Origin of the sequence: Sphingopyxis sp., from assembly GCF_965279755.1 — a bacterium.
GTDB lineage: Bacteria > Pseudomonadota > Alphaproteobacteria > Sphingomonadales > Sphingomonadaceae > Sphingopyxis.
On the sequence record NZ_OZ257261.1, the window covers coordinates 3,511,980 to 3,569,098 of the forward strand.

Consider the following 57,119-nt stretch of genomic DNA (forward strand, 5'->3'; position numbering starts at 1 on the left):
TTTGAAACGGGCCGCATCATGCCCCAGAAATGCGGGCCGCCGCCGGGCACATTCCATTCGACCTCCGTAGCGAAACCCAGCCGTTCGTAGAGCGGCACATTCTCCGGCGTCGCAGTCTCCAGCCAGCATGGCAACCCCTCGGCGTCGGCCACCGCCGTCTGCGCGCGGATGATCCGTCCGCCATGCCCCTTGCCCTGATGCGCGGTCCGGACGCCGACATAATGGAGATACCAGAAACGTCCCCTGGGCCGGTGCGCGTCGATGCCGCCCTGCACCTTCAGCCCGCGCGGCAAGGCGTTGCCGAAGGTCGCGATCAGCGGCAGAACGGTCCGCAGAAATTCGAGCGTACCGCTGCCGGCCTGCCCCGGCGCGCGCCATAGCGACGCCGCCACATCGGCATCCGACCGCAGGACCACGCCGGCGCGGGCGTCGGCGGGCACCAGCACGCGAAACAGGCTGCGCAGCGCGCGGGCACGACGATCGGGATCGGGCAATATCCACGACAGCGCCGGATCGGTCTGAAACGCCTGCGCCAAGGTTTCCATCACCGCGGGCAGCTCGCCCGGTTCCGCCTTCGTGATCGCCTCGCCCATTCGTCCCTCGCTTTCGAGCGGACGATAGCAGCAAATCAGCGCCGCGCGAGGCCGCCGCGGATCGCATAACCACGATAGAGGCTGCGGCAATGCCCCGCGCTGCCGGTTTCGGCCGCCAGCCCGGCGATCATCCGCCCCAGCTCGGCACGCGGTGCGACGTGAAATTGCGCGAGCCAGCCGAAGAGCGCGCGGCGCCACAAGGCCGGCAAGCGGTCCTGCTGCCCGAAATCGACGACCTCGAGCCGCCCCCCCGGCGCGACGCAGCTTGCCGCCTGCACCAGCGCCGCCTTCCAGTCGGGGATCATCGACAGCGCATAGCTGATAAACACCCGGTCGAAGGCCCGACGCCCGAACAGCGCCGCCGCGTCGAAATCGCACGCATCGCCCTGCACCAACGTTGCGCCGACGCCCGCCTTCGCCAGCGACCCGCGCGCGGTTTCCAGCATCGCTTCGGAGATATCGATTCCGAACAATTGCGCCTGCGGCCAGGCTGAACCCACGGCGACCAGATTGCGTCCGGTCCCGCAGCCGATTTCGAGCACGCTGCCCCCGGGCGGCGGCGCCAGATCGGCGATCAATCCATCGCGGCCGAGCAGATAATATTTGCGCGTGGCGTCATAGAAATGCCGCTGCGTGCGATAGACGCCGTCCATCAGCTCGCCATGGCCGGTCATCATCAGGCGTCCTTCAGGACATAAAGGTGAACCCCGCCATAGATCGCCGAACGGTCGCGGCGGGTGTAGCCTTGTGACTCCGCTTCGCGATACTCCCAGCGGCCGAGCAGATCGTCCGGCAGGCGCCCCGGCAGCAAAGTCGGCTCGGCGGCGGTGCGGAAGAGCACGCGCGCACCGGGCCGTGCGGTGCGCGTGACCTGCGTCCACAGCTCGGCAAGCTGCAGGTCGCTCATCCAGTCCTGCGCATCGAGGAAGATGTAGCGATCGAAGCTCGCGGCGTCGGCGACGGCGAGCATGTCGGTCATGTTCGCATGCAGCATCGTCACCCGCTCGGCCCGCGTCTTGACCGCAGCATAATTGCGCGCCTGAAGATAGGGCGGCAGCGGCGCCGCAGCGCCTTTGCCATAACCGCGTCCGAAAGCCTGCCAGGCGAAATAATTCTCTTCGAGCGGGAAGTCGCAGGCGAGCTTTTCCAGCCGCCCGCGCAGCACGTCGGCCATCGGTTTGCCGCCCGACAGCGCGTCATATTGCGCGGGCGGAATGCCGAGGCCGAACAGCGACGAACGCTGGTCAGTGATCCATCGAATGAGCTTGCGATCGAAGAAGGGCGCGAACTTGGTATCGAAGATCGCGCGTTGCTCCTCGACCGTCTTCGCGGACAGAAATTCGCCAAGATCGATCCGGTGCATCCGCGCGACCAGATGCGCGAGGCCGATGAAATTGCCGAGCAGTCCCCGCTTGTAGAGTCCGCGCGCGAAACCGTTAATCCGGCGGCGCCCGACCAGATCGCGGCCTTCCCAATAACGTCGGCTGGTGTCGTCGAGATGCGGACGCACATAGGCGCGATAGTTTGCGATATTCGCGCCGCTGTTCGCGTCGGCAAAGAAGCGGTGAAAGCTCTCTTGATCGGGCAGTCGCTGCGCTGCGACGCGCTTCAGGCGGTTGAGCGCGACATGCGCGGTGTTGAGGTCGACCGCGACGATCTCGGCCGGGTCGGCGGTCAGATAGGAGAAGACATTGCAGCCCCCGCTCGCGATCGTCGCGATACGGTTGCCCGGCTCGATCGCCAGAGCCTCCATATCGATGACCGGGTCTTCCCATATCTGCGCATAGACCAGCCCCTTGAACGCGAGTGCGAAGGCGCGATCGAGCAGGCGCTGTTTCTGCTCGGCATCCTCACGGACGACGGCGGCGGCGATCTTGCGATTGGGCTGGCTGGCCATGAAATACGGTCTCCCGGGACAAGGTGGATCCGGGGCCGCGCATGGCAGCGTTTGTTGCGATTCCCGCGTCGTATCGATGACAAATCGGCGACAGCGTCAAAAAAGCGCCGTCGCCGCTTCATCGATCAGATCAATCGCGGCAATAGCCCTCGCCGTCCTTGACGATCAGACATTCCTTCTTGCCGGCGAGATATTTGAGGCCGGTCTCGTCGCCATTTCCGCGGTGCAGGCTCAATTCCTCGGTGCCGCGCTTGAACTTGATGCCATGCTCGCTGTCATTGCCATCATAAGTTCCCTTGGTGTCGAGATCCGACTGCATCTCCAGCTTGTACTTTCCGGGCTCGCCCGGGGTGATCGTGACATACATGCCCTCGACGCCGGTCCACTTGCCGGCCCAGTCCGCAAAGCGATGCGGTGCGGTCGCGGGGTCGGTCGCCTCGGTGCCTTCGGCGGGAACGGTTTCGACCGGCACCTCCTCGGTCGTCGATTTGGTATCAGCGGGTGCCGGCGCTTCGGCCTTTTCACAGCCTGCCAGCAATATCATTGCAATGGCGCTCGCCAGAATCGTGCTCTTCTGCATCATGCGTCTCCTTCCCCGCCCAAACGCTTGGGCCTCGATAAGTTTCCTATTCGGTGATGATCTCCGCAAACTTCAGCGGATCGACATTGCCGCCCGACAGCGTGACGAGCGTCGCGTCGGTCACCGAGACCTTGCCAGCAAGCACCGCCGCAAGTGCCGCGGCGCCGCCGGGTTCGACGACCAGATGCAGCCTTTCGAACACCAGCCGCATCGCGTCGCGCACCTCGCTGCGCGTGACCGCCACCCCCTTCACCCCGCGCGCCTGCAACACCGCGAAGTTGATCGGCCAAGTCTCGGGCGTCTGGAGCGCGTCGCATTCGGTCGGGCAAGTCATATCCTCGACCGACAGGATTTTCCCCGCAGCAAGGCTGCGCGTCACATCGTCCCAGCCCTCGGGCTCGACTGCGATGATCTCCGCATCGGGCAGCGCGAGCGCGAGGCCCGCCGACAGCCCGCCGCCGCCGCAGCAGGCAATTACCTTGTCGGGCGCCGCGACCCCGCGCGCCAGCATCTGCGCTTTCGCCTCGATCCCGGCGCTGCCCTGCCCTTCGATGATCCACGGATCACCATAGGCGTGGACCAGCGTCCCGCCGCGCTCGGCAAGCAGTTTCGCCGCGACCGCATCGCGCGATTCGGTTACGCGATCGTACAGCACGACCTCGGCCCCCAGCTTCCTCGTCGCGACAAGCTTCATCGCCGGCGCGTTGCTTGGCATCACGATCGTCGCCTTGATCCCCAGCCGCTTCGCCGCCCACGCGACACCCTGCGCATGGTTGCCGCTCGACACGCCGACGACACCCTCGTTCGCCTGCTCAGGAGTCAGGTCGGTCAGCCGGTGCCAGGCGCCGCGGATCTTGAACGCCCCGACGGGTTGCAGGCATTCGGCCTTGCACCAGATGGTTTTGCCGGCGACCTCGAGCGGCAGCAGCGGGGTTTGCGGAAGCAATGCAGCGACTTTCGCCGCGGCGCGTTCGACCCCTGCAAGCGTGGGCGCGCGATCCGGATCGATCAGGGTCTGGGGGCTTTGCTGTGTCATCGCTTCGTCCTATAGGCCGCGGCATACAACACAAGCCGCAGACACGCGGACAGGAGATTTTTGATGAGCAAGGTTCTGGTGATCGGCGCAGGCGGCGTCGGTTCGGTCGCGGTGCACAAGATGGCGATGAATGCCGACATCTTTCCCGACATCACCCTCGCGAGCCGCCGCAAGTTCAAGTGCGACGCGATCGCCGAGTCCGTGCTCGAACGCACCGGTGTCACGATCAAGACCGCCGAAGTCGACGCCGATCATATCGATGCGACCGCCGCCCTGATCCGTTCGATCGGCGCGACGCATGTCGTGAACCTCGCGCTTCCGTATCAGGATCTCACGATCATGGAGGCGTGCCTGTCGACCGGCGCGCACTATCTCGACACCGCAAACTACGAACCGCGCGACGAGGCGAAGTTCGAATATCACTGGCAGTGGGCCTATCACGACCGCTTCAAGGACGCCGGGCTGATGGCGCTGCTCGGGTCGGGCTTCGATCCGGGCGTCACCAGCGTCTTCACGACGTGGCTCCGCAAACATCATTTCGACCGCATCGACACGCTCGACATTCTCGACTGCAACGGCGGCGATCACGGTCAGCATTTCGCGACCAACTTCAATCCCGAAATCAACATCCGCGAAGTGACTGCGGTCGCGCGGCACTGGGAAAATGGCGACTGGGTCGAAACCCCGCCGATGGCGGTAAAGCAGTCGTTCGACTTCGAGGCTGTCGGCCCGAAGAACATGTACCTCATGTACCATGAGGAAATCGAAAGCCTGAAGACCCACCTGCCCGAGATCAAGCGCATCCGTTTCTGGATGACGTTCGGCGACGCTTATATCCAGCACCTGACCGTGCTCCAGAATGTCGGCATGACGCGGATCGACCCGGTGATCTACGAAGGCAAGGAAATCATTCCGCTGCAGTTCCTGAAGGCCGTGCTCCCCGAACCGTCGAGCCTTGGCGAGACGACCAAGGGCAAGACCAACATCGGCGTCATCGCGACCGGCCTCGGCAAGGACGGCAAGGAAAAGACGCTCTACCTCTACAATATCTGCGACCATGAAGACGCCTATGCCGAAACCGGCAATCAGGCGGTGAGCTACACCACCGGCGTCCCGGCGATGATCGGTGCCGCGATGATGGTCACCGGCACGTGGGCGGGCGATGGCGTCTTCAACGTCGAGCAGATGGATCCCGATCCCTTCATGGACATGCTGAACAAGCACGGCCTGCCCTGGCAGGTAAAGGAACTGGACGCCCCGCTCGATTTCTGATTGCTGCGACGGGCGCCGGTTCGCGCCGGCGCCCGTTCCAGCAAGGAAATCGCATGACCGCCTATCTCGTGCCCATCGGGCTGCTGTTCATTTCGAACATCTTCATGACCTTTGCCTGGTACGGCCATCTCGGCGATGTCTCACGGCCGATATGGCTGGCGGTCCTGATCGCGTGGGGTATCGCCTTCTTCGAATATTGCCTTGCCGTGCCCGCCAACCGCATCGGCCATGCGGTCTATTCGACCGCCGAACTCAAGACGATGCAGGAAGTCATCACATTGCTCGTCTTCGCCGGCTTCGCGGTCTTCTGGCTCGGCGAGAAGCTGACGGTGAACCATCTGGCGGGCTTCCTGCTGATCGCTGCGGGCGCTTTCTTCATCTTCAAGGGGCCGATTGCCGCCTGACCTTCCAGCCGCTAGCCTCCGCCTCCGGGAGGAGAGCGACGATGGCGGACAATGGGGACATTTCACGGCGCACTTTCGGCGCAGGCGCTGCGGGTCTGGCGGCGCTCGGCACCACGCAGGCCTCGGCAAAACCTGCAAGGCCGGGTGCCATTCCGGTCGGCAAACCCTTCGTGATGACGACATGGGAGTTCGGCCCCGGCGCCAATGCCGTCGGCTGGCCCATGCTCGCCGCCGGAGCCTCGGCGCTCGACGTGGTCGAAAAGACGATCAACCATGTCGAACTGCTCGGCGACTATTGGGTCGGCGCGGGCGGGGTGCCCAACGAGGTCGGCGAGACCACGCTCGATGCGATGATCATGTGGGGCCCGACGCACGACGCCGGCGCGGTCGGCTGCCTCAAGCGCGTGAAGAAAGCGATCTCGGTCGCGCGCAAGGTGATGGAGGAAACGCAGCACAGCCTGATCGTCGGCGACGATGCGACGCGCTTTGCCGCGCGCATGGGCTTCACCGAAACCTCGCTGACCAGCGTCGTGTCGCAACAGGCGTGGGACAAATGGGCCGCCAAGGGCGAAAAGACCAACGCCTTCGCCCCCGAACCGATCGGCAAGGCCGACAAGCTCGCGGGCCACGACACCGTGGGCTGCATCGCGCTCGATGCGGCGGGCAATCTGTGCGTCGGCTGCTCGACCAACGGGCGCGAGTTCAAGATCCCCGGACGCGTCGGCGATTCGCCGATCATCGGCGCCGGCGCCTATTGCGACCAAGCGGTCGGCGCTGCGGTCGCGACGGGCAACGGCGACGTGATGATGCGCTTCCTCCCGACCTATCACGCCGTCGAACTGATGCGCGGCGGGATGGAACCGCAAGCGGCCGCACAGGCCGCGATCAAGCGGATTGAGGATGCGGGATACCGGATCGACGGCGGCGTTGTGGCGGTGCGCCGCGACGGCGCGCACGGCGGGGCCAAGACCGGATGGAAGGAAGCGCCCTTCAGCTATTCGGTGCAGACGGTCGCCGGAAATGTGAAAGTTCCCGTTAAATAGGCGGGAGGATCGGCGCCCCCTTCCTTCTCCTTTCCAAAGCCCCTAAATGGCGCCTCATGGAAACCAGAGCCGGCGACCCCGGGGCCTTTGCCCATTTCGACCTGACCCGCGTCCCCTCGCCCGCATTCGTGGTCGATGCCGCGAAGATTCGTGCAAACCTGTCGGTGCTGCGCCATATCGGCGATGCGTCGGGCGCCCGTGTGCTCGCGGCGCTCAAGGCCTTTTCGATGTGGTCGCTGGGGCCGGTGGTCGCCGAATATCTCGACGGCGTCTGCGCGTCGGGGCTTTACGAAGCGAAGCTCGGCCGCGGCGAATATGGCGGCCCGAACGGCGACAAGGAAGTCGCGACCTATTGCGCCGGCTACAAGGAAGCCGACCTCCCCGAAATCGCCGCGCTGTCCGATCACCTCATCTTCAACTCGCCGGGGCAGATCGCCCGTTTTCGTCCGCTGCTCGACGAACTGCGCGCGAACGGCGAGAGTTTCGACGTCGGCCTGCGTATCAATCCGATGCACAGCGAGGGCGAGGTCGCCAAATACGACCCCGCCGCGCCGTGCAGCCGCCTCGGCTTCCCGGTCACCCAATTGCTCCCCGAGCATATGGAAGGCGTCGACGGCATCCATATGCACAGCCTGTGCGAACAGGACTTCCCGCCGCTGCAGCGAACGTGGGACGCGGTGCAGCCGATGCTGCGTCCCTTCTTCAGCCAGCTCAAATGGATCAACTTCGGTGGCGGCCATCATGTGACGCGCGCCGATTATCAGACCGACGACCTGATCGCCTTCCTGAAACAGGTCCGCGCGGCGACCGACTGCGACGTGATGATCGAGCCCGGCGAAGCGATCGCGCTCGACGCGGGCATTCTCGTCGGCGAGGTGCTCGACCTGTTCGACAATGGCATGCCGATCGGCATCACCGACATTTCGGCAACCTGTCACATGCCCGACGTGATCGAGGCGCCTTACAGGCCCGCGATGCTCGATGAAGGCAGCGAAGGCATGCCGACCCGCCTCGGCGGCCCCTCGTGCCTCGCGGGCGACGTGATCGGCGACTATCGCCTGCCCGGCGGCGCCCGCATCGGCCAGCGCTTCGCCTTCCTCGACCAGGGGCATTATTCGATGGTGAAGACCAACAGCTTCAACGGCGTGCCGCTGCCGTCGATCTGGCTGTGGGACAGCGAGACCGACGCACTGAAGCTGATCCGCGAATTCGGTTACGAGGATTTCAGGACGCGTCTGAGCTGACGCCGGGTCAGAAATGCGATCCGTTGAAGATCAGCGCGACCGGACGGCCGCGCGGGTCGGTCGCGGCCAGCGCGTTCCACACATCCTCGCACTCGAACCCGCACGATATGGTGCGCTCCTCGTGCCGTGCGGTGATCTTGTAGCGCCCTGCCGCCGCCTGCCGGCAATTGTTCGCCGTTCGCGCCTTGGCGAAGGCTGCGTTGCGGACCGTATCATTGCCCTTGACCGGAATCGCTTTCACTGCGGCGCGCGCGCCGTCGATGCTGGCGCATAGGTAGACCGTGCCCATTTCGGTCGGATCATAGTTCAGCACGCCGCCCGGGATGAACTCCGACAACCAGCGTTCGTAGTCGTTTCGCGGATGCTTGTCGTTGCCGGTCTCGTCGACGATTCCGATCACCCGGGCGCCGCTGGCATTGACGCCGCGATAGACGAGATGCGTCTCGCCGCCGCCGGCGATCGGCAGGGTCCGCCGCGCAATCACCTGCTGGATCGTGATCGTCGACTTGGCATCGGGATTGTTCTGTGAACAGCCGGTCGCGGACAGCCCCTTGAAGAACAGGGTCGTGTCGATCGTGTGATTCCGCGGTGCGGGCTGCACGCCATAATAGCTGCCCAGCATCTCGCGCGCCGCTGCCTCGCTCGGGCAGATGACGGTCGAGAAATCACTCTGGATGTCGGTTTTCGCGGGCAGCGGCTCGCTCCCGCTCTGCGCCGCTACCATCATCACAAAAGCTGCCAGGCTCATTTCGGCTCCCTTTTTTGTTTCAATGACAGGAGCTTATCGTCCGGACGAAGCGAAGGTCAACCGGCGGGCGGCACAATTTCCGCCAGCGCCTGATGAATGTCGCTGACAACCACCGATCCTTCGCCGACCGACGAGGCGACGCGCTTCACCGACCCTTTGCGGACGTCGCCGATCGCATAGATGCGCGGCCAGCTCGTCTCGTACCGGCTCGGCATCCGGTCGAGCGACCAGCCCGCGCGCACGAGTTCCAACGGGGCGATGTCGGCGCCGGTCTTCACGAATCCCTTGTCGTCGCACACCATTTCCTTGGGCAGCCAGGTCGTGTTGGGGCTGGCGCCGAGGAAGAGGAACAGGAACTTGCAGTCGCAGAGATCCTCTGCGCCGGTGTCGCGGCAGCGATAGGTCAGACCGTCAAGCTGCCCTTCGCCGCGCAGCGCGACGACATCGGTCGAACCGATGATCTCGATATTCGGATGCTCCTCGAGCCGCTTGACCAGATATTCCGACATCGTCTCGCGCAGGCTCTTGCGGCGGAAAATGACATAAACCTTCTTCGCCACGCTCGCGAGATAGATCGCGCCCTGGCCTGCCGAATTGCCCGATCCGACGACGGTTACCTCCGCATTGCCGCACAGCTGCGCTTCCATCGGCGTCGCGCCATAATAGATGCCGCGGCCCTCGTAGTTCTCGATCCCCTCGATCGGCAGACGCTGATATTGCGCGCCGCTCGCGACCACCACCGCGCGGCTGCGAAGCTTGCGGCCGTCGACAAGATGGAGGCAATAAGCGTCACCGTCGCGGCCGATCGACGCCGCGCGCACCGGCGAAACCAGCCGCGCACCGAATTTTTGCGCCTGCACCGTCGCCCGGCGCGCCAGCTCGTTGCCCGAAATGCCGGTCGGAAAGCCCAGATAATTCTCGATCTTCGACGAGGTGCCCGCCTGCCCGCCGGGCGCGAGCGAGTCGAGGGCGATGACCGTCAGCCCTTCCGATGCCGCATAGACCGCTGCCGCGAGGCCTCCGGGGCCGCTGCCGACGACGAGGACATCGGCGGTCGCGCCATCGGGAAGCAGGTCAAGGCCGAGCCCCTGCGCCAGTTGCTCGGGCGTCGGCTGGATCAAAATGTCGGCCGCCCCCAGAATGACTGCGGGCAACTGGTCTTCGGTCAGGCCTCGTTCGGCCATCAGATGTGCCGCGACTGGCCCGTCGGCCGGATCAAACCAGCGATGCGCAACGCCATGCTTCATCAACAGGTCGCGCAATGCATAGACGCTGCGGTCCATCGCCGCGCCGAGCACGATGATCGCGGCGAAGCCCCGACTGTTGCCGAACTCGCGCCGCGCCGCGAACACGCGCACGAACACGTCGGAGAAGTGACTGTTGCCGGAGATCAGCCGCTGGAAGCTGTCATAAGGGATCCGCAGGATATCCCCGTCGGCGCCCATCTCGATCCGCGACAGATGCCGTTGGCCGGTCAGGACCGACAGATCGCCCGCGAACTGCCCGCGCTCCATCCACCCGACGCGCCGCAGTCCCTCGTCGGTCGTCGCAAAAATATCGGTGTGCCCCGACAGCGTGACGATGCAATCGGGCGCCATTGTCCCCTCGGCCAGAATCAGATCGCCCGCCTTGTGCGATTCGACCGTTCCGAAGGGAATCAGCTCCTCGAGTTCGGCGTCGGAGAAGGTATGATTGACGTCGGCGGGAGGGTTCATGGCGCGCGGATCCTTTCGGCGGGAAGAGCGGACCGTCGATAGCGTGAGTCGCGCTTTTTGTCTCGCCTGTCCCCGGTTACCGCGCGTCAGGCCCGTTTCGGCGCGACTGTTACCGGGGCGTTACAAAATTGCGCGATAGGGTCTTTACAGGGGGCCCCCCCCTGCATATATCGCCCTCCGCTGCCCCAGGGGGACTTCCAATAACCGCAAGGCAGCCTTGGATGTTTAACGTTATTTTTGGGGGTCCCTTGAGTTGCACCAGCATCATAGCGCCCACGGGCTGATTCAGGCACTTTCGCCGGTCGAACCTGTTACGCTTGTCCGTCCGCACGCGGCGGCGCGCGCAGCGCGTTTCTTCATCGACCGTTTTCCCGGCACGACCATGTATGCGGTCAAGGCGAATCCGTCGCCCGACCTGCTGCATATCCTGTGGGATTCGGGCGTCACCCATTATGACGTCGCCTCGATCGCCGAGGTACGCCTTGTCGCGCGCACCCTGCCGCGCGCCACGCTCTGCTTCATGCATCCGGTAAAGGCCGAGGAAGCGATTTCCGAAGCCTATTGGAAGCATGGCGTCCGCACCTTCTCGCTCGATACGATGGACGAGCTTGAAAAGATCGTCCGCGCCACCGAAGGCGCGCAGGATCTGAACCTGCTCGTTCGCCTGCGCGTCTCGTCGGACCATTCGAAGCTCAGCCTTGCCGCCAAGTTTGGCGCCGAGCCGGAGGAAGTCGCCGAGCTGCTGATGGCGACCCGTCAGGCCGCCGACGCGCTCGGCATCTGCTTCCATGTCGGCAGCCAGGCCATGTCGGCGCACGCCTATGCGCAGGCAATGGAGCGCGTCCGCGCCGCGATCGTCGCAGCGGCCGTCACGGTCGACATCATTGATGTCGGCGGCGGCTTCCCCTCGACCTATCCGGGCATGGAGCCCCCGCCGCTCGGCGCCTATTTCGAGACGATCCACCGCAGCTTCGAGAGCCTGCCAATCAGCTATTCGGCCGAGCTCTGGTGCGAACCGGGCCGGGCGCTGTCGGCCGAGTATAGCTCGCTGATCGTGCGTGTCGAAAAGCGCCGCGGCGACGAGCTGTACATCAACGATGGCGCCTATGGCGCGCTGTTCGATGCCGCGCATGTCGGCTGGCGCTTTCCGGTGACGCTGCTTCGCGAAACCGAAAGCGAGGCCGAGATGACCGCGTTCAGCTTCTACGGGCCGACGTGCGACGACCTCGACCATATGGCGGGGCCCTTCTTCCTGCCGGCGGACGTCAAGGCCGGCGATTTCATCGAAATCGGCATGCTCGGCGCCTATGGCTGTGCGATGCGGACGAAGTTCAACGGCTTCGGCGCAGAGGAAACGCACGTCGTCAGCGACGAGCCGATGGCGAGCCTCTACACCGGCGAGATCGAGCAGGAACGCCGCAGCGCGACGGTGACCAAGCTCTTCTGACTGACGACAGGCTATCGAAACAGGGGCCGGCGCCGCGATGGGCCGGCCCCTTTTCTATGGGCTGGCGCCGTCGGGCCGAAACGCTAGATTGCGCGGCCCATGCAGCCCTTCCATCATCTCCTTGCCAATAATCTGGTCGCGAACGTCACCAATTTTACGGTATGGTTCGCGCTGACCTTCTGGACCTTCCTCGAAACACAATCGGTGTTCGCGACGGGAATGATCGCGGGCATCTATCTGGTGCTCACCGCGATGCTCGGCATCTGGTTCGGCAGCCTCGTCGATCATCATGGCAAGCGCGTCATGATGATCGTATCGAGCCTCGCTTCGTGCACCTTCTATGCGCTGGCGCTGGGCGGCTACGCGCTCGACCCTTCCATTCGTGCCGCCGAGGTTTCGAGCCCGACCTTCTGGCTCTTCATCCTCGTCAGCATGTTCGGGATGATCGTCGGCAATATCCGCATGATCGCCCTGCCGACGCTGGTCACCCTGCTGGTGCCCGAAGACCGCCGCGACAAGGCGAACGGACTGGTCGGGGTTGTCAGCGGCATCGGCTTTCTGACCACCTCCGCGATCAGTGGCTTCCTCGTCGCCTGGGGCGGGATGGTCGCCACGCTCACCATCGCCATCGCGCTGTCGATCCTCGTCGCGCTTCACCTGTCATTCGTCCGCATCGACGAGGCGCGCGAGACAAGGGACGACGCCGAGCCCAATCGCATCGACCTCGCGGGCACCTTCCGGGTCGTCCTCGCTATCCCCGGCCTGTTCGCGCTGATCCTCTTTTCCTGTTTCAACAACCTGCTCGGCGGCGTGTTCATGGCGCTTATGGACGCCTATGGCCTGTCGCTGATGAAGGTCGAGGAATGGGGCATGCTATGGGCCGTCACCTCCTCGGCCTTCATCCTCAGCGGCGCGTTGATTGCGCGTACCGGGCTGGGCGCGAACCCGATCCGTACCTTGCTCTTCGTCTGCCTTGCCGAATGGATCGTCGCAGCGATCTTCACGATCCAGTCGTCGATCCCCCTGCTGGCGATTGGCTGCTTCCTGTGGCTGTTCCTCGGCCCCTATGCCGAAGCCGCCGAGCAGACCGCGATGCAAAAGGTCGTCCCCTATGAAAGGCAGGGCCGCGTCTTCGGCTTCGCGCAATCGGTCGAGTTGGCCGCCTCGCCGCTCACAGCCTTTCTGATCGCACCGCTGACCCAGTTTGTCTTCGTGCCCTTCATGACCGATGGCGCAGGCGCCGACGCGATCGGCGACTGGTTCGGCCGCGGGCCCGAGCGCGGGATTGCGCTGGTCTTCACGATTACCGGGCTGCTCGGCGTGATCCTGACGATCATCGCCTTCCGCTCGCGCTCGTACCGGCTGATCTCGACCGCCTATGCAAAAGGACCGGATTCGGCCCCGGCGGCATAACGCCTCTTCCGTTTCACTTCGAAATCATTCTATCCTCCCCTAAACGATAAGTGGGAGATAAGCAGCCTTGCTGTCCGGTATTCGCATCATCGACCTGACGACGGTCATCTTCGGCCCCTATGCAACGCAGATGCTCGCCGATCTCGGCGCCGAGGTCATCAAGGTCGAAACGCCGGGGCTCGGCGACGTCTCGCGCTATCTGGGCAGCGGGGTTCCCGATCCGACGATGGGATCGATCCACCTGACCGTGAACCGAGGCAAGCGGTCGATCGCGCTCGACCTCAAGAGGCCCGACGATGCCGCCGTCCTTCGCGATCTGGTGGCGAGCGCCGACGTCTTCTTCCACAATGTCCGCGGCAAGGCGATCGAACGGCTCGGCTTTGACTATGCAAGCTGCAAGGCGCTGAAGGCGGACATCATCTATGTTCATGGCACCGGCTTCGGACAGGATGGCCCCTATGCCGATCTGCAGGCCTATGACGACGTCATTCAGGCCGCGACCGGAACGACCAGCCTGCTGCCACGCGTCGACGGCAACCCCGCGCCACGCTATTTCCCGTCGCTGATCGCCGACAAGATCGCGGGGCAGTTCGGAGCTCAGGCGATCCTCGCCGCGCTCGTCCACAAATTCCGGACCGGCGAGGGACAGGCGGTCGAGGTTCCGATGTTCGAATGCTTCGCCTCTTTCATGCTCACCGAGCATCTGCGCGACGACACGCTCGATCCGCCGATCGGCCCGGCGGGCTATCCGCGCCAGCTCGACCCGACCCGCCAGCCCTTCCCGACGGCCGACGGCTATATGGCGATCGTGCCCTATACTCCGGACTCCACCGCGCGTCTGATGGGCCTGCTCGGGAGCGAAACCCTGCTTACCTCGCCCGAGTTCGAGGCCGCAAAGGCCAAGGGGCAGCACATGCCGCTCGTCTACAGCGAGATTGCGCGCAAGACACCCGCCCGGACCACCGCCGAATGGCTTGAACTCTTCGCGGCGAACGACATTCCGGCGATGGCCGCACGCGACCTGCAGGATATTCGCGCAGACCCGCACTTTGCCTCGACCGGCTTTTTCCGGCGGCGCGAGCATCCTGATGTCGGCGGCTTCTATGAAATGCAGCCGCCGGTCAAATTTGGCGCGGCCCCTGCGCGCGACATCGGTTTTGCGCCAAGGATCGATGGCGACGGCACCGCCATCCGCGCCGAACTGGCTGCGAGCCGGGATCGCACGTCACCCGTTGCATAATGGCCCGCGCCGCCTAGCATCGCGCGCGACACGAAAGAGGGGAAAATATATGTCGCAAAGCCTGCTCGCACCCGGCGCGGTTCTGGCACTCTGGACGCTGATGATGTTCGGCTGGGTTGCCGCCACGCGCTTCCCGGCGCTCAAGAAAACCGGGATCGACCTGTCGAAGGCGCCGCCGGGTGGCCGCGGCGCCGACCTTGAGGGTATTTTGCCGCCTGAGGTCAACTGGAAGTCGCACAATTATACGCATCTGCTCGAACAGCCGACCATCTTCTATGCGGTGATCGTCTTTCTGCAGATCGACGGCGGCAACACCGGCCTGACACGCGGCCTTGCCTGGACTTATGTCGGCCTGCGCATCGTTCACAGCATCTGGCAGGCAACCGTGAACCGCATTCCCGTGCGCTTTCTGCTGTTCCTGCTGTCGACGCTTTGCTTGCTCGCACTGTCGGTGCTGGCGGTGATCGCTACTTTGGGTTGAGGGGGAGAAGATAATGGAAACGAATGCCATATTGGGACCGGTGGCGACGCTTGCGCTCTGGTCGATGATCATGTGGGTATGGATGTACGCGACGCGCATCCCGGCGATGAGCCGCGCAAAGATCGACGCCAAAAATCTCGTTGGCACGACGGGTCGCGGGCTTGACGACGTTCTGCCTGCCGAAGTGCAGTGGAAGGCGCATAACTACAATCATCTGATGGAGCAGCCGACGGTCTTCTACGCGGTTGCGCTGGCGCTCGCGGTCGGCGGCCTCGGCGGCGGGCTTAACACGCAGATCGCCTGGGCCTATGTCGGCCTGCGCATCCTTCACAGCATCGTCCAGTCGACCGTAAACCGCGTGATGTGGCGCTTCGCGATCTTCGCGCTGGCAAGCCTCGCGCTGATCGCGCTCTGCCTGCACGCCTTCATCGGCTTCGTACTACACTGACGATGATCGGCTGAACCGCGCGGCCAGTTCCACATGGGTCGACCATCGGAACTGGCCGACGGGCTGCACCCAATCGATGCGATAGCCGCCCTCCAGCAGAATCTTCGCATCGCGCGCGAAGCTGGCGGGGTTGCAGCTGATATAGGCAATCGCCGGCACGGTCGATTCCGCGATCTGCTTAACCTGCTCCTCGGCGCCTGCACGCGGCGGATCGAGGATCACCGCGCCGAACCGATTGAGCTCGGCGGGGATCAGCGGCCGGCGGAACAGGTCGCGATGCTCGGTCGCGACCAAGGCTCGCGCACGGTTTGCGGCTCCCGTCAGCGCCGCGATCGCGTCGCGCGCACCTTCGGCGGCATAGACTTTGCGCCCCGACTGCACCGACAGCGCAAAGGTGCCGACGCCCGCGAACAGGTCGGCAACCGCCGGGGCATCGCCGATCGCGCGCTGAACCGCATCGATCAAAGCCGCCTGCCCCGTCGCGGTCGCCTGCAGAAAGGCAAAGGGCGGCACTTCGACCAATATGTCGCCGAAGCGCATCGTCGGCGGCTCGGGCTGCCATAGTGTTTCCAGCCCATCGCCCTGATCGATTTCAAGGCGGGCCAGCCGGTGCGCGCCGGCAAAATCCTGCAGCGCCATGGCGGCGTCGAGGCCTTCGGCCTTCACGCCCTCCAGAATCACTTCGGGACCCTGATCGAGCATCTGCAACTTGACCTTCACGGGACGGCGCTGCGGCGCCATCGTCTCAAGCAAGGTGCGGATCGGCGCGACGAGCGCGAACAGCTCGGGCAACAGTAGCGGACACATCCGCATGTCGACGACTTGGTTGCTCTGCGCCGCGTTGAAACCGAGCGCGACCTGCTTGCCAGTCCGGAGTGCGGTCAAAGTGGCGCGGCGGCGACTTTCGGGCGGCGACAACAGCGCCGGAAGCACTTCGTTTGCCGCAATCTGCTGGCCCTCAAGCCCGCCAACGACACGGTCGCGGACGAAATCGGCCAGCGCGGGTTCGGCGACATGCTGAAGCTGGCAACCACCACATTTGCCGAAATGACGGCAAACGGGTTCGGTCCGGTTGGGCCCGGGAATCAGGATGCCGTCGGGGCGCACGCGGTCGCCCGGAACGGCGCCCGCCACATGCCGGCCATCGGCCGTCACGCCATCACCGCGTGCGGCGATGCGCTCGATCAGCGCAGTCTCACTCATCTCAGTCCCTAATCAGATCGTCGGCCACCAGGCCGGGGCCTATACGGCGGGCTTGCGCGATATGCCAGCCCACCGCCGCCACCGCCGCATCGAATGGATCGCCGCCGCGCGCCAGCATCGCGCCGCACGCCCCCGCCAGCACATCGCCCGTCCCAGCCGTCGCCAGCCACGAGCTTCCCGGCCAGGCCGCCACGACCCGCCCATCGGGTGCCGCGATCACCGTGTCGGCGCCCTTGTAGATCACCACCGAACCACTATCGCCCGCAGCGGCTTTCGCGCGGTCGATCTTGCTCCCGGAAAAATCCGGAAAGGCGCGCACAAACTCGCCCTCATGCGGCGTCAGGATCGCTGCCCCGCCCTGCCTGGCGCGCAAGCGCGGCAACGCGACATCGATCGCCGCTGCGTCAAGCACCAGTGCCTTGCCCGCGTCGATCGCCGCCCCAACGTCGCGAGCCAGCGCCTCGCTCGCCGGATAACCCGAACCGATGACGATCGCGCCCAGCCGCTTGTCCAAAAGTCGCGTGGCATAGCTCGCCCTATCCTCGGCGATGATCGCCGAGAAAGGCGCTTCCTGCGCACCGCTCAGCACGACATAGCCCGCGCCCGCCCGCAATGCTGCAGCGGCCGTCAGCCCCGCCGCACCCGCCATCGGCCCTGCCCTGACCAGAACCATTCCGCGATTGAACTTGTGCGAGTTCGCGTCGGGATCGGGGACAGATTGCCTCGGCAGGGTCCGCATCATCGGGGTCGCGTCGATCCCGATGGGCGCGAGCATGATCGTCCCGCAATTCCGCGCCGCCGGCAGCAAAACATGCCCGGGCTTGAGCGCGCCAAGCGCTATCGTCGCATTTGCAGGCAGCGGCGGCTCCCAATCGTTGCCGCCGTCGGCATCCACGCCGCTCGGTACGTCGACCGCAAGGATGCGCTTGTCCGAAAACCCCGCCAAAATCCGCCCCAGATCGTCGGCCAGTGGCCGTTTCAAACCGACGCCGAACAGCGCATCGACAATCAGCGATGCCGGAGCCAGATCGTCGTCGATCGCTTCGACGGGGCCATCCCATTCTGCCCGGGCCGCGATGGCGAGATCGGTCTTCGGCGGCGCCAGCGCCGCCACCCGAACCGATGCACCACGCTCGTGAAGCATTCGTGCCGCGACATACCCGTCGCCACCATTATTGCCGGGTCCGCACAGGATCAGGATCGGCGCGCCCGCCGCCATCCGCCACGCGGTGTCGGCTACCGCAGCTCCGGCACGCTCCATCAGCTCGGCGAGCGACGTTCCCGCGGCGGCGCAAGCATCCTCGGCAGCGCGCATGGCGTCGTTGGTCAGGATCGGAGCATCAGGTGGAAGGACCATGTGCCGAACCTAGCACGGCGCGGGCGAAAGTCGCTACTTCGCGCCGCCGGTATTGGCCGGCAGGCGATAACGGTCGGCGCCGATCGCGACCTCAATCATCCCGTCGTCAACGATCGTTACCTTCGCGGGCTCCGACCCGTCGGCCGAAACCACGCCGCGCCCGTCGGTGGTGATCTGCAGGCGCCGGAATCCGACATTCTGCTTGCCGACGACCAGCACTGCGCCGTCGGGGCCGCTCATCTCGGTCACCGTGCAGTCGCGGTCGAACGCCTTCGCTCCTTCGAGCGCGCAATCGATGCGGCCATTGTCCGCTGCGTCCTTCGATCCGCGGGCCTCGGCTTCGGCGAGGGCGCCATTATCGGGACGGCCGTCGCATCCTGCAACGACCAGCAACGCCAGAACCGCCCCCCAACGATATGTCATCGCTTGCCCTTCAACTGCGACAGGTCGCGCACCGCGCCCCGCGCCGCGCTCGTCGTCATCGCTGCATAGGCCTGAAGTGCTACCGAAACCTTGCGCGGGCGCGCTTTCGCCGGCTGCCAAGCATCCTCACCCTTCGCCTCCATGGCTGCGCGGCGCGCGGCAAGCTCGCTTTCGGGCAACACCAGCTTGATGCTGCGCCCCGGAATATCGATCTCGATCAGGTCGCCGTTTTCGACGAGGCCGATCGCGCCGCCTTCGGCCGCTTCGGGCGACACATGCCCGATCGAAAGGCCCGACGTGCCGCCCGAAAAGCGTCCGTCGGTGATCAGCGCGCAGGCGGCGCCAAGTCCCTTCGACTTCAGATAGCTCGTCGGATAGAGCATTTCCTGCATGCCCGGACCACCCTTCGGACCTTCGTAGCGGATGACGACGACGTCGCCCGCTTCGACCTGTCCGGTCAGAATACCGGCGACCGCCGCATCCTGGCTTTCATAAACCTTGGCGGGTCCGGCGAATTTCAGGATCGATTCGTCGACCCCTGCCGTCTTCACGATACAGCCGTCGAGCGCGATATTGCCCGACAGCACCGCAAGCCCGCCGTCCTTGCTGAATGCATGTTCGGCCGACCGGATGACGCCCGCCTCGCGGTCGAGGTCGAGCGAATCCCAGCGCCGGTCCTGACTGAATGCGGTCTGCGTCGGCACGCCGCCCGGCGCCGCCAGAAAAAAGTGCTGCACGTCGGGATCGTTGGTGCGCGAGATGTCCCATTTGTTGAGCGCATCGCCCAGCGTCGCGCTGTGCACCGTGGGCAGATGCGCGTGGAGCAGCCCTGCACGCTCGAGCTGGCCAAGGATCGCCATGATCCCGCCGGCGCGGTGGACATCCTCCATATGAACGTCGCTTTTTGCGGGCGCGACCTTCGACAGGCACGGCACGCGGCGCGACAGCCGGTCGATATCGGCCATCGTGAAATCGACCCCCGCCTCGAACGCAGCGGCGAGCAGGTGAAGCACGGTGTTCGTCGACCCGCCCATCGCAATATCGAGGCTCATCGCGTTCTCGAACGCCTCGAAGGTCGCAATATTGCGCGGCAATACGCTCTGGTCGTCCTCTTCATAATGGCGACGGCACATCTCGACGACGATCCGTCCCGCGCGCAGGAACAGCTCCTTGCGGTCGGCATGCGTCGCCAGCGTCGAACCATTGCCCGGCAGCGACAGCCCCAGCGCTTCGGTCAGGCAGTTCATCGAATTGGCCGTGAACATCCCCGAACACGACCCGCAGGTCGGGCACGCCGCGCGCTCGATCTCGCTGACTTCCTCGTCGCTGTATTTCTCGTCGGCGGCAGCGACCATCGCATCGACCAGATCGAGGGCCACTTCCTTGCCTTTCAGGACGACCTTGCCGGCTTCCATCGGACCGCCCGACACGAACACCACGGGAATGTTGATCCGCAGCGCCGCCATCAGCATGCCCGGCGTGATCTTGTCGCAGTTGGAGATGCAGACCATCGCATCGGCACAATGCGCGTTGACCATATATTCGACGCTGTCGGCGATCAGGTCGCGGCTCGGCAGGCTATAGAGCATGCCGTCATGCCCCATCGCGATGCCATCATCGACCGCGATCGTGTTGAATTCCTTCGCGACGCCGCCTGACGCCTCGATCTCGCGCGCGACCATCTGACCAAGATCTTTCAGATGGACGTGACCGGGAACGAACTGGGTAAAGCTGTTCACCACGGCGATGATCGGTTTACCGAAATCGCTGTCCTTCATCCCCGTCGCGCGCCACAGGCCCCGCGCTCCCGCCATGTTACGGCCGTGGGTGGTGGTGCGCGAACGATAAGAAGGCATTTGGAGAGTTCCTGATAATTTTATTTCACAAATTGGCGAATTGAAGCGCCTCTACACGCCTATTTGCCCAGTTTCAATGATACTTTCTTGCACATGCGCGCAAGGCGTTCGGCAAAGAGCGCCTGCCCCGCCGCATCGCCGACCAGATCCTGCCGCATCTCGATCCCGACATAGGGAATGAAGTTCGCCTCGGCATGGCGGTTCATCGTCGCATTGAGCAGCTTGCCCGAGTAGGGAAGCTGATCGCCGACGGTCAGCCCCTCCTCGGCGAGCGCCGCGATAGCGGGCGCTGCGAGGCGTTCATCCTCGTTATAGAGCACCCCGACATGCCAGGGCCGCGCCTGCCCCGGATCGCTCGCGAGCGCCGGGGTAAAGCTGTGCAGCGACAGGATCATGGTCGGGCGCTGCGCCGTGATCGTCGCGGCGATATGGTCGTGATAGGGCCTGAAGAAACGCGCCAGCCGCGCCTCGCGTGCCGGATGGTCGAGCGCGTTGCCCGGAATCGCATGGCCGTCGCTCGCGACCGGGACCGCGCCCGGCGCACCCTCGTCGCGGTTGCAGTCGACGACGAGCCGCGACACGCCGCCAAGGATCGCGGCGTCGACCGCCCCCATCTCGACCAGCAGCGCCGCCACCTCGGCAACCCCCAGATCGATCGCTATATGCTCGCGCAGCAGTGCCGGATCGATGCCTAGGTCGATGTCGGCGGGCACATGCGCCGAAGCATGATCGCCAATCAGCAGTATCCCGCCGGCGCGCGGGGTTCCAAGCTGCCGCCATGCATGGCTCATCGCAGCGCCCCCGCCAGCTGCCACCAGTGCGGATGGCTCGCCGCGAGCCGCGCCGCCGCCGCATCGCGTTCGGCCGGCGCATCGAACAGCGCGAAACAGGTCGCACCCGATCCCGACATGCGCGCAAGCCACGGCTTCAGCGCGCCCAGCCCGGTCAACACATCGACGATCGCGGGGCACTGCGCGATCGCCGGACGCTGCAGATCGTTGCGCGAGGCGAAGAGTTGCGCGCGAGCATCAGCACCGGTGAACAGGGGACCACGATCGACGCCGTCCCATGCCGCGAACACCGGCCCCGTCGCGACCGGCTGGCGCGGATTGACGAGAAGCACCGGCGTTCCCGTCAGCACAAGTTCGGGCACCGCGCTGAGTTCCTCGCCAACTCCGACCCCAAGGCAGGTCGCGCTCGCGACGCAAGCTGCGATGTCGGCGCCAAGCGAACTCACCAGTCGCGTCAAGGGCGCATCGCCGACTTCGGGCAGGAAATGTCGCTGCAGCAGCCGCGCCATCGCCGCCGCGTCGGCCGACCCGCCGCCGATCCCCGCCGCGACCGGCAGCGCCTTGGTCAGCCGGATCGCCATCGGCGGCACGCGCGCCGCGCCATGGCGCTCGCGCATCAAGGTCAGCACACGCAGCACCAGATTGTCGGCGCCGTCCGACAACCCCCCGGCAAATTCTCCATCGAGGACCAGGCGATCGGCGTCCGCCACCTCGGCCATAATCGCATCGCCGGCATCGACGAACGCGAACAGCGTCTCGATCTCGTGATAGCCGTCGGGCCGTCGCGCGCGGATATGCAGTGCGAGATTGATCTTGGCCCAGCCGGTTTCTTGCATGACCGCCATCACGGCGCCGTCGTCGTCGGGGTCAGGCCATCGCGCAGTTTCTCGCCCAGCCGTACCGCCATGTCGTCCTCGGCCAGCAGCGCCGCCGCGCGCCAGGTGTAGCGTGCCTGGAACCGGCGCCCCGCCTGCCAATAGGCATCGCCCAGATGTTCGACGATCACGGCATTGGCCGGCTCGCTCGCTTGCGCCTGTTCGAGCAGCGGCACCGCTTCGGCGGTACGGCCCGTCAGGAAATAGGCCCAGCCAAGCGAGTCGGTGATCGCGGCATTCTGCGGCTCGGCATGCCAGGCCGCTTCGATCCGCTTCAGCGACTGGTCGATATTCTTGCGCCGCTCGATCGACGAATAGCCTGCAAAGTTGAGCACCGCCGGATCGTCGGGGCGCAACGCGAGCGCCTTTTCGATCAGCGCCGACGCGTCATCCCAGTCGTTCGCCTGCAGCCGCAAGTCGGCGCGCGCAACGAGCAAGGTGCCCTGCAGCGCGCGATCCTCGTTGCCATCGTCCAGCGTGGCCTCGACCGCGGCATAGGCGCGTTCGGTCGCGGCGCGATCGTCCGACTGCCGCGCGATGTCGGCGAAGCGGACAAGCATGCTGCGCGCAGAAGGCGCCGCCGCCGCAGATGATTCGGCCAATGCCACCGCACCGGTCAAATCGCCTGCTTCAGCCATCAGCTCGGCGCGCCGCATCTGCAATACGGGAGGCAGAGCGGTCCGACCACTCGCCAGCAGCGCAGCCGCGTCGGCGCCCCGGCCGCCATGATCGAGCGCCTCGACGAGTGCCGATCGCGTCGTCCAGTCGCGTTCGTCGAGCCACCACGCCGATCGCGCGAAGAGCATCGACAATTGCGGGCTGCTGTTCGGCATCCGGGCAAACCCGTCGCCCAGCATGGCCAGCCACTGCGCCATCCCGGCGCGCGGGGTCGAGACAGGCTGATCGGGCAGAAGCAGCACCGGATCCTCGCGCCCGCCCGCCGCCAGCGCGATGCGTCCGCGCAGCGCCTCGGCCGCTTTCCCCTCGCCCGCCGCCTGAAAGCTCGCGGCGAGCCGCAAGGCGACGAGCTGGCTCGTGCGATCGGTCGGCGCGGTTCGCTGTGCCAGCGCGACCGCATCCGCAGGGCGTTTCGCCGCCAGTTGGACAAGCGCCGCCTCGAACGCGAGCGCGGGTTCGGGACGCGCCTTTCCAGCGGCATCGAGCAGCGCCTGCTCGGGCAGCTTTTCGCGTGCGCCGACCGCGATCCAGCTGGTGAATGCGGGCTGGATCAGCTTCGCAATCGCATCGCCGCCCGACTTGTCCGACCGGTCGCCCAGATAGGCGCGCGCGGATTTCCAGTCGCCCCGCCGCATCGCATCGACGACAAGCACCAGCTGCGCATCGAAGCGCCGCGACCCTTCCTGCCAGAGGCGGAGCGCCGCGGTGCGTGCGGCGGCAAGGTCGCCGGCATCGATCGCCTGTTCGAGCATCCGGCCACGCAAGCCCGGCAGATCGGGCGCCTCGCTCGCGACCAGCGTCAGTGCGGACAGCGCCGCCACCGGATCGCCCACATCCTCGGCAAGCCGCGCACGCGCCAGAGCCTTGAGCGCTGCGCCGCCATCGCTGGATGCCTGTACCGGCACGGCGGCGGCCATGGCGCCGGCCGCCAGCAACAGGCGTGCGAACTTACATGTTCGGGTAATTGGGGCCTCCGCCGCCTTCGGGAGTGACCCAGTTGATGTTCTGGGTCGGATCCTTGATGTCGCACGTCTTGCAGTGGACGCAATTCTGCGCGTTGATGACGAAGCGCGGATTGCCCTCGTCCTGCCCGACGATTTCATAGACACCCGCGGGGCAATAGCGCTGCGCGGGCTCGTCATAAACCGGCAGATTATATTCGACCGGGATCGTCGGATCCTTCAGTTGCAGGTGGACCGGCTGGTCTTCCTCGTGATTGGTGTTCGACAGGAACACCGAGGACAGACGATCGAAGGTCAGCACGCCATCGGGCTTCGGATAGTCCGGCTTCGGCATCATGTCGGCGCGGTACAGCGTCGTATTGTCGGGATGATGCTTCATCGTGAAAGGCACACGAATACCCAGCGTTTCGAGCCACATCGTCATTCCTGACAGCATCGTGCCGGCAAGGTCGCCGAACTTCTCGACGAGCGGCAGAACGTTGCGGACGACGCTCAACTCCTTCTTCACCCAGCTCGCGTCATAGGCGTCCTGATAGGCTGACAGCACATCGCTCTCGCGGCCAGCGGTCACTGCAGCAAAGGCGGCCTCAGCTGCCATCATGCCGGACTTCATCGCCGTGTGCGTGCCCTTGATGCGCGGCACGTTCAGGAAGCCCGCAGTATCGCCGATTAGCGCGCCGCCCGGAAAGGCCAGCTTCGGCACCGACTGATAGCCGCCATCGCTGATCGCGCGCGCGCCGTAAGAGACGCGCTTGCCACCCTTCAGTATCTTCGCGATCTCGGGATGCGTCTTCCACTTCTGCATCTCCTGGAACGGGGAGATGTGCGGATTGCGATAGTTGAGCCAGGTCACGAAACCCAAGGCGACCTGCCCGTTGGCCTGATGATAGAGGAAGCCGCCGCCGTTGGCATTCTCGTCAAGCGGCCAGCCCTGCGTGTGGATCACGCGGCCTTCGGCGTGGTTCTCAGGCTTGATGTCCCACAGTTCCTTGACGCCGATGCCATAGACCTGCGGCTCGCTGTCGCTGTCGAGCGCGAACTGCGGCTTCAGCATCTTGGTGAGGTGCCCGCGGACGCCCTCGGCAAAGAAGGTATATTTGGCGTGGAGTTCGAGCCCGGGCGCATAGTCACCCTTGTGGCTGCCGTCACGCGCGATGCCCATGTCGCCCGTCGCGACGCCCTTTACCGAGCCATCCTCGTTGAAGAGGATTTCGGCGGCAGCAAAGCCGGGAAAGATTTCGACGCCGAGACCCTCGGCCTGTTCGGCGAGCCAGCGGCAAAGATTGCCAAGACTGCCCGTGTAAGTGCCCTTATTGTGCATGAAGCCAGGGGTGATGAAGTGCGGCACGCCGAACTTCTTGGTCTTGGTCAGCACCCAATGCTGGTTGTCGTTCACCGCCACTTCGGCGAGCGGGCAACCCTGTTCGCGCCAGTCGGGGAGAAGCTCGTCAAGCGACTTGGGATCGATGACCGCGCCTGACAGGATATGCGCGCCGACCTCGGACCCCTTTTCGAGGACGCAGACCGACAGTTCGTTACCCGCTTCGTTCGCCAGTTGCTTCAGCCGGATCGCCGCCGAAAGGCCCGCAGGCCCCGCGCCGACGATCACCACGTCATAGGGCATCGATTCCCGTTCGCTCACCGCAATCACCTTTCTGCCGTCCCGCGCGGGATCATTCATCGTGTCCCGCGCTCATTCTGTCACGAATTGCGATGCCTTCCAATTGACGTGTCCGTCAACAGGCTGTTTCAACAAATCACATGGGTGGGCGAAATTCAGCGCTGTTGGCCGAAAGCTATCATGACTGGTGGTCACTTGCCGGAGTGGACTCGCTCGTCGGCGAAAGGCCAGCGGGTTGGCTCGACGCGCCGGTGGCGAATGACGTCGCGGCAAGGCCGAAAGTCTCGCCGCTTGCCGAACCCGAAATCGCGCCCCTTCCCGCCGCGCTCCAGCGCCAGGAAGCGCCCGTCGCGCCCGAGGTAAAGGGGCCGGTCGTCCTGCCTGACGGCTGGGAAGAATTTCAGACATGGCTTGCGGAAAGCCCCGAGGTTCCCGGCAGCCAGTGGGACGCGCGCCGCATATTGCCCGTCGGCGGGGCCGAAGCTCCGCTGATGCTGCTGACCGCATGGCCCGAAATCGACGACCAGCGCGACGGGGCGCTGTTTTCGGGGCCCGCCGGGCAGTTGCTCGACGCGATGCTTCGCGCCATCGGAATGGCCCGCGCCGACTGCTATCTTGCCGGCCTCGCCATCACACGTCCGCCCGGCGGCCGTATCGACGGCAAGGACGCCGCCGATCTCGACCGCCTGCTCTGGCACCATCTGCGGCTCGCAAAGCCCAGCCGGCTTTTGCTCGTCGGCAGCGACATCGTTCGCATGGCGGCGCGGATTTCCCTTCCCGATGCGCGCGGAAGGTTACTCGATATTAACCAAGATGGCGGCAAGGTGGAGACCGTGGCCGTCGCGCACCCCGCGATGCTGCTCGCCCGACCGGCCCAGAAAGCCGCCGCCTGGGACAGTCTGAAACTGCTCAACCGGGGACGTTGACAGATGAAGAAGATGACCATGAAATATCTTTCGTGCGCGATCGTCGCGCTGACAGCCGTCGCGTCGCCGGCCGTCGCCGCCGATTCCGCAGCGTCGGACCTGCTCGCGTCGCCGCAGACGGTGCCCGATATTCTCTCGTCGAAGCAGAAACAGTTCTACACGCAGGTGCTGACCGCGATCCGCGGCCAGCGCTGGGCGGACGCCAAGGCGCTGCTTGACAGTGCCGAAAACGGTCCGCTCAATGACTTCCTGCGCGCCGAACTGCTCACCGCGGCGAACAGCCCGCGCGCCGAAGTCGCCGACATCATGCCAATCCTCGCCCGCTCGCCGCAATTGCCGCAGGCCGAGCAGCTCGGCCGGCTGGCTGCCAAGCGCGGCGCGACCGATATTCCGACCCTTCCTTTCCAGAACCGGCTGAGCTGGTCGGGCACCGCACCGCGCCGTGTTGGCGCCGACAGTGTGGGCGACCCTTCGGCGGCGGGTCTGGCGCGTTCGATCCCCGACCGGATCAAGAATGACGATCCCGCCGGCGCCGAAGCGCTTTACACTGCGGCGGCCGACAGGCTGACTCCCGAGGCTCGCGACGAATGGCGCCAGAAGATCGCATGGTCCTATTATATCGAGAATGACGACGCGAACGCGCTCCGTCTCGCGCAGGCCTGCACCGAAGGGCGCGGCGCTTGGGCGACGCAAGGTGCATGGGTGCAAGGGCTCGCCTCGTGGCGCCTCCGCGATTATCCGACCGCGCTTGCCGCGTTCGACCGCGTTGCGCGCGAGGCGCCCGACAGCGAACTCCGCGCCGCCGCCTATTACTGGTCCGCGCGTGCGGCCATCGCCGCCGGCCAGCCGCAATCGGTCCAGCCGCGCCTTCGCGCCGCTGCATCGAACGAGGAAACGCTCTACGGCCTTCTCGCCGCCGAAACGCTCGGGGTCGAAACCGGTAGCCAGCGCGAGAATGTTCGCCCCGATCGCAGCGCCTGGCGCGCACTCGAAGATTTGCCGAACGTCCGCGCCGCGATGGCCTTCACCGAAATCGGCGAAGAAGGCTATGCCGACGCATTGCTTCGCCATCAGGCCCGCATCGGCAACGGCGACCAGCATATTCAGCTCGTCGGCATGGCGCAGGCGCTCAGCCTGCCCGAAACCCAGCTCTATCTCGCGCACAACACGCCGCAGGGCCGCAAGCTCTCGGCTGCGGCACGCTATCCGCAACCAAAATGGGAACCGAACGGCGGCTGGCGGGTCGATCCCGCGCTCGTCTTCGCCCACACGCTCCAGGAATCGCGGTTCCAGCGCAAGGCTGTCAGCCCGGCGGGTGCGATGGGGCTGATGCAGGTTCGTCCTGGCACCGCATCCGATCTTGCCCGCTGGAACGGCGACGGCCGCGCCCCGGGAGATCTGAAGGTGCCCGCAGTCAACATGGACTTCGGCCAGCGCTACCTCGAATATCTCAGCAAGGATGGTTCGACCGGCGGTCAGCTGCCCAAGGTCATCGCCGCCTATAATGCTGGCCCGGCGCCGATCGCGCGCTGGCAGACCGAGATCCGCGACGGCGGCGATCCGCTGCTCTACATCGAATCGATCCCCTATTGGGAAACCCGCGGCTATGTCGGCATCGTGCTCCGCAACTACTGGATGTACGAAGCGCAGCAGGGCAAGCCATCGGTCAGCCGTGCGATGCTCGCGCAGGGTAAATGGCCACGCTTTCCCGACAGCAAGGACCGCACCCGCCTGACCTATGCCGGCCCCGCCGGCCTTGCCAATGCCGATTGACGAAAGCCTTCCGTTCCGGCCCGTCCGCATCGCGATCCTGACGATTTCGGACAGTCGCAGCGAAGCCGACGACCGCTCGGGCGACAGGCTCGTCGAACTGCTCGGCGACGCGGGCCATAGTCTTGCCGACCGCGCGATCATCCGCGACGAAAAATCGCTGATCGTCTCGCGCCTCCATAACTGGATCGACAATCCGGAGGTCGACGTCGTCATCACCACCGGCGGGACCGGCGTCACCGGCCGCGATGTCACGCCCGAAGCGCTGCACGCGCTCGACGGCAAGGATATTCCGGGATTCGGCGAGTTGTTCCGCTGGATCAGCTATCAGAAGATCGGCACCTCGACGATCCAGTCGCGCGCCTGCGCCGTCGTCGCGCGCGGTACCTATATCTTCGCGCTTCCCGGCTCGACCGGCGCCGTAAGCGACGCATGGGAAGGCATACTCTCGACCCAGCTCGACAGTCGGCACAAGCCCTGCAATTTCGTCGAACTGATGCCGCGGCTGACCGAATAGGCAATTCGTTCTTCATTTGTTCCCATCATCGCGCTACGATGCGGCGGTGGAATCAACAAAGCCCCTGCCCCCTGTTTCAGGCCGCGGCGCCCCGACCAATCTGCGCCCGACCCGCACCGGTTCGCTCGACCGTGAGGCCGATGGGGACTGGCTCGACGCGGCGGAAGATATCGACGGCGCCCCTGCTCCGTTGCGAACGACGGTCACCGTCGAACATCCGAAAACGATCATTTCACGCAACAGCTCGCCCGACATCGGCTTCGACCGCTCGATCAATCCCTATCGCGGCTGCGAGCATGGTTGCATCTATTGCTTCGCGCGCCCGACGCACGCCTTCCACGACCTTTCGCCGGGGCTCGATTTCGAGAGCAAGCTGTTCGCCAAGCCCGACGCCGCGACGCTGCTCCGGCAGGAACTGGCGAAACGCAATTACAAGGTTGCGCCGATCGCGATCGGCACCAACACCGACGGCTATCAGCCGATCGAACGCGAGTGGCGCGTAACCCGCTCGATCGTCGAGGTGCTCGCCGAAACGAAGCACCCGCTGCTCATCACAACGAAATCCGACCGTCTGCTACGCGATATCGACCTGCTCGCGGCCATGGCGCGCGACAATCTGGTCGGCGTCGCGATCTCGGTAACCACGCTCGATCCCAAGGTCGCCCGAACGCTCGAACCCCGCGCACCGCATCCGCGACGGCGCCTCGCCGCGATCCGCAAGCTGATCGACGCCGGCGTCCCGACGCAGGTCAATATCTCGCCGATCATCCCCGCGATCACCGATCACGAAATAGAGGCCATCATGGCGGCCGCGGCGGAGGCCGGCGCAATCCGCGCCTCCTACATCCTCATGCGCCTGCCGTTCGAGGTCGCACCGCTGTTCCGCGCCTGGCTGGCCGCGCACTACCCCGACCGCGCCGACAAGGTCATGCACATCGTGCAGGACATTCGAGGCGGCCGCGACAACGACCCGAATTTTTTCACCCGCATGAAGGGCCAAGGCATCTGGCCGCAGCTCATCCGCCAGCGCGTCAAACGCGCCGCGCGCGAACATGGCATGGACAACAGCTTTCCGGCGCTCCGCTGCGACCTGTTCCGTCCGCCCGAACGCGACGGTCAGATGGAGCTGTTCTAGGCCGCGGTCAGCGACCGCAGCTTGTAATCCTTATAGTCGTCGCGGATCTGGCGCTTCAGGATCTTGCCCGTCGCGGTGTGCGGCAGCTCGTCGACGAAAACGATCTCGTCGGGCAGCCACCATTTGGCGACCTTGTCCTTCAGATAGTCGACGATCTCGGCCTCGCTCGCTTCGGCTCCGGGTTTCCGGACGATGAGCAGGATCGGCCGCTCATCCCATTTGGGATGAAACACGCCAACTGCGGCGGCTTCCTGAACCCCCGGCGCGCCGACCGCGGCATTTTCCAGCTCGATCGACGAAATCCATTCGCCGCCCGACTTGATCACATCCTTCGCGCGATCGGTGATCTGCATGACCCCGTCGGGGTGAATCACCGACACGTCGCCCGTATCGAACCAGCCTTCGCCATCGGCGGCTTCGGTCTCGGCCCGGAAATAGCGCTGGATGATCCACGGCCCACGGATCTGCAGCCGGCCGCTCGTTACACCGTCACGCGGCAGTTCGTTATCTTCGTCGTCGACGATGCGCAGTTCGACGCCGAAGGGCGGGCAGCCCTGACGGCACACATTGTCGACCCGCTCGTCGAAACTCATCTCGTCCCAGTTCCAAGGGCGCTTGCCCATCGTCCCGATCGGCGAGGTTTCGGTCATGCCCCAGGCGTGAGCGACCTCGATCCCCGCCTTCATGAAACGCTCGATCATCGCGCGCGGCGCCGCGGATCCGCCGATGATCACGCGCTGCAGCTTGCCGTACCCGATCCCGCTTGCATCCATATGGCCGAACATCGCGAGCCACACGGTCGGCACCCCGGCGCTGTGGGTCACACCCTCATCGTGCATCAGGTCGCAGAGAACCTGCGCATCGTTCGTCGCCGAGAAGACAAGCTTTGCGCCGACCGTCGCGGCCGCAAAAGGAATACCCCAACTGTTGGCATGGAACATCGGCACAATCGGCAGGATCACGCTGCGGTTCGCCATGTTGAACACGTCGGGCTGGATTTCGGTTATCGCGTGGATGACGTTCGAGCGATGCTCATAGAGCACGCCTTTCGGATTGCCCGTCGTTCCGCTCGTGTAGCAAAGCCCGACCGGATCGCGCTCGTCCAGATCGACCCATTCGAAACTGCCGTCCTCGGCATCCAGCAGGTCGCGATAGGATTTGTAATCACCCTGCGCGGGCGCATCGAAGAGCACGAAATGCTCCACCGTCGGCAACTGGTCCCGCAGCCGTTCGACGATCGGCAGGAACATCGCATCGAACAACAGCACGCGGTCGCCTGCATGGTTGACGATATAGACGAGTTGCTCGTCGAACAGTCGCGGGTTCACCGTGTGAAGCACCCCGCCCATCCCCGCGCTGCCATACCAGCTGACGAGATGGTGGCCGTGGTTCATTGCAAGCGTTGCGATCCGGTCGCCCTTCTGCATCCCCAGCCGGGTCATCGCTGCGGCGAACCGGCGAGCGTCGTGGCCTACCTCGCCCCAGGTCGATCGCGTCATGCTGCCGTCGGTCCAGCGCGACACGATCTCGCGGTTGCCATGCTCGCGCGCGGCATGATCGATCAGGCTGGTAACAAGCAGCGGCTGGCCCTGCATTCCCATGATAAGGCATCCTCGATTTTATCGTTGCCCCCAAGGGATAGGGTGGGAAGCAAAGCTTGCGCAAGGCCAAACCGGCGCAAATGCACCGGGATGCGACCTTCTAGCCGGGAAGTCCCGCCAGATGCGGAATATCGGCCAGATCGGCGTCCCAGTTTGCGCGACTGTCACAGCAGATATGCGCCGTCGGACGAATATCGAGCGGACCGTCGAGGCTTCCGGCCGGGACGACGAGCAGGGCGCCACCCATTTGCACGCCTGGCAAGGCCGATCCGCACGTCCTGCAAAAGCTCCGCGCATGGCGGGTGCCGGTCAGCCGGAATGACGAAATATCGGCTTCGCCGGCCAGCCACGCGATCGTCGCGCCGCTCGCGAACAGGTTCGCGCCATGTGCCGACCCGCTCCCCTTCCGGCAACGCGTGCAGTGACACAGGAAGAAAGCATCGAAATTGCCCGATATCTCGAACTTAACCGCACCGCAAAGGCAGCTTCCAGGCGTCGTCCGCAACATAATCCCGCCGCGCCTAGCGGGCCCGGAAATCGCGCGGAGCGATAAGCGATAGCGCGGCTTCGGTGATTCCCGTTACCATTTCAAGGCGCGAGACGGTGTCGGGGCCAAGCGCGAATCGGCTGCCGAGTTCGATCCTGAGATCCTCGTCGGTCAGCGGATCGCGTGTGACGACGAAGACCTTGCCCCGCGCGTCGTCGCGCCGTTCCAGCAGCCGCGCAATGTCCGTCATCGCTTCGGGCAAATCGACCCGGCAGCTGATCTGCAGCGCCGCGGTCGCGGCAATATCGGCCAGCGACTGCGCCCCGCGCACTGTTACGCGCGGGGTTTCCTCGCCCTCGAGCAGGTCGAGTTCGACCGACAGGAGCGCGCAGCCGCCATCCTCGGCAAGGCCTTCGAGTATCTTGCCCGCCTGCTCGTCGAAACAGCTCGACTGGAACTGGCCGCTGCGGTCCGACAGTGTCAGGTTGAGGAAGCGATTGCCACGCTGCGACACGCGCGGGCGCGCACTTTCGACCATGCCCGCCATCACCATCGGGATGCGCGTGCCCGGCGTCATTTCGACATTGGCGCAAATGTCGCCGTAGGAGCGTGCGCCGCGCGCCAGAATAATGGCCTCATATTGTTCGACCGGGTGCGCCGAGAAATAGAAGCCGAACGCTTCCTTCTCGCGCGTCATCCGTTCGGCGAGCGTCCACGGCTCGGCCGCCGGCAATTGCAGCACCGGCATGATCGCGACGTCGCCGCCGAACAGGCCGCCCTGCCCGGTCGAGCGCTCGTGCGCCGAGTTGTTCGCGCAGGCGAGCAGCGCTTCGGCGCCGGCATAGGCTCGCGGCCGGTCGGGCTCGATACAGTCGAACGCGCCACCTGCGGCCAGCGCCTCGATCTGACGCCGGTTGAGCTGCTTCGGGTCGATCCGCGCGGCGAAATCGTCGAGGCTCGCAAAATCCCCCTTGGCATGGCGCTCAGCAACCAACGCTTCCATCGCTTTTTCACCGACGCCTTTCAGGGCGCCGAGTGCGTAGCGGACTTCCAGTCCTTCCTCACTTCGCCCTACCGAGAAATCGGCCTCGCTGTCGTTGATCGAAGGCGCCGCGACCGCAACGTCCAGTCGGCGCATGTCGTCGATGAAGATCGAGAGCTTGTCAGTCTGGTGGCTGTCGAATGACATCGACGCGGCGAAAAACTCGTGCGGATAATGCGCCTTCAGCCACGCCGTCTGATAAGACAGCAGCGCATAGGCGGCCGCGTGGCTCTTGTTGAAGCCGTAACCCGCGAACTTGTCGATCAAGTCGAACAGCTCATTCGCGGCCTTGGGCGCGATCTGGTTATGCTCGCCGCAGCCCGTGACGAAGGTCTCGCGCTGCGCGTCCATCTCCGCCTGCACCTTCTTGCCCATCGCGCGGCGGAGCAGGTCGGCACCGCCAAGGCTGTAGCCGGCGAGGATCTGCGCCGCCTGCATCACTTGTTCCTGATAAACGAAGATGCCGTAGGTTTCGGCGAGGATGCCTTCGAGCAGCGGGTGCGGATAGGCGATCGGCTCGCGCCCGTTCTTGCGCGCGCCGAACAGCGGAATATTGTCCATCGGCCCCGGACGATAGAGCGCAACGAGCGCGATGATGTCGCCGAAATTGGTCGGTTTCACTGCCGACAGCGTGCGCCGCATGCCTTCGGATTCCAGCTGGAACACCCCGACCGTCTCACCACGCTGAAGCAATTCGTAGACCGCGCTGTCGTCCCATGCGAGCGTGTCGAGATCGACGTCGACGCCGCGCAGCGCCAGCAGGCGCTTCGCCTCCTTCAGCACCGACAGCGTCTTGAGGCCGAGGAAGTCGAACTTCACCAGTCCTGCGGTCTCGACATATTTCATGTCGAACTGCGTCACCGGCATGTCCGAGCGCGGATCGCGATAGAGCGGGACGAGCTGGTCGAGCGGCCGGTCGCCGATCACCACACCCGCAGCATGGGTCGAACTGTGCCGTGGCAGGCCCTCAAGCTGGCGCGCCATGTCGAACAGCCGGCGCACCCCGTCATCCTGCTTATACTCGGTCATCAGCTCACTGACACCGTTCAGCGCGCGTTCGAGCGTCCAGGGATCGGTCGGGTGGTTCGGGACCAGCTTCGCCAGCCGATCGACCTGCCCATAGCTCATCTGCAGGACGCGTCCGGTGTCCTTGAGCACCGCGCGCGCTTTCAGCTTACCGAAGGTGATGATTTGCGCGACGGTATCGCGGCCGTATTTCTCCTGCACATAGCGGATCACTTCGCCGCGCCGCGTTTCGCAGAAGTCGATGTCGAAGTCGGGCATCGACACGCGCTCGGGGTTGAGGAAGCGTTCGAACAACAGGCCGAGCTTCAGCGGATCGAGGTCGGTGATCGTCAGCGCCCACGCGACGACGCTGCCCGCGCCCGAACCGCGTCCCGGCCCCACCGGGATGTCGTGCGCTTTCGCCCATTTGATGAAGTCGGCAACGATAAGGAAGTAGCCGGGAAAGCCCATCTGCGTGATGACGCCGACCTCAAAATCGAGGCGCTCGACATAGGCCTGTCGCTCATCGTCGGACAGATCGGGATAAAGGTCGAGCCGGGCGGCAAGACCCGCCTGCGCGTCGGCCTTCAACTGTGCCGCCTCGCCCTCGCGATCGCCCGCGAGGCTCGGCAGGATCGGCGCACGCTTCGGCGCCATGAACGCGCAGCGCTGGGCGATAGTCAGCGTGTTGTGCATCGCCTCGGGCAGGTCGCTGAACGCATCCTCCATCGCCTCGGCAGGCTTCAGCCACGCCTCGGGGCTCGACACCCGCCGGTCCTCGCTCTCGACATAGGCCGATTGCGCGATGCACAGCATCGCATCATGCGCGGCATGGAACTGCGGCTCGACGAAATTCGCCGGGTTGGTCGCGACGATCGGCAGTGCGCGCGCATAAGCGAGATCGATCAGCGCCTCTTCGGCCGCCTTTTCGGTCGCATCGCCGCGCCGCGACAGCTCGATGTAGAGCCGGCCGCCAAACAGCGCCTCGAGTTGCTCGACATAATCTTCGGCCGCACTCTTCTGTTCGCCTGCGAGCAACCGCGTGAGCGCGCCTTCGCCGCCCCCCGTCAGGCAGAGCAGCCCGTCGGTCTTTCCGGCGAGGTCCGCGAGCGTGACATGCGGATCCTGCTCGACCGGCCGTCCGAGATGCGCGGCCGAGACCAGCGCGCAAAGATTGTTATAGCCCACATCATCCTGGGCATAGAGCGCGATCCAGTCGATGATCGGCGAACCGTTCGCCAGTCGCTGTCCGGGACGCGCGACGCTGAGAAAGGCGCCGACGATCGGCTGAACGCCCGCCGCCTTGCAAGCCTCTCCAAAGGCCATGACGCCGTAGAGCCCGTTGCGGTCGGCGACGGCAATCGCCGGGAACCCGCGATCGCGCGCGGCTTTCGCAATCGCCTTGGGCTCGATCGCCCCCTCCAGCATCGTGAAACTGGAAAAGACGCGCAGGGGAACAAAGGGGCTGTAGGCCATCGGATGACGCTAACGCGCGCCCGATGATTCGCCTACGCCTCGATTCATAAAAACGTCATTGCGAAGAGCCGCAGGCGACGAAGCAATCTCCAGCCAACGGCGCAAGCAAAGGCCGAGAGCTGGAGATTGCTTCGCTTCGCTCGCAATGACGAAGCGCGTTAACCCAGCAGGTCTTCGATCTCTTTGCGCAATTGCTCGGGCTTGGTCGTCGGCGCATGGCGCGAGACCACCTTGCCGTCGCGCCCGACGAGGAATTTGGTGAAGTTCCACTTGATCCCGCTTCCGAGCAGGCCGGTCTTTTCCTTCTTCAGATATTTGAAGATCGGATCGGCGTCATCGCCGTTGACATCGATCTTTGCCATCAGCGGGAACGACACATCATAGGTCAGCGAACAGAAATTGGCGATTTCGGCTGCGTCGCCCGGCTCCTGCGCGCCGAACTGGTTGCACGGAAAGGCCAGAATTTCGAATCCGCGATCCTTATAGTCGCGGTATAGCTCCTCCAGCCCCTCATATTGCGGGGTAAAGCCGCATTTCGATGCGGTGTTGACGATCAGCAGCACCTTGCCGCTGTAATCGGCCAGCGGCTGCGAGCCCCCGCCTGGAAGCTTTGCCGCAAGATCATAAAGTGCCATCGGATATCCCCTCGTTTGACGGATCGAAGCTACGCCTCGATATGCCCTTCGTGCAAGCGCAGCACGCGGTCCATCCGGGCCGCGAGCCGTTCATTGTGCGTCGCGACCAGCGCCGCCGAACCATGATCGCGCACCAGCTTCACGAACTGGTCGAACACCCGGTCGGCGGTCGCCTCGTCCAGATTGCCCGTCGGCTCGTCGGCGAGCACCAGCAGCGGCCGGTTCGCCAGCGCGCGCGCCACCGCAACGCGCTGTTGCTCGCCACCCGACAGCTTGCTCGGCTTGTGATGCAGGCGTTCGGCCAGCCCCAGCCGGCCGAGCAGGTCGGTCGCGCGCTCGTCGGCCTCACCCTGACCGGCACCGCGGATGAGCTGCGGCAGAATGACATTCTCGATCGCGGTGAAGTCGGGCAGCAGATGGTGAAACTGATAGACGAATCCGATTTTCTCGCGGCGCGTCTTCGTCCGGTCCCCCTGATCGAGCCGCGTGACATCTTCGCCGTCGATGCGGATCGTGCCGTCAAAGCCACCTTCGAGCAGGCCGACCGCCTGCAGCATCGTCGATTTTCCCGACCCCGAAGGGCCAAGCAGCGCGACGATCTCGCCGCGGCGAAGGCTTGCGTTCACACCGCGCAGCACGTCGATGGTCACGTCGCCCTGCGTGAAGCTGCGCTTCAGGTCGGCGAGTTCGAGGACGACGTCACTCATAGCGCAGCACCTGCACCGGATCGGTATTCGCGGCCTTGTAGGCGGGATAAAGCGTCGCAAGAAAACTGAAGACGATGACCATCGCCGCAACACCCGCAATTTCGAACGGGTCGGGTTTTGATGGCAGTTCGGTCAGAAAACGGATCGACGGATCCCAAAGCGGTTGCCCCGTCAGCCATTCGATACCTCGCTGAACCGGACCGCGAAAATAGAGGATGCTGAAACCGAACACCATGCCCATGATCGTACCGGCGACCCCGATCGACAGGCCGATTGCCATGAATATCCGCATCACCGCGTCGCGTGGTGCGCCCATCGTGCGCAAAATCGCCATGTCGCGAGTCTTGGCACGTACCAACATGATCAGCGACGACACGATATTGAAATTGGCGACGAGGATGATGAGCGACAGAATGACGAACATCGCAGCGCGCTCGATCGACAGCGCCTCGAACAGGCTCGCGTTCATCGACCGCCAGTCGGAGATCACCGCCTTTGCCGCGACCTTTTCGGCGAGCGGCTGCAACGTCTCGCCCACGCGATCCGGATCGGTCACCTTCACTTCGATCATCTGCACCTGATCACCAGTGAGCAACAGAAGCTGCGCATCCTCCATCGGCATGACGATATAGGCCTTGTCGAAATCATAGACGCCGATCTCGAATATGGCGGAGACGCGGTAGCTGATCTCGCGTGGCACCGTCCCGAACGGCGTCGAGCGCCCCTGCGGATTGATGATCGTGACGTTCGATCCGACCTGCGCGCCCAGATTCTTCGCAAGTTCGCTGCCAAGCGCGACATTGCCCGCATTCGGGGTCAGCGAATTGAGACTGCCCTGCAGCACCTTACCGCCCAGCACATCATTCCGGCGGATGTCGTTGACAGTCATTCCGCGCACCAGCACGCCCTCGACACGCCCGCTGAAAGTCGCAAGCAAGGGCTGCTCGATCAGCGGCGTTGCGGCAATAACCCCCGGCGTCGCCTTGGCCTGCTTCAGCACCTCGCGCCAATCGTCGAGCCGGCCTCCGAAACCCTGCACCACCGCATGCCCGTTCAACCCGACGATCTTGTCGAACAGGTCGGAGCGGACGCCATTCATCACACTCATCACGATGATCAGCGTCGCGACGCCCAACGTAACAGCAACGAGACTGAAGGCCGCCGCGACAAAGATAAATCCTTCGCCGCGTTGCGGAAGCACATATCGTTTGAAGATGGCGCGTTCATAAGAGCGCAAAATCATGGGGCGAGCGGCCTTTGAAGCGCGATACGCGGCGTGGTCATGCCTTCGCTTTAGGGAGCGGCAACGACGCTGGCAATGGCCGCTGATTGGCGTCCGTGTTGCGATCGATTCGCATAACCTGTTGCCGATCCGCCACAGCGCCGATGCAAAAGGACTCCCGAAACGCCGTGACATGGTGACAAAGCGCCCCCGGCCCCCTAGCCCATAATCTCTGGTTCAACGCGGCCAAAGGCCCGGCTCCAGGGAGTGCAGATCCATCGCCGGTCTGCTCACAAGGGGGATGGCGAGTGTTCGTCACAGGCGCCCGGGTCTCGAAAGCGAGGCCCGGGCGTTGTGATTCCGGGGCACCTTCGCCGTAAGAGCGGTTTTCATGCGAGCATCGCGATAGCTGAAGTCGCATCAGCCTGGAAAACGAGACTATGGCAAAACCCGACCGCGTATATGTTCGCTTTGTCTGTTATCAGTTGACCGCTTCGCAGCGCCAAAGACTTGGACTTTTCCAAGCATTGGATGAAGCGCGAGATTTTGATTTTGCGCCGTCATGGGCGTTGGGGCAAATCGAAGAGATTTACGGCTGGTTCAGGAAAAACTTGGCGGTTCCCAGTCAATTTTCACGCGGAGGATGGAAAGGACGCGGACAGCCGGGCTTGTCTTGGTTCAAGCCTATAGCCACTGAGCACATTCGGCAGATGCATCAACTAAGATTGGCTCTGGAAGCATGTGGCGTCCACGTAGACATTCTAACAACGCGTGATCCCGGGCATGTCATCTGGCAGGACCAATACCAGCTCGTGGCTGAACCGGGCAATCGAAGGTTTTAAGCGACGGCCTGCTAGCCGATCTACCCTTCGCTCTCGCTGATATCCTCAAGCATCTCGGCGTCGAGTACGCGCACGCGACCCTGTTCCAGCGAGATCACGCCCGATTCCTCCCAGCTCCGTAGCTGGCGGTTGATATGCTCGCGGCTCATCCCTGCAAAATTGCCGAGTTCGGTCTGACTGAGTTCGACGCGGTGCGTCTTTTCGACGCTGTCCTTGCGGATCAGGCGCTTGAGGTAACGTGCAAGCCGCGGACCCGAGGCATAGGCGCGATCACTCTCGATCGTCTGATCGGCCGTGCGCAGCCGACGCGCGAGCTGCTGCATCAGCGACCATGTGAATTCGGGATGGCTCGCCGAGAAGTCCTTGAGCGCGTTGCGGCCGAGTTGCAGCGCGCTGCCCGCGCTCGTCGCGGTCACCGATGCGGTGCGCTCGCCGCCGTCGAGCAGCGCGATTTCGCCGAGCACCGCGCCCGGTTCGGCATAGGCAAGGACGATCTCGCGCCCGCCCGCGGTCAGCATCGACACGCGTGCGGTACCTTCGGTCAGGATCAGCATCATGTCGCCGGGGTCGCCTTGGACGAGCAGTTCCTTGCCCTTGGCAAAGTTGACCTGCACCGACCGGCTGGCGATCTCGGCCCAATCCTCGACCGTCAGCCCGGAAAATATGGAATCGGGGCCCTGAAGTCCGGCGAGTTTCGCGTGGTCCATGCCCCTGATGCCCCTTTGTTGCCTCGTCAGACGAGCCGGCTCTGCTTCACCGCAGCTTCGATGAATCCCTTGAACAAGGGATGCGGATCGAAGGGTTTGGATTTCAGCTCGGGGTGGAATTGCACCCCGATGAACCACGGATGGTCCGGCCGCTCGACGATTTCGGGTAACATGCCATCGGGCGACATGCCAGAAAAGACGAGGCCGCCTTTTTCCAGATTTTCGCGATAGGCGCCGTTGACCTCATAGCGGTGGCGGTGGCGCTCGCTGATCTCGTTTGCACCGTAAACCGAAGCGACATGGCTGTTCGGCGACAGCTTCGCCTCGTAGGCGCCGAGGCGCATCGTGCCGCCAAGGTCGGTGTTCGCGCCGCGCTTCTGCAGGCCTTCGGCGCTCATCCATTCGGTGATCAGGCCAACAACCGGCTCGTCGGTGGGGCCGAACTCGGTGCTCGACGCAGCGTCGATACCGCTCGTGTTCCGGGCGCCTTCGATGCACGCCATCTGCATTCCGAGGCAGATGCCGAAAAAGGGAACCCCGCGCTCGCGCGCGAACCGCACACTCTCGATCTTGCCATCGGATCCGCGCTCGCCGAAACCGCCGGGGACAAGAATGCCGTGCATCGGCTCGAGCTGCGCGGCCAGATCGTCGCCCTTCTCGAACATTTCGGCGTCGAGCCAGCGGATATTGACCTTCACCCTGTTCGCCATGCCGCCATGCACCAGCGCTTCGTTGAGCGACTTGTAGGCATCGGGCAGCGAGACATATTTGCCTACCACGCCGATCGTGACCTCGCCCTCGGGATGCTGCTTGCGGTCCATGATGTCGTACCAGGCCGTCAGGTCGGGATCGGGCGCGTCATGAATGCCAAAGGCGCGCAGCACTTCGCTGTCGAGGCCTTCGCCATGATATTGCACCGGCACCGAATAGATCGAATCGGCGTCGAGCGCCGGGATCACCGCTTCCTTCCGCACGTTGCAGAATTGCGCGATCTTGGCGCGCTCGCCCTCGGGCAGCGGCTTTTCGCAGCGGCAAAGAAGAATGTCGGGCTGGACGCCAAGCGAGGCGAGTTCGCGCACGCTGTGCTGCGTCGGCTTGGTCTTGAGCTCGCCCGCGGCGGCGATGTACGGCACCAGCGTCACATGGACCGACAGCGTGTTCTCGCGGCCTTCTTCGTTCCGGAGTTGGCGGATCGCTTCGATGAACGGCAGCGATTCGATGTCGCCGACGGTGCCGCCGATTTCGCAGAGCACGAAATCGAGATCGTCGGTTTCGGCGCGCGCGAACGCCTTGATCGCGTCGGTGACATGCGGAACGACCTGAACCGTCGCACCCAGATAGTCGCCGCGGCGTTCCTTGGTGATGATCTGCTGATAGATACGGCCCGAGGTGACATTGTCGCTCTGCCGCGCCGCAACGCCGGTAAAGCGCTCGTAATGCCCCAGATCGAGGTCGGTTTCCGCGCCGTCGTCGGTCACATAGACCTCGCCGTGCTGATAGGGCGACATCGTGCCCGGATCGACGTTCAGATAGGGGTCGAACTTGCGAATACGGACACGATAGCCACGCGCCTGCAACAAGGCTGCGAGGCTAGCCGCCATCAAACCTTTGCCAAGCGAGGAGACCACGCCGCCGGTGATAAAAATGAACCGCGCCATGGGAGGAAAGACTTACTCAACTGGAGGGTGACGGCGCAAGCCATCGAATCGCAAACGGCGGAAATAATTCCGCCGCCGCGTGGACGAATACCGGCGACCGGAGCCGCCGGATGATTTCAGGCTTACTTCTTGGCCGGCGCTTCGGCCGGAGCCGGAGCTGCGCTCTGGCTCGAAGCCGCCGCCGCAGCAGCGAGCGGATCGTCGCTGGCCGGAGCGGTCTGTGCCGGGGCACCCTGGGCCGGCTGCGCCGGGCCGGTCAGCGCCGACGTCGGCGCTGCGGTGCCCGACTGGGCGCTCTTCGACAGCGAGGTATCGATCGACGAGCCGCCAGCGCCGCCCACCGACGCAAGCGCTGCGAGCAGGATCGACAGACCGACGAACAGCGTGGCGAGAATGGTCGTTGCCCGCGTCATGAAATCGGCCGCGCCGCGTGCCGACAACAGGCCGGCGGGGCTGCCGCCGACGCCCAGACCGCCGCCTTCCGACTTCTGCATCAGGATGACGCCGATCATCGTTGCGGCGACGAGCGCCTGAACGACGAGCAGGAAGGTGAAGAGATTGGACATCGAATTTTCCCGAACTTGCGCGGCCTCACTTGGTCCGCGCCCGCGGCGCACATAGAGATGAAGCGCGTCCGCTTCAACCCACAGCTTTTCAGCCGAGCGCCGCCGCGGCCTCGACGATCGGAACGAACTTGCCGGCCGTCAGGCTCGCACCGCCCACCAGCGCGCCGTCGACGTCGCCTGCGTCAAGCAGCTCGGCGGCATTTTCGCCGTTGACCGAACCGCCATACAGAATGCGGATCGTGGCGGCGGCACCCGACTGCTCGCGCAACTTGGTACGGATTGCGCCGTGCATGTCGGCAACGTCGACCACCGTGGGCACCAGCCCGGTCCCGATCGCCCAGATCGGTTCATAGGCGATGGCAAGCCGGGCGGGATCGAAGCTTTCGGGAAGCGATCCCGCGATCTGCGCCAGCACATAATCGATCGCGCCACCCGATTCGCGCACCTCGCGCGGTTCGCCGACGCACAGGATGACGGAAAGCCCCGCCGCCAGCGCGGCTTCGGCTTTTGCCTTCACGTCGGCGTCGGTTTCGCCGAAACCCTCGCGCCGTTCGCTATGGCCGACGATGACGAGGCTCGCACCCGTATCGACCAGCATGGACGCGGCGACCGATCCGGTGAACGCGCCCGAGGCGGCGGCGTGGCAATCCTGCCCGCCGACGGCAGCCCCCGGCGCAGCCGTCACCATGGCACCGATCAGCGTGAAGGGCGGACAGAGCGCGACATCGACCGAAGGATGCGTGCCGGCGGCGGCGAAAATCGCCTGCGCCTCGCCCAGCGCGGCCACCAGCCCGTTCATCTTCCAGTTGCCGACCACATATTTGCGCCGCGCCATCATCTGCTCCCTGTTCGTCGGATATTTCGATGCCTGCCCTAGCGGCGCGCGGGCAGCAAAGGCAAGCCGCTCGCACCCGATCGCGCTTTCCCGCCTTGAAGCCTGCCCGCCTCCCGCCTAAAGCAGCGCCAAACCGCGCCCATGGCGCCCGGCCGAAAGACAGTTCGCTTCATGATTACCGCTCTTCGCAACCTTTTCGGGTCCACCATCGGCAAATTCATCGCGCTCGCCTTCATCGCGCTGATCGGCGTGCTGTTCGCGCTCGGCGACGTCACCGGCAACGCCTCGTTCGGCGGCTTCGGTAGCGCCAATGTGGCCAAGGTCGGCAGCCGCGAGATCGGCCTTGGAGAGCTGCGCGAGCGGGTCAATCAGGCCTATAATCAAGCGCGCCAGCAGCAACCCGGGCTGACCAAGGCGGCGTTCGTCGAGGGCGGCGGGCTCGATCAGGTGCTCGACCAGCTCGTCGACGGCATGGCGTTCGAACAATTCACGACCGATCTCGGCTTCGGCGTCAGCAAGCGACAGATCGACGGCCGTATCGCCGACATCCCGGCTTTTGCCGGCGTGTCGGGCAAGTTCGATCAAAAAACGTTCGAAAACTTCCTGCGCCAGAACGGCATGACCGAGGCGCAGATCCGCCGCGAGCTGAAGCAGCAACTGCTGCTCGAACAGATTGGCGTTCCCATCGGCTCGATCCCGCGCGTCTCGCTTGGCGTCGCACGCCCCTATGCGGCGCTGCTCCTCGAACAGCGCCAGGGTCAGGCACTCTTCATTCCCGCAAGCGCATTTGCGCCCGCGGGCGACCCCGGCGACGCCGCGCTCAAGACCTTCCTTGACCAGAACCGCAGCAAATTCACCGTGCCCGAACGCCGCACGCTGCAATATGCCACTTTCGACCGCAGCGCGGTGCCCGTGCCCGCCGTCAGCGACGCTGAAATCGCCAAGGCCTACAAGGCTGGCGCCGCGCAATATGCGGCCAGCGAAACGCGCCGCTTCGCGCAGGTGATCGCCCCCGATCAGGCAACGGCGAACGGCATCGCGGCCAAGGTTCGCGGCGGCAGCTCGCTCGCGGCAGCCGCGCAGGCGGCAGGCCTGTCGGCCTCGACCACCGGCGAGCTTACACAAACGGCCTATGCCGCGACGACGAGCGACGCGATCGCCAAGACAGCTTTCGCTGCGAAGCAGGGCGACGTTCTCGGCCCGGTGCAGTCGGGTCTTGGCTGGGTTGTGGCGCGCGTCGAAGCGGTGACCGTCAAGCCCGCCCGCACGCTGGCCGAGGCGACCCCCGAAATCCGCACCGAGCTTGGCAAGAACAAGGCCAATGAAGCGATCGTCGACTATTACAACGCGATCCAGGACGCGGTGAACGGCGGCGCCTCGATCGAAGAGATCGCCGCCGACCGCAAGCTCAAGGTCGAAGAGACCCCCGCCCTGCTGCCCAGCGGCCGCGCGCCCGACATGCCGGGCTTCACACTGTCGGCGGAGTTCGCTCCGATGGTCAGCGGCGCCTTCCAGACCGCCGGCGAAGGCGAATCGCAGCTCGCAACGCTCGTCGAGAACGAGAAGTTCGCCGTCTACTCGGTGAAGTCGATCACCGCCGCCGCGCCGCCGCCCTTCGCGAAGATCCGCACCGACCTGCTCACCGAATGGCGCTATGCGCAGGGCCAGAAAATCGCCCGCGACAAGGCCCGCGCGATCGCCAAGGCCACCGAAGGCGGCAAGAAGACGCTTCCCGATGCCGCCCGCGAAGCTGGCGCGGCGATGGCCGGCGTGCAGCCCATCGGCGGCCGCCGCGCCGACCTCGGCCGCGACGGCAAGCCCGTGCCGCCCGAACTCGCCCTGCTCTTCTCGATGGCCAAGGGCAGCGTGAAGACGCTCGAAGTGCCCGGCAACCGCGGCTGGATGGTCGTTTCGCTGGGTCAGGTCGACCGCCCCGACCCGAAGGCGATCGAGCCCGGCCGTGTGGCCGCGATCGCGCAGCCGCTGTCGCCGGCATTCGGCAACGAGCTGGTCGAGCAGTTCGCCGCCGAGGCGAAGCGCCGCGTCGGGGTCAAGATCAACAAGGATCTGGTCGAACAGCTCCGTAAGGAACTGACCGGCACGACGCCGGTCGGCGAATAAACCCGGCGTGGCCCTCGAAGGCAGAGCCACGGCGCTCGAAGCGCTGGCCGGGGGCCGCGGCGCGGTCGTCTGGCAACGGCTGATCGCCGATATCGAAACACCGGTTTCGGCGGCCCTCAAGCTCGTCGAGCCGGGCCGCGGCGACTGGGTGCTCGAATCGGTCGAGAGCGGCGAGACGCGCGGCCGCTATTCGATGATCGGCCTCGACCCCGACCTGATGTTCGAAGCGCGCGGCGACGCGGCACACATCAACCGCGACTGGCGCGCCGATCCCGCAGCCTTCACCCCGCTCGCCGCTCCAACGCTGCAGGCGCTCCGTGACCTCGTCGCCGAATGCCGCTTCGACGTGCCCGACGCGCTGCCGAAGGCGCTGACGACGCTCGTCGGCTTCTTCGCCTATGAAACCTTCGGGCTCGTCGAGCGCATCCCGCGCGCGCCGGGCGAAGGCCTCGGCCTCCCCGACATGGTGTTCGTCCGCCCGACGGTGATCCTCGTGTTCGACCGGCTCGCCGACGAGCTCTTCCTGATCGCGCCGATCTGGCCCGACGCGGGCGGCGCGATCGACCGCATGATCGATGCGGCGCAGGACCGGCTCGACGATATCGCCGCGCGCCTGTCGACCCTCAGCGCCCACCGCGAGCGCGCGACCACCGACGCGCTTCCGGGCGACGTGACCGCCATCCCGGCGACAAGCCCCGAGCGCTTCGCCGAAATGGTCGCCACCGCAAAGGATTATATCGCCGCGGGCGATATCTTTCAGGTCGTGCTGTCGCAGCGCTTCTCGACGCCGTTCGACCTTCCGCCCTTCGACCTTTATCGCGCGCTCCGCCGCATCAATCCCTCGCCCTTCCTCTACTTCCTCGACCTGCCCGGCTTCGCGATCATCGGCTCTTCACCCGAGATTCTGGTCCGTGTCCGCGAAGGCGAGATTACGATCCGTCCGATCGCCGGCACCCGCCCACGCGGCCGCACCAGCGCCGAAGACGCAGAGAACCGCGAAAGCCTGCTCGCCGATCCCAAGGAACGTGCCGAGCATCTGATGCTCCTCGACCTCGGCCGTAACGACGTCGGCCGAGCCGCCATCGGCGGCAGCGTCACGGTAACCGACAGCTACACCGTCGAATTCTACAGCCATGTCATGCACATCGTCTCGAACGTCATCGGCCGCATCGCGCCCGACAAGGACGCGATAGACGCGCTGTTCGCGGGCTTCCCTGCCGGGACCGTCAGCGGCGCGCCGAAGGTCCGCGCCTGCCAGATCATCGCCGAACTCGAAGCCGACGCGCGCGGGCCTTACGCGGGAGGCGTCGGCTATTTCGCGCCCGACGGCAATATGGACAGCTGCATCGTCCTCAGAACCGCGATCGTGAAGGACGGCGAGATGCATGTGCAGGCGGGCGCCGGGATCGTCGCCGACAGCGATCCCGCCTATGAGCAGCGCGAGTGCGAAGCCAAGGCCGGCGCACTTTTCGCCGCCGCGCGCGAAGCGGTGCGGCTCGCCGGGACGCCGGGTTACGGTCAGTAACTTGACCTGACATCGGCGTGCGCTAGCGTCCGGCCATGCGCAAATTGCTCGCCCCGCTCGCCTTGCTTCTCGCCCCCCTGTTCGCGGGCGTCACTCCTGCCCAAGCCGAGCCGTACCGGTTCAGCGTTGATGGCGCCGCCGGGGTCGATGCGATCCTCGACAACTTCACCTTCGCCGACGGCGAGACACTGCCCGAACTCACCATCCGCTACATCACGCTTGGCAGCCCGAAGCATGATGCCAAAGGCAATGTCACGAACGCCGTGATGATCCTTCACGGCACCGGCGGCACCGGCAAGCAATTCTTCCAGCCGCAGTTTGCCGACGAGTTGTTCGGCCCCGGCCAGCCGCTCGATACCAGCAAATATTACGTCATCCTGCCCGACAATATCGGGCATGGCGGCTCGTCAAAGCCCAGCGACGGCCTGCGCATGAAATTCCCGCGCTACGACTATGACGACATGGTCGCCGCGCAATATCGCCTGCTGACCGAAAAGCTCGGCGTCAAAAGCCTGAAGCTCATCCTCGGTACCTCGATGGGGTGCATGCACGCCTTCGTCTGGGGTGAGACGCATCCGGGCTTTGCGGAACGGCTCGCGCCGTTCGCCTGCCAGCCGGTCGAGATCGCGGGCGAGAACCGCATGTGGCGCACGCTGTCGATCGACGCGATCAAGGCCGATCCGTTGTGGAAGGACGGCAATTACACCGACCCGCCGGTGTCGGGCCTGCGCACCGCCGCCTCGCTGACGATGATCGCGGGTGCAAATCCCTATGCGCTGCAGGCGCAATATCCGACGCGCGTCGCGGCGGAGAAATACAAGGACGAAGCCTTCGCGCGCGCCTTTGGCCGGAGCGACGCGAACGACACCATCTATCAGCTCGATTCCTCGCGGAATTACAATCCCTGGCCCAATCTCGAAAAGATCACCGTGCCGGTCCTCTGGATCAATTCGGGCGACGATTTCATCAATCCGCCGGGCTATTCCTATCCCGAAGAGGGCGTAAAGCGCATGCCGCGCGCCCGCTACATCCTCATTCCCGCGAGCGCCGAGACCAAAGGCCACAGCACCCACAGCTGGGCCAAATTCTGGAAGGACGATCTCGCGAAGCTGATGGCGGAGTGAGGCGCGCCAGCGCTACGTAGCTAGGCGCAGCACAACCGGTTCGATCGCTTCCAGCGCGTTGGATGCGCGGATCAACTGATCTACCGTCAAAGAGTCAGAGCGGCACCTTTCGGCCCATATTTTTTCCTTGTCCGTCCGATGCGAAAGCCCGCGGACGCGGTGGAATTTGATACTGGAATCGATGTCAGTGCCGATCGAGTACCAGCGCTCGGACATATCCGGTACTTTTGTATCGCCGGAGATCGCGTTCGATTCTCGTTCTTCCTTGAGATGCCGCGTGTCCGCGACCACGCGCAGGATGTGCCGCATCGAAGTCCGGTTGTGTCCTTTGAGGTCCGGCCTATCGGCCAGCCACAGGATATAACGCGCGATCCTTTCATGAAATTCCATCGACATCCCCGCCTTTCGTCACGGGATAGATATTCCCAACGCGCGCGCAAGCGGCTAACGCCGCCCCATGATCCTCGTCATCGACAATTATGACAGCTTCACTTTCAACCTCGTTCATTATCTGATCGAGCTCGGCGCCGACGTGCGCGTCGAGCGCAACGATACGCTGACCGCCGCCGAAGCCCTCGCAACCGGCGCGTCGGCCTTCCTCATTTCGCCCGGCCCCTGCACCCCGAACGAGGCGGGCGTCAGCCTCGACCTCGTCGCCGCCTGCGCCGACGCAAAAAGGCCGCTGCTCGGCGTCTGCCTTGGCCATCAGGCGATCGGCCAGCATTTCGGCGGCACCGTCCAGCGCGGCCACCTGATGCACGGCAAGACCTCGCCGGTCTGCCACGACGGCACCGGCCTGTTCACCGACCTGCCCTCGCCGCTCACCGCGACGCGCTATCACAGCCTCGAAGTCGTCGACATTCCCGCCTGCCTTGCGATCAACGCGACCAGCGACGACGGCGCGGTGATGGGCTTCCGCCATGTCGAGCTGCCGATCCACGGCGTCCAGTTCCACCCCGAAAGCATCGCGACCGAACATGGCCATGCGATGCTCGCGAACTTCCTCATCGCCGCAGGATTGCCCGTCGCGGCGCGACAGGCGGCATGAGCCGCTTCGGACCGCTTCCCGATCCGGCTGCGCTGCTGGATCATGACGAGGCCGGCTCCGCCTTTGCGTCGATCCTCGACGGCGACGCAAGCGACGAACAGATCGCCGAGTTCCTGATCGCCCTCTCGGATCGCGGCGAGACGATGGTCGAAATCGCAGCTGCGGCGCAGGCGATGCGCGACCGGATGATCCCGATCGACGCACCCAAGGGTGCCATCGACGTCTGCGGCACCGGGGGCGATGGCCACCACACGCTCAACGTCTCGACAGCCGTGGCGATCGTCGTCGCCGCGTGCGAGGTTCCGGTCGCAAAGCACGGAAATCGGGCTGCTTCGTCGAAATCGGGCGCCGCCGACACATTGGAGGCGATCGGCCTCGACATGGAACGCGCGGGCCAGATGGCACAGGCGCAGCTCGCCGATCTCGGCATCTGCTTTCTCTTCGCCGCGCATCACCATCCGGCGATGAAACGCATCATGCCGATCCGCAAGGCGATCGGCCGCCGTACGATCTTCAACCTCATGGGGCCGCTCGCCAATCCGGCGCGCGTGACCCGCCAGCTCGTCGGCATCGCGCGCCCCGCCTATGTCCCCGTCTATGCCGAGGCGATTCACCATCTCGGTACCGAGCATTCGCGCGTGATTTCGGGCGACGAGGGTCTCGACGAACTCTCGCTTGCGGGCGGCAACGAAGTCGCAGTCGTCACTCCCGAAGGCGTCCGGATGCAGCGCAGCACCGCCGCCGACGCCGGTCTTCCGAGACACCCGATCGAGGCGATCCGTGGCGGCGACGCGCAAGAGAACGCCACGGCGCTTCGCGGCCTGCTTATGGGCGAGAAAAGCGCCTATCGCGACGCCGTCCTCTACAACGCCGCCGAGGCGCTCGTCGTCGCGGGCGCCGCTGAAAATCTGGTCGACGGCGTTGAGGAAGCCGCCGAGGTCATCGACAAGGGGCTTGCCAACGCGCTCCTCAATTGCTGGATCGCGTATAAATGAACAAGCTGACGCAGATATTGGCCACCAAGGCCGAAGAGGTGGCCGAGCGCCGCCAGGCCTATTCGGTCGCCGACCTCGACCGCATCGACGCCGGCGCGCCGCGTGGCTTTCAGGCGGCCCTGCAGGCCAAGATCGATGCCGGCGGCTACGGCCTGATCGCCGAAATCAAGAAAGCGTCACCCTCCAAGGGACTGATTCGCGAAGATTTCAACCCCGCCGATCACGCTCGCGCTTATGCTGCCGGCGGCGCAGCCTGCCTCTCGGTCCTCACCGACGCACATTATTTTCAGGGGCACGAAGAATTCCTGATCGCGGCGCGCACCGCATGCGATCTGCCGGTCCTCCGCAAGGATTTCATGATCGACCCATGGCAGGTCGCCGAAGCGCGCTCGATCGGTGCCGACGCGATCCTGATCATCGTCGCTGCGCTCGACGACGGCGCGATGCGCGAGATCGAGGCCGCCTCCATCGAACGCGGCATGGATGTCCTCGTCGAAGTTCACGACGAAGCGGAGCTCGAGCGTACGCTGGCGCAGCTCCGGTCGCGCCTGATCGGCGTCAACAACCGCGACCTCCGCACCTTCGAGACCGATCTCGGCGTAACCGAACGTCTTGCAAAGCTCGTCCCGCCCGGCGCCTTGCTCGTCGGCGAAAGCGGCATCGCAAACCATGCCGATTGCCAAAGACTGGCGGAAAGCGGCGTCAAAACCTTCCTCGTCGGCGAAAGCCTGATGCGTCAGGATGACGTCACGGCGGCAACGAGGGCCTTGCTAGAAGGTTGAGGACGGCGCGCCAGCGCGGAAGCCGGCAATTTTCCCGACCGGGAAGATCGCGCGGCTTCCGAGCCGCCTTAACAATTGCCTTTGACTCCATCGGCACAGTCCCCGACGGATTCAACGTCTCTTCCTGCCCCCTTCACCGTGTTGCAGGCAGACAGGACGAATATCGAACTGCCAATAGCAATAATTGTCAGAAACCTTTTCATTGTCTCTCTCCAGCGACAAGGGCGAACCGCCCTCTGTGGAGACTACGGCGCTTCCGATTGATTGTTCCCCTGCAACGGTTCGCGCTAGCCGAAGCGTTCAGAATGATCGCCAAGTGGCGGAGGATGGCCCGGCGCATCGCCTCTGAACCAATCCGGCGCTGCTCGCTATTTTATCAAGGCGCCAAAGCACCACCCTTGCCTTTCCCGTTCCGCCTTGCTTCGTTCCCACCGATGACTTCGAAACCGACTCACCTCGACGACACCGGCGCAGCACATATGGTCGATGTCGGCACCAAACCTGCAACGGAGCGCCGCGCCGTGGCAGGCGGCCGGATCACGATGTCGGCCGGCGCGCTCGATGCGATCCGCAGCGGCAACGCGCCCAAGGGCGACGTGCTATCGACCGCGCGCATCGCCGGGATCATGGCCGCCAAGCGCACCGCCGACCTCATCCCGCTCTGCCACCCGCTCGCACTCACCAAGGTTTCAGTCGCGTTCGAATGGGAAGCGAACGGCATTTCAGTGGCAGCGACTGCTGCGACCACCGGTCCGACCGGGGTCGAGATGGAAGCGCTCACCGCCGCCTCGGTCGCACTCCTTACGCTGTACGACATGGCAAAGGCGCTCGATCGCGCCATGATCCTCGGCGATATCCGCCTGCTCGAAAAGAGCGGCGGCCGTTCGGGCGACTGGCGCGCCGAATGAGCGGCCTGCTGCCGGTCGGGGATGCGCAGGCCCGCCTGTTCGCACTCCGCAAACCACTTGCGTCCAAAACTATCTATTTTTCGCAATCTCTTGGCTGCTATCTTTCGCAAGACGTCGCCGCGATGCGCGACCAGCCCGCCGCGCCGCTCTCGGCGATGGACGGCTACGCGGTCCGCCACGCCGACCTGCCGGGTCCGTGGGTAATCGCGGGCGAGATCCCCGCAGGCAGCGTCCCCGGCGCGCCGCTGAACGCCGGTGAAGCGATGCGGATATTCACGGGGGCGATGCTGCCCGAGGGGGCCGATACCGTCGTGATGCAGGAGGATGTCGCAGTCGCGGGCGACAGGTTGACCCTCTCGACCGGCGATACGATCAACGCAGGCCAGCATATCCGCGCCCGCGCAAGCGATTTCGCCACCGGAACCACGCTCGTCGCCGCTGGCACCCGCCTCACTCCGGGGGCAATCGCGACCGCGATCATGAGCGGGGCGCCGCAGCTTTCGGTCGGCACGCGCCCGCGCGTCGCGATCGTCACCACGGGCGACGAACTCGTCCAGCCGGGCCATGCTCTCGCCCCCGGCCAGATTCCCGACAGCAACGGGACGATGCTCGCCGCGATGCTCGCGGGCGAGCCTGCCGAGGTCAGCCTGCCGCTCCACATTCGCGACGACCGCACGATATTGTCACGTGTTCTCAATGATCTGGCGCGACGTCACGACGTCATAGTGACCGTCGGCGGCGCTTCGGTCGGCGATCACGACCATGTCCGCGGCGCGCTCGACGACGCCGGGGGGCGACTCGATTTCTGGAAGATCGCGATGAAGCCCGGCAAGCCACTGATCGCCGGTACGATCGGCGACGCGCTGCTCCTCGGCCTGCCCGGCAACCCCTCGTCGGCCTTCGTTACCGCAACGCTCTTCCTGCTCCCGCTCGTCCGCCACCTCGCCGGCGCCCGCGAGCCGTTGCCCGAGATACGCCAAGCCCCGCTCGCCGCGCCGCTCGGCGCAGGCGGCGCCCGACGCGACTATCTCCGCGCACGCCTTGCTGGCGGCGCCCTGACGGTCTTCGACGGACAGGACAGCGGCCGCACCGCGCCGCTCGCCGAAGCGAACGCGCTGGTGATCCGCGAGATCGGCGCGCCCGCCCGCACGGCAGGCGAACCAGCGGATTATATCGTCATCGCTTGACAAGTTCCGCTTTGTTCCACTATCGTTCTCCCTATGTCCGGAACTGGCATCATGGAGAACAACCGATGTTGACCGCGAAGCAGCATGAATTGCTGCACTTCATCCAGCAGCGCCTCGACACGAGCGGCATTTCGCCGTCGTTCGAGGAGATGAAGGAGGCGCTCGGCCTCAAGTCGAAATCGGGCATCCATCGCCTGATCAGCGCCTTGGAAGAGAGGGGTTTTCTCCGCCGCCTGCCGAACCGCGCTCGCGCGCTGGAGGTGCTGAAGGTTCCCGAAGCCGCCAAGGCGCCCCTGCGCAACGATCGTGACAATATCGTTCCGCTCCGCAAGCCGGCCCCGGCGCTGAAGCCGATCGCCGCGAACGACATCATCGAGGTGCCGCTGCACGGCAAAATCGCCGCCGGCGTTCCGATCGAGGCGTTCGAGGATCATAACCAGCTCGCGGTTCCGGCCGCGTTGCTCGGCGCGGGCGAGCATTATGCGCTCGAGGTCTCGGGCGATTCGATGGTCGAAGCGGGCATTTTCGACGGCGACTATGCGCTGATCCAGAAGGCGAGTACGGCACGCGAGGGCGATATCGTCGTCGCGCTCGTCGACGGGCAGGATGCGACGCTCAAATATTTCCGCCGCGAAGGCAAGATGATCCGGCTCGACCCTGCAAACAGCGCCTATGAACCGCAGCGCTACGAGGCCGAGCGCGTCATGGTGCAAGGGCGCTTGTCGGGACTGCTTCGTCGTTACCACTGAGCTGTTGCGGCTGCCGCCACGGATGCTCGTCGCCTGCGCGTAGCGCGGTGACGACCCGCGGCCTTTCGCCGAGGTAGATCGCCAGCCCGCCGCTTTCCGCCAGGCTGTCGCGATCGATCGTCAGCCAGCGACCCACGCATTCGCGCGGCAGCCAGCGATCGCTGATCACGACATCTGCCGCGGCGCAGGCGGCGGCCATGTCGGCCCCCTCGATCCGGTCGCTTCCGCGCGAGGCAAGGATGGTCCGCTGCCTGCTCCCCTGCCCCTGGCGCCAGCGGCAGAAGTCGGGGTTGCATTCGACATGATCGAGATTGGCAAGCGCACCCAAAGCGGTATCGATCCCCGCCGCCTCACTCATCGCATCGCGCACGAAATCGCCGGCACGGTCGCGCAGCAGCGCGTAGCCGCCGCCCGGTACCGATGCGGCAATGTTGCGGCCGTCGCCGGTCACTAGCAGGTCGGGGCGCGGTTGCACGAGCAGTGCGGCCATCCCGAGAGCGAGCGGCACTCCGCCGGCCCAGCGCCAGCTCGAGCGCCATATCAGGATCCACAGACCGCCGGCCACCGCGAGAGCGAAGCCCCAGGCCGGAAAGGCGGGCAGCGTCGCGACTGCGCCCGGCGTGCCCGCCACCGCATGCGCCAGCCCAATCAGCGCGCGAAGCGCTTGCTCCGCAATCCACCAGAAGGGGGCGCCCAGCCCAACGCTGTCGAACAGCAATGCCAGCGCCTCGGCCGGCATGATCACGAACGTGGTGAGCGGGATTGCTACCACATTCGCCAGCGCCCCATAAAGACCTGCCTTGTGGAAGTGGAATAGCGCGATCGGCGCCAGTGCAACCTCGACGACGAGCCCGGTGACGAGCAATCCCGCAATCCCTCGCGCCCAGCGCAGCGGCAGCACTTCGTCGCGGCGCGCCAGAAGGCGCTGCATCGCCGCACTTTCATGAAGCGCGACGATCGCGGTCACCGCAGCGAAGCTGAGCTGGAAGCTGGGTCCGGCAAGCGATTCGGGTCGCCACAGTAGCACGAGAAGCGCCCCCGCAGCCACAAGCCGTAAGGTCACCGCCTCGCGTCCCATCAGGAAGGCGGCGAGCACAAGCAGCGCCGCAATCAGCGACCGGAGCGTCGGCACCTCGGCCCCGGCGAGCCAAGTGTAACCCGCGCCCGCCAGCGCGCCTACGGCTGCGGCGACCGGCAGGACATGACCCGCGAGCGCGAAACGTCGATTCAACGCGAACAGCCGCATCGCGACGAACATTGCAAAGCCGATCACCGCCGTGACGTGCAGGCCGCTAATCGACAACAGGTGAGCCAGACCGGCGCGCCGCATCGCCTCGTCATCCTCGGCCGAAATCGCGCCCCGGTCGCCGGTGACCAGCGCCGCCGCTACCCCGCCGGGCGACCCTTCTACTTGGTCGTGAATGTGCGCGCTCAAACGCGCACGCAGCGGCTGACCGCCGCGCCCGGTGCCCGGTGGCGTCTCAACCTCGCCCAAAATCGTTCCGACCGCCCCGATCCGGTCAAACCAGGCGCGCTGGGCAAAATCATAGCCGCCGGGCAGGCTCGCGGTCGGCGGCGGCATCAACCGCGCGCGCAGACCTACCCGGTCGCCCAGCGTCAGCGGGCCGCTTTCACCGCGCAGCGTCAACCTAACACGCGGCGGGAGATCGGGGCGGCGAAGTGGTCGGACGATCAGGCGCGTCTGATCGCGCGCTGGCAGCGGCTCGATAGTCTCGATCTCTGCCGCGAACTCGGTAACTATGGGCTGCACGAGCACCGGCGCCGCAACCCACAGCGCCCGCCCCCAGATCAGCACGATGCCCATCGCCGCCACGGCACAGCCGACGACAATGATACGTCCCGATCGCCGCTGCCAGCCGGCGAGCAACCCTCCGAGGACACCGGCAGCGAGCAGCAGCAAAAGGCCGATCCAATATGCGCTGGCCGGCAACGCGAACCACGCGCCAATGCCTGCGCCCAGCGCGACGGGCAGCCAAAGACCGATCCTTTCGCGCTCGGCATCCAGCCTCGTTTCCAGGCGTTCGGCGAGCGCATGCGCGGCGGTCATCATGCGTTGGCCAATGGGCGTTTGAAGCGGCCTTGTCGCCATGCTAGGGGCTGCCCCGATCCTGCCTCCCGAGAAGGCAGCAACCTGTTTGAAAGAGGCCATGGTGGCAACCGAAAACCCGACCAATATGGCAGAAGCGACCCCCGAAACGACAGGCGCAGCCGTCGTGACCCGCTTCGCCCCCTCCCCGACCGGCTATTTGCATATCGGCGGCGCCCGTACCGCGCTGTTCAACTGGCTCTTCGCCCGCCATCACGGGGGCAAATTCCTGCTGCGTATCGAGGATACCGACCGCGCGCGGTCGACCGACGCCGCGATCGACGCGATTCTCGACGGCATGCAGTGGCTCGACCTCGATTGGGATGGCGAGACCGTCTACCAGTTCGCGCGCGCGCAGCGCCATTCCGAGGTTGCCCATGAACTGCTCGCGAAGGGCGAAGCCTATCGCTGCTATCTGACGCAGGATGAACTCGCCGCAATGCGTGCCGAGGCGCAGGAAAAGCGCGTCCCCTTCCGCGTCCGCAGCCCCTGGCGTGACCGCGAGGGCGACCCGGCGGTTCCGCACGTGCTGCGCCTGAAGGCGCCGCAGGAGGGCGAGGTCACGATCGCCGACAAGGTTCAGGGTGACGTCACCGTCCAGAATGCCGAACTGGACGATTTCATCCTGCTCCGCAGCGACGGCACGCCGACCTATATGCTGAGCGTCGTCGTCGACGACAACGACATGGGCATCACCCACGTCATCCGCGGCGACGACCATCTGAACAACGCCTTCCGCCAGCTCGCGCTGATCCGCGCCATGGGCTGGCGCGAGCCGGTATACGCGCATGTCCCACTTATCCACGGTGCAGACGGCGCGAAGCTGTCGAAGCGCCACGGCGCGCTCGGTGTCGACGCTTATCGCGACGAAATGGGCTATCTGCCCGAGGCGGTGAACAACTACCTCCTCCGCCTCGGCTGGGGCCATGGCGACGCCGAAATCATCAGCCGCGAGCAGGCGGTCGAATGGTTCGACCTCGCCAATGTCGGCCGCTCGCCCTCGCGCTTCGATTTCAAGAAGCTCGAAAATCTGAACGGCCATTATATCCGCGAGGCCGACGACGCCCGCCTTGCCGATCTTGTCGCGCCGCGCGTCGAAGCGCTCGTCGGCCGTTCGATTGATGCAGCCAGCCACGACTTGCTTGCCCGCGCGATGGAATCGCTGAAGCCGCGCGCCAAGACTCTGGATGAAATCGCCGAAGGCGCCTTGTTCCTCTTCGAATCGTTGCCGCTGGCAGTGGACGAAAAGGCCACGCAGGTGCTAAAGGATGCGCCGGAGGGAGTACTCGCCAGCGTGACCGAAAAGCTGCGCGGGCTGAACGACTGGAACGCCGAAGATATCGAGGCCGCGGTTCGCGAGACGAGCGAGTCGGCTGGAGTCGGGCTCGGCAAGCTCGCGCAGCCGCTGCGCGCCGCGCTGACCGGACGGACGGTGTCTCCGGGAATTTTCGACGTGTTGCTGCTGCTCGGCCGTGAAGCGAGCCTGGCGCGACTTGACGCAGCGCACAATTATCCGGCAGGGGCGTAATCGCAACGTCTCCCGCCCTAAAACATCAGGGGAAAAATATGACCGATACTGCAAAAATCACCCTGGGCGACACCACCGTCGAAAATCCGGTGCTCAAGGGCACGGTCGGCCCCGATGTCGTCGATATCCGCAAATTCTATGCCCAGACGGGCGCCTTCACCTATGATCCCGGCTTCACGTCGACCGCCAGCTGTGAATCGCAGATTACCTATATCGACGGCGACGAAGGCGTGCTCCTTCATCGCGGCTATGCGATCGGTGACCTTGCTGAACATTCGAGCTTCATGGAAACCTGCTACCTGTTGCTGAACGGCGACCTGCCGAACGCACAGGAACTGGCGGATTTCGACAATACGATCACCCGTCACACGATGCTGCACGAACAGCTCGCGACCTTCTATCGTGGTTTCCGCCGCGATGCCCACCCGATGGCCGTGATGTGCGGGGTCGTCGGCGCCCTGTCGGCCTTCTACCACGACTCGACCGAGATCCACGATCCGCACCAGCGGATGATCGCCAGCCACCGGCTGATCGCGAAAATGCCGACGATCGCGGCGATGGCGTATAAATATTCGGTCGGCCAGCCG

Annotated in this window: 53 protein-coding genes (3 of these 53 running past the window's edge); 26 read left to right on the plus strand and 27 right to left on the minus strand. The window is 65.0% G+C overall.

Annotated features, from left to right (window positions below):
* Positions 1-5, plus strand: partial view of a hypothetical protein gene (locus ACQY80_RS17355; RefSeq protein ID WP_428682101.1) — the final stretch only. The gene continues 148 nt to the left of window position 1, outside the view; 5 of the gene's 153 nt are visible here — the last part of the coding sequence; its start codon lies off the left edge, out of view; it ends in the stop codon at positions 3-5.
* Here ACQY80_RS17355 and ACQY80_RS17360 read toward each other — a convergent pair.
* From ACQY80_RS17360 to ACQY80_RS17380, 5 genes are all read right to left on the minus strand, one after another.
* Positions 1-593, minus strand: the 5' portion of a protein-coding gene (locus ACQY80_RS17360; protein WP_428682103.1) for a GNAT family N-acetyltransferase. It extends 7 nt beyond the left edge of the window; the window shows 593 of its 600 coding nt (coding positions 1-593); the start codon lies at positions 591-593; its stop codon lies beyond the left edge, outside the window. The genes ACQY80_RS17355 and ACQY80_RS17360 overlap by 12 nt on opposite strands.
* 35 nt (positions 594-628) lie before the next feature.
* Positions 629-1,267 carry a class I SAM-dependent methyltransferase gene (locus ACQY80_RS17365; RefSeq protein ID WP_428685919.1) on the minus strand — a complete coding sequence of 213 codons (639 nt, stop codon included), beginning with the start codon at positions 1,265-1,267 and terminating at the stop codon, positions 629-631.
* A 2-nt stretch (positions 1,268-1,269) separates the two neighbouring features.
* A complete protein-coding gene (locus ACQY80_RS17370) occupies positions 1,270-2,490 on the minus strand; it encodes a DUF3419 family protein (protein ID WP_428682105.1) in 1,221 nt (406 codons plus the stop codon).
* Between the two features lie 130 nt (positions 2,491-2,620).
* Positions 2,621-3,073, minus strand: a complete 453-nt coding sequence (locus tag ACQY80_RS17375) for a hypothetical protein (protein WP_428682107.1) — start codon at positions 3,071-3,073, stop codon at positions 2,621-2,623.
* 43 nt (positions 3,074-3,116) lie between these two features.
* Complete coding sequence (locus tag ACQY80_RS17380) at positions 3,117-4,106, minus strand: threonine ammonia-lyase (RefSeq protein WP_428682109.1); 990 nt, start codon at positions 4,104-4,106, stop codon at positions 3,117-3,119.
* A 63-nt stretch (positions 4,107-4,169) separates the two neighbouring features.
* On the opposite strand from ACQY80_RS17380, the gene ACQY80_RS17385 reads away from it, so the two are divergent.
* From ACQY80_RS17385 to ACQY80_RS17400, 4 genes are read left to right on the plus strand one after another with little or no spacing between them, the layout of a single operon-like run.
* Positions 4,170-5,378 carry a saccharopine dehydrogenase family protein gene (locus ACQY80_RS17385; protein ID WP_428682111.1) on the plus strand — a complete coding sequence of 403 codons (1,209 nt, stop codon included), beginning with the start codon at positions 4,170-4,172 and terminating at the stop codon, positions 5,376-5,378.
* A gap of 53 nt (positions 5,379-5,431) precedes the next feature.
* A complete protein-coding gene (locus ACQY80_RS17390) occupies positions 5,432-5,782 on the plus strand; it encodes a DMT family protein (protein WP_428682113.1) in 351 nt (116 codons plus the stop codon).
* A 41-nt stretch (positions 5,783-5,823) separates the two neighbouring features.
* Positions 5,824-6,825 (plus strand): N(4)-(beta-N-acetylglucosaminyl)-L-asparaginase, encoded by a 1,002-nt coding sequence (locus ACQY80_RS17395; RefSeq protein ID WP_428682115.1) that lies wholly within the window; start codon positions 5,824-5,826, stop codon positions 6,823-6,825.
* Positions 6,826-6,881: 56 nt separating this feature from the next.
* A complete protein-coding gene (locus ACQY80_RS17400; RefSeq protein WP_428682117.1) occupies positions 6,882-8,069 on the plus strand; it encodes a carboxynorspermidine decarboxylase in 1,188 nt (395 codons plus the stop codon).
* A 7-nt stretch (positions 8,070-8,076) separates the two neighbouring features.
* Here the strand turns inward: ACQY80_RS17400 and ACQY80_RS17405 are convergent, their stop codons facing one another.
* Together ACQY80_RS17405 and ACQY80_RS17410 are read right to left on the minus strand one after the other, a co-directional pair.
* Positions 8,077-8,817: a hypothetical protein gene (locus ACQY80_RS17405; RefSeq protein ID WP_428682119.1), complete on the minus strand. Its 741-nt coding sequence runs from the start codon at positions 8,815-8,817 to the stop codon at positions 8,077-8,079.
* Positions 8,818-8,873: 56 nt separating this feature from the next.
* The gene (locus ACQY80_RS17410) at positions 8,874-10,532 is read right to left on the minus strand and encodes an FAD-dependent oxidoreductase (protein WP_428682121.1); all 1,659 of its coding nucleotides are present in this window, start codon (positions 10,530-10,532) and stop codon (positions 8,874-8,876) included.
* A 253-nt stretch (positions 10,533-10,785) separates the two neighbouring features.
* On the opposite strand from ACQY80_RS17410, the gene ACQY80_RS17415 reads away from it, so the two are divergent.
* From ACQY80_RS17415 to ACQY80_RS17435, 5 genes are all read left to right on the plus strand, one after another.
* Positions 10,786-11,979 (plus strand): type III PLP-dependent enzyme, encoded by a 1,194-nt coding sequence (locus ACQY80_RS17415; RefSeq protein WP_428682123.1) that lies wholly within the window; start codon positions 10,786-10,788, stop codon positions 11,977-11,979.
* Positions 11,980-12,078: 99 nt separating this feature from the next.
* Positions 12,079-13,392: an MFS transporter gene (locus ACQY80_RS17420; protein WP_428682125.1), complete on the plus strand. Its 1,314-nt coding sequence runs from the start codon at positions 12,079-12,081 to the stop codon at positions 13,390-13,392.
* Between the two features lie 67 nt (positions 13,393-13,459).
* On the plus strand, positions 13,460-14,632 hold the full coding sequence (locus ACQY80_RS17425) for a CaiB/BaiF CoA transferase family protein (RefSeq protein WP_428682127.1): 1,173 nt from the start codon (positions 13,460-13,462) through the stop codon (positions 14,630-14,632).
* Positions 14,633-14,681: 49 nt separating this feature from the next.
* The gene (locus ACQY80_RS17430; protein WP_428682129.1) at positions 14,682-15,113 is read left to right on the plus strand and encodes an MAPEG family protein; all 432 of its coding nucleotides are present in this window, start codon (positions 14,682-14,684) and stop codon (positions 15,111-15,113) included.
* Positions 15,114-15,126: 13 nt separating this feature from the next.
* Positions 15,127-15,561, plus strand: coding sequence for an MAPEG family protein (locus tag ACQY80_RS17435; protein WP_428682131.1), 435 nt, complete (start codon positions 15,127-15,129; stop codon positions 15,559-15,561).
* Here the strand turns inward: ACQY80_RS17435 and ACQY80_RS17440 are convergent.
* Genes ACQY80_RS17440 through ACQY80_RS17475 form a run of 8 tightly spaced genes read right to left on the minus strand, consistent with a single transcriptional unit; the run spans position 15,553 to position 25,348 of the window.
* Positions 15,553-16,764, minus strand: coding sequence for a class I SAM-dependent RNA methyltransferase (locus tag ACQY80_RS17440; protein ID WP_428682133.1), 1,212 nt, complete (start codon positions 16,762-16,764; stop codon positions 15,553-15,555). The genes ACQY80_RS17435 and ACQY80_RS17440 overlap by 9 nt on opposite strands.
* 1 nt (position 16,765) lies before the next feature.
* Positions 16,766-18,121 carry an NAD(P)H-hydrate epimerase gene (locus ACQY80_RS17445; RefSeq protein WP_428682135.1) on the minus strand — a complete coding sequence of 452 codons (1,356 nt, stop codon included), beginning with the start codon at positions 18,119-18,121 and terminating at the stop codon, positions 16,766-16,768.
* Positions 18,122-18,154: 33 nt separating this feature from the next.
* Entirely contained in the window at positions 18,155-18,544 is a 390-nt protein-coding gene (locus ACQY80_RS17450) for a hypothetical protein (RefSeq protein ID WP_428682137.1), read from the minus strand.
* Positions 18,541-20,400, minus strand: a complete 1,860-nt coding sequence (gene ilvD, locus ACQY80_RS17455; protein WP_428682139.1) for a dihydroxy-acid dehydratase — start codon at positions 20,398-20,400, stop codon at positions 18,541-18,543. The genes ACQY80_RS17450 and ilvD overlap by 4 nt, the downstream gene beginning before the upstream one ends.
* 59 nt (positions 20,401-20,459) lie before the next feature.
* On the minus strand, positions 20,460-21,191 hold the full coding sequence (locus tag ACQY80_RS17460) for an N-formylglutamate amidohydrolase (protein ID WP_428682141.1): 732 nt from the start codon (positions 21,189-21,191) through the stop codon (positions 20,460-20,462).
* Positions 21,188-22,036 (minus strand): 4-(cytidine 5'-diphospho)-2-C-methyl-D-erythritol kinase, encoded by an 849-nt coding sequence (locus ACQY80_RS17465; RefSeq protein ID WP_428682143.1) that lies wholly within the window; start codon positions 22,034-22,036, stop codon positions 21,188-21,190. The genes ACQY80_RS17460 and ACQY80_RS17465 overlap by 4 nt, the downstream gene beginning before the upstream one ends.
* The gene (locus ACQY80_RS17470) at positions 22,036-23,661 is read right to left on the minus strand and encodes a tetratricopeptide repeat protein (RefSeq protein ID WP_428682145.1); all 1,626 of its coding nucleotides are present in this window, start codon (positions 23,659-23,661) and stop codon (positions 22,036-22,038) included. The genes ACQY80_RS17465 and ACQY80_RS17470 overlap by 1 nt, the downstream gene beginning before the upstream one ends.
* Positions 23,662-23,692: 31 nt before the next feature.
* Positions 23,693-25,348, minus strand: coding sequence for an electron transfer flavoprotein-ubiquinone oxidoreductase (locus tag ACQY80_RS17475; protein WP_428682147.1), 1,656 nt, complete (start codon positions 25,346-25,348; stop codon positions 23,693-23,695).
* A gap of 143 nt (positions 25,349-25,491) precedes the next feature.
* On the opposite strand from ACQY80_RS17475, the gene ACQY80_RS17480 reads away from it, so the two are divergent.
* Genes ACQY80_RS17480 through ACQY80_RS17495 form a run of 4 tightly spaced genes read left to right on the plus strand, consistent with a single transcriptional unit; the run spans position 25,492 to position 29,675 of the window.
* Positions 25,492-26,253, plus strand: a complete 762-nt coding sequence (locus tag ACQY80_RS17480) for a uracil-DNA glycosylase family protein (protein WP_428682149.1) — start codon at positions 25,492-25,494, stop codon at positions 26,251-26,253.
* Between the two features lie 18 nt (positions 26,254-26,271).
* Entirely contained in the window at positions 26,272-28,026 is a 1,755-nt protein-coding gene (locus ACQY80_RS17485) for a transglycosylase SLT domain-containing protein (RefSeq protein ID WP_428682151.1), read from the plus strand.
* Positions 28,016-28,540, plus strand: coding sequence for a molybdenum cofactor biosynthesis protein B (gene moaB, locus ACQY80_RS17490; protein WP_428682153.1), 525 nt, complete (start codon positions 28,016-28,018; stop codon positions 28,538-28,540). The genes ACQY80_RS17485 and moaB overlap by 11 nt, the downstream gene beginning before the upstream one ends.
* A 46-nt stretch (positions 28,541-28,586) precedes the next feature.
* Positions 28,587-29,675 (plus strand): PA0069 family radical SAM protein, encoded by a 1,089-nt coding sequence (locus ACQY80_RS17495; RefSeq protein ID WP_428682155.1) that lies wholly within the window; start codon positions 28,587-28,589, stop codon positions 29,673-29,675.
* Here ACQY80_RS17495 and ACQY80_RS17500 read toward each other — a convergent pair.
* The 6 genes from ACQY80_RS17500 to ACQY80_RS17525 form a co-directional block, all read right to left on the minus strand.
* Positions 29,672-31,276 (minus strand): long-chain fatty acid--CoA ligase, encoded by a 1,605-nt coding sequence (locus ACQY80_RS17500; protein WP_428682157.1) that lies wholly within the window; start codon positions 31,274-31,276, stop codon positions 29,672-29,674. The genes ACQY80_RS17495 and ACQY80_RS17500 overlap by 4 nt on opposite strands.
* 100 nt (positions 31,277-31,376) lie before the next feature.
* A complete protein-coding gene (locus tag ACQY80_RS17505) occupies positions 31,377-31,784 on the minus strand; it encodes a GFA family protein (protein WP_428682159.1) in 408 nt (135 codons plus the stop codon).
* Between the two features lie 13 nt (positions 31,785-31,797).
* Positions 31,798-35,286: a DNA polymerase III subunit alpha gene (gene dnaE / locus ACQY80_RS17510; RefSeq protein ID WP_428682161.1), complete on the minus strand. Its 3,489-nt coding sequence runs from the start codon at positions 35,284-35,286 to the stop codon at positions 31,798-31,800.
* A 158-nt stretch (positions 35,287-35,444) separates the two neighbouring features.
* On the minus strand, positions 35,445-35,921 hold the full coding sequence (locus ACQY80_RS17515) for a glutathione peroxidase (RefSeq protein ID WP_428682163.1): 477 nt from the start codon (positions 35,919-35,921) through the stop codon (positions 35,445-35,447).
* Positions 35,922-35,950: 29 nt separating this feature from the next.
* A complete protein-coding gene (locus ACQY80_RS17520; RefSeq protein WP_428682165.1) occupies positions 35,951-36,628 on the minus strand; it encodes an ABC transporter ATP-binding protein in 678 nt (225 codons plus the stop codon).
* Complete coding sequence (locus ACQY80_RS17525; RefSeq protein WP_428682167.1) at positions 36,621-37,871, minus strand: lipoprotein-releasing ABC transporter permease subunit; 1,251 nt, start codon at positions 37,869-37,871, stop codon at positions 36,621-36,623. Before ACQY80_RS17525 ends, ACQY80_RS17520 begins: the two co-directional genes overlap by 8 nt.
* Before the next feature lie 419 nt (positions 37,872-38,290).
* On the opposite strand from ACQY80_RS17525, the gene ACQY80_RS17530 reads away from it, so the two are divergent.
* Positions 38,291-38,692 (plus strand): hypothetical protein, encoded by a 402-nt coding sequence (locus tag ACQY80_RS17530; protein ID WP_428682169.1) that lies wholly within the window; start codon positions 38,291-38,293, stop codon positions 38,690-38,692.
* Between the two features lie 20 nt (positions 38,693-38,712).
* On the opposite strand, the gene ACQY80_RS17535 is transcribed toward ACQY80_RS17530, so the two are convergent.
* The 4 genes from ACQY80_RS17535 to tpiA form a co-directional block, all read right to left on the minus strand.
* Positions 38,713-39,399, minus strand: a complete 687-nt coding sequence (locus ACQY80_RS17535) for a Crp/Fnr family transcriptional regulator (RefSeq protein WP_428682171.1) — start codon at positions 39,397-39,399, stop codon at positions 38,713-38,715.
* A gap of 26 nt (positions 39,400-39,425) precedes the next feature.
* Entirely contained in the window at positions 39,426-41,057 is a 1,632-nt protein-coding gene (locus ACQY80_RS17540; protein ID WP_428682173.1) for a CTP synthase, read from the minus strand.
* 122 nt (positions 41,058-41,179) lie between these two features.
* Positions 41,180-41,623 carry a preprotein translocase subunit SecG gene (gene secG, locus ACQY80_RS17545; protein ID WP_428682175.1) on the minus strand — a complete coding sequence of 148 codons (444 nt, stop codon included), beginning with the start codon at positions 41,621-41,623 and terminating at the stop codon, positions 41,180-41,182.
* An 88-nt stretch (positions 41,624-41,711) separates the two neighbouring features.
* Positions 41,712-42,458 carry a triose-phosphate isomerase gene (gene tpiA / locus ACQY80_RS17550; RefSeq protein ID WP_428682177.1) on the minus strand — a complete coding sequence of 249 codons (747 nt, stop codon included), beginning with the start codon at positions 42,456-42,458 and terminating at the stop codon, positions 41,712-41,714.
* A gap of 171 nt (positions 42,459-42,629) precedes the next feature.
* Here tpiA and ACQY80_RS17555 point away from each other — a divergent pair, with 171 nt between their 5' ends.
* The 3 genes from ACQY80_RS17555 to ACQY80_RS17565 are packed head-to-tail and all read left to right on the plus strand — an operon-like array spanning position 42,630 to position 47,228.
* On the plus strand, positions 42,630-44,579 hold the full coding sequence (locus tag ACQY80_RS17555) for a SurA N-terminal domain-containing protein (protein WP_428682179.1): 1,950 nt from the start codon (positions 42,630-42,632) through the stop codon (positions 44,577-44,579).
* 7 nt (positions 44,580-44,586) lie between these two features.
* Complete coding sequence (gene trpE / locus ACQY80_RS17560; protein ID WP_428682181.1) at positions 44,587-46,104, plus strand: anthranilate synthase component I; 1,518 nt, start codon at positions 44,587-44,589, stop codon at positions 46,102-46,104.
* Positions 46,105-46,139: 35 nt separating this feature from the next.
* Positions 46,140-47,228, plus strand: coding sequence for an alpha/beta fold hydrolase (locus tag ACQY80_RS17565; protein ID WP_428682183.1), 1,089 nt, complete (start codon positions 46,140-46,142; stop codon positions 47,226-47,228).
* 12 nt (positions 47,229-47,240) lie between these two features.
* Here ACQY80_RS17565 and ACQY80_RS17570 read toward each other — a convergent pair whose 3' ends face one another.
* Entirely contained in the window at positions 47,241-47,618 is a 378-nt protein-coding gene (locus tag ACQY80_RS17570) for a hypothetical protein (protein WP_428682184.1), read from the minus strand.
* Between the two features lie 67 nt (positions 47,619-47,685).
* Here ACQY80_RS17570 and ACQY80_RS17575 point away from each other — a divergent pair, with 67 nt between their 5' ends.
* The 6 genes from ACQY80_RS17575 to lexA all read left to right on the plus strand — a co-directional run bounded on the left by ACQY80_RS17575 (position 47,686) and on the right by lexA (position 52,897).
* A complete protein-coding gene (locus ACQY80_RS17575; protein ID WP_428682186.1) occupies positions 47,686-48,276 on the plus strand; it encodes an anthranilate synthase component II in 591 nt (196 codons plus the stop codon).
* A complete protein-coding gene (trpD, locus tag ACQY80_RS17580) occupies positions 48,273-49,271 on the plus strand; it encodes an anthranilate phosphoribosyltransferase (RefSeq protein WP_428682188.1) in 999 nt (332 codons plus the stop codon). Before ACQY80_RS17575 ends, trpD begins: the two co-directional genes overlap by 4 nt.
* Entirely contained in the window at positions 49,268-50,053 is a 786-nt protein-coding gene (trpC, locus tag ACQY80_RS17585; protein ID WP_428682190.1) for an indole-3-glycerol phosphate synthase TrpC, read from the plus strand. Before trpD ends, trpC begins: the two co-directional genes overlap by 4 nt.
* A gap of 434 nt (positions 50,054-50,487) precedes the next feature.
* Positions 50,488-50,961 (plus strand): cyclic pyranopterin monophosphate synthase MoaC, encoded by a 474-nt coding sequence (gene moaC, locus ACQY80_RS17590; RefSeq protein WP_428682192.1) that lies wholly within the window; start codon positions 50,488-50,490, stop codon positions 50,959-50,961.
* Positions 50,958-52,148, plus strand: coding sequence for a molybdopterin molybdotransferase MoeA (locus ACQY80_RS17595; protein WP_428682194.1), 1,191 nt, complete (start codon positions 50,958-50,960; stop codon positions 52,146-52,148). The genes moaC and ACQY80_RS17595 overlap by 4 nt, the downstream gene beginning before the upstream one ends.
* Positions 52,149-52,213: 65 nt before the next feature.
* The gene (gene lexA, locus ACQY80_RS17600) at positions 52,214-52,897 is read left to right on the plus strand and encodes a transcriptional repressor LexA (protein WP_428682196.1); all 684 of its coding nucleotides are present in this window, start codon (positions 52,214-52,216) and stop codon (positions 52,895-52,897) included.
* Here the strand turns inward: lexA and ACQY80_RS17605 are convergent.
* Positions 52,851-54,965, minus strand: a complete 2,115-nt coding sequence (locus tag ACQY80_RS17605) for a ComEC/Rec2 family competence protein (RefSeq protein WP_428685921.1) — start codon at positions 54,963-54,965, stop codon at positions 52,851-52,853. The two genes, lexA and ACQY80_RS17605, sit on opposite strands and share 47 nt — an antisense overlap.
* A 127-nt stretch (positions 54,966-55,092) precedes the next feature.
* Between ACQY80_RS17605 and gltX the strand changes: the two genes are divergently transcribed.
* Both gltX and ACQY80_RS17615 read left to right on the plus strand, forming a co-directional pair.
* Positions 55,093-56,532 carry a glutamate--tRNA ligase gene (gltX, locus tag ACQY80_RS17610; protein WP_428685923.1) on the plus strand — a complete coding sequence of 480 codons (1,440 nt, stop codon included), beginning with the start codon at positions 55,093-55,095 and terminating at the stop codon, positions 56,530-56,532.
* Positions 56,533-56,570: 38 nt separating this feature from the next.
* On the plus strand, positions 56,571-57,119 hold the 5' portion of the coding sequence (locus tag ACQY80_RS17615) for a citrate synthase (protein WP_428682198.1). 735 nt of this gene lie beyond the right edge of the window; 549 of the gene's 1,284 nt are visible here — the first part of the coding sequence; it begins with the start codon at positions 56,571-56,573; the stop codon falls past the right edge of the window.

Coding starts and splice junctions, on each gene's coding strand:
- ACQY80_RS17365 (WP_428685919.1), bottom strand. CDS start 1,267: ATGACCGGCCATGGCGAGCTGATGGACGGCGTCTATCGCACGCAGCGG.
- ACQY80_RS17370 (WP_428682105.1), bottom strand. CDS start 2,490: ATGGCCAGCCAGCCCAATCGCAAGATCGCCGCCGCCGTCGTCCGTGAG.
- ACQY80_RS17375 (WP_428682107.1), bottom strand. CDS start 3,073: ATGATGCAGAAGAGCACGATTCTGGCGAGCGCCATTGCAATGATATTG.
- ACQY80_RS17380 (WP_428682109.1), bottom strand. CDS start 4,106: ATGACACAGCAAAGCCCCCAGACCCTGATCGATCCGGATCGCGCGCCC.
- ACQY80_RS17385 (WP_428682111.1), top strand. CDS start 4,170: ATGAGCAAGGTTCTGGTGATCGGCGCAGGCGGCGTCGGTTCGGTCGCG.
- ACQY80_RS17390 (WP_428682113.1), top strand. CDS start 5,432: ATGACCGCCTATCTCGTGCCCATCGGGCTGCTGTTCATTTCGAACATC.
- ACQY80_RS17395 (WP_428682115.1), top strand. CDS start 5,824: ATGGCGGACAATGGGGACATTTCACGGCGCACTTTCGGCGCAGGCGCT.
- ACQY80_RS17400 (WP_428682117.1), top strand. CDS start 6,882: ATGGAAACCAGAGCCGGCGACCCCGGGGCCTTTGCCCATTTCGACCTG.
- ACQY80_RS17405 (WP_428682119.1), bottom strand. CDS start 8,817: ATGAGCCTGGCAGCTTTTGTGATGATGGTAGCGGCGCAGAGCGGGAGC.
- ACQY80_RS17410 (WP_428682121.1), bottom strand. CDS start 10,532: ATGAACCCTCCCGCCGACGTCAATCATACCTTCTCCGACGCCGAACTC.
- ACQY80_RS17420 (WP_428682125.1), top strand. CDS start 12,079: ATGCAGCCCTTCCATCATCTCCTTGCCAATAATCTGGTCGCGAACGTC.
- ACQY80_RS17430 (WP_428682129.1), top strand. CDS start 14,682: ATGTCGCAAAGCCTGCTCGCACCCGGCGCGGTTCTGGCACTCTGGACG.
- ACQY80_RS17435 (WP_428682131.1), top strand. CDS start 15,127: ATGGAAACGAATGCCATATTGGGACCGGTGGCGACGCTTGCGCTCTGG.
- ACQY80_RS17440 (WP_428682133.1), bottom strand. CDS start 16,764: ATGAGTGAGACTGCGCTGATCGAGCGCATCGCCGCACGCGGTGATGGC.
- ACQY80_RS17445 (WP_428682135.1), bottom strand. CDS start 18,121: ATGGTCCTTCCACCTGATGCTCCGATCCTGACCAACGACGCCATGCGC.
- ACQY80_RS17450 (WP_428682137.1), bottom strand. CDS start 18,544: ATGACATATCGTTGGGGGGCGGTTCTGGCGTTGCTGGTCGTTGCAGGA.
- ilvD (WP_428682139.1), bottom strand. CDS start 20,400: ATGCCTTCTTATCGTTCGCGCACCACCACCCACGGCCGTAACATGGCG.
- ACQY80_RS17460 (WP_428682141.1), bottom strand. CDS start 21,191: ATGAGCCATGCATGGCGGCAGCTTGGAACCCCGCGCGCCGGCGGGATA.
- ACQY80_RS17465 (WP_428682143.1), bottom strand. CDS start 22,036: ATGGCGGTCATGCAAGAAACCGGCTGGGCCAAGATCAATCTCGCACTG.
- ACQY80_RS17470 (WP_428682145.1), bottom strand. CDS start 23,661: ATGGCCGCCGCCGTGCCGGTACAGGCATCCAGCGATGGCGGCGCAGCG.
- ACQY80_RS17485 (WP_428682151.1), top strand. CDS start 26,272: ATGAAATATCTTTCGTGCGCGATCGTCGCGCTGACAGCCGTCGCGTCG.
- moaB (WP_428682153.1), top strand. CDS start 28,016: ATGCCGATTGACGAAAGCCTTCCGTTCCGGCCCGTCCGCATCGCGATC.
- ACQY80_RS17500 (WP_428682157.1), bottom strand. CDS start 31,276: ATGGGAATGCAGGGCCAGCCGCTGCTTGTTACCAGCCTGATCGATCAT.
- ACQY80_RS17505 (WP_428682159.1), bottom strand. CDS start 31,784: ATGTTGCGGACGACGCCTGGAAGCTGCCTTTGCGGTGCGGTTAAGTTC.
- dnaE (WP_428682161.1), bottom strand. CDS start 35,286: ATGGCCTACAGCCCCTTTGTTCCCCTGCGCGTCTTTTCCAGTTTCACG.
- ACQY80_RS17515 (WP_428682163.1), bottom strand. CDS start 35,921: ATGGCACTTTATGATCTTGCGGCAAAGCTTCCAGGCGGGGGCTCGCAG.
- ACQY80_RS17520 (WP_428682165.1), bottom strand. CDS start 36,628: ATGAGTGACGTCGTCCTCGAACTCGCCGACCTGAAGCGCAGCTTCACG.
- ACQY80_RS17525 (WP_428682167.1), bottom strand. CDS start 37,871: ATGATTTTGCGCTCTTATGAACGCGCCATCTTCAAACGATATGTGCTT.
- ACQY80_RS17530 (WP_428682169.1), top strand. CDS start 38,291: ATGGCAAAACCCGACCGCGTATATGTTCGCTTTGTCTGTTATCAGTTG.
- ACQY80_RS17535 (WP_428682171.1), bottom strand. CDS start 39,399: ATGGACCACGCGAAACTCGCCGGACTTCAGGGCCCCGATTCCATATTT.
- ACQY80_RS17540 (WP_428682173.1), bottom strand. CDS start 41,057: ATGGCGCGGTTCATTTTTATCACCGGCGGCGTGGTCTCCTCGCTTGGC.
- secG (WP_428682175.1), bottom strand. CDS start 41,623: ATGTCCAATCTCTTCACCTTCCTGCTCGTCGTTCAGGCGCTCGTCGCC.
- tpiA (WP_428682177.1), bottom strand. CDS start 42,458: ATGGCGCGGCGCAAATATGTGGTCGGCAACTGGAAGATGAACGGGCTG.
- ACQY80_RS17555 (WP_428682179.1), top strand. CDS start 42,630: ATGATTACCGCTCTTCGCAACCTTTTCGGGTCCACCATCGGCAAATTC.
- ACQY80_RS17565 (WP_428682183.1), top strand. CDS start 46,140: ATGCGCAAATTGCTCGCCCCGCTCGCCTTGCTTCTCGCCCCCCTGTTC.
- ACQY80_RS17570 (WP_428682184.1), bottom strand. CDS start 47,618: ATGGAATTTCATGAAAGGATCGCGCGTTATATCCTGTGGCTGGCCGAT.
- ACQY80_RS17575 (WP_428682186.1), top strand. CDS start 47,686: ATGATCCTCGTCATCGACAATTATGACAGCTTCACTTTCAACCTCGTT.
- trpD (WP_428682188.1), top strand. CDS start 48,273: ATGAGCCGCTTCGGACCGCTTCCCGATCCGGCTGCGCTGCTGGATCAT.
- trpC (WP_428682190.1), top strand. CDS start 49,268: ATGAACAAGCTGACGCAGATATTGGCCACCAAGGCCGAAGAGGTGGCC.
- moaC (WP_428682192.1), top strand. CDS start 50,488: ATGACTTCGAAACCGACTCACCTCGACGACACCGGCGCAGCACATATG.
- ACQY80_RS17595 (WP_428682194.1), top strand. CDS start 50,958: ATGAGCGGCCTGCTGCCGGTCGGGGATGCGCAGGCCCGCCTGTTCGCA.
- lexA (WP_428682196.1), top strand. CDS start 52,214: ATGTTGACCGCGAAGCAGCATGAATTGCTGCACTTCATCCAGCAGCGC.
- ACQY80_RS17605 (WP_428685921.1), bottom strand. CDS start 54,965: ATGACCGCCGCGCATGCGCTCGCCGAACGCCTGGAAACGAGGCTGGAT.
- gltX (WP_428685923.1), top strand. CDS start 55,093: ATGGCAGAAGCGACCCCCGAAACGACAGGCGCAGCCGTCGTGACCCGC.